General features: G+C 69.9%; 50 protein-coding genes (1 of these 50 only partly in view). 26 read left to right on the forward strand and 24 right to left on the reverse strand.

Features of this window, described 5'->3' with window-relative positions; all coding sequences use genetic code 11:
• From ACTVCO_RS11030 to ACTVCO_RS11050, 5 genes are all read right to left on the reverse strand, one after another.
• Positions 1-2,855: VWD domain-containing protein (locus tag ACTVCO_RS11030; protein ID WP_443728479.1), on the reverse strand; the 2,855-nt coding region annotated here is incomplete at its 3' end.
• A gap of 48 nt (positions 2,856-2,903) precedes the next feature.
• Entirely contained in the window at positions 2,904-3,884 is a 981-nt protein-coding gene (locus tag ACTVCO_RS11035) for a hypothetical protein (RefSeq protein WP_443728480.1), read from the reverse strand.
• A gap of 58 nt (positions 3,885-3,942) precedes the next feature.
• Positions 3,943-4,452: a GNAT family N-acetyltransferase gene (locus ACTVCO_RS11040; protein WP_443728481.1), complete on the reverse strand. Its 510-nt coding sequence runs from the start codon at positions 4,450-4,452 to the stop codon at positions 3,943-3,945.
• Between the two features lie 58 nt (positions 4,453-4,510).
• Positions 4,511-4,930: a TIGR00645 family protein gene (locus tag ACTVCO_RS11045; RefSeq protein WP_443728482.1), complete on the reverse strand. Its 420-nt coding sequence runs from the start codon at positions 4,928-4,930 to the stop codon at positions 4,511-4,513.
• Between the two features lie 324 nt (positions 4,931-5,254).
• Entirely contained in the window at positions 5,255-6,709 is a 1,455-nt protein-coding gene (locus ACTVCO_RS11050; protein ID WP_443728483.1) for an NAD-dependent succinate-semialdehyde dehydrogenase, read from the reverse strand.
• 58 nt (positions 6,710-6,767) lie between these two features.
• Between ACTVCO_RS11050 and ACTVCO_RS11055 the strand changes: the two genes are divergently transcribed.
• The 5 genes from ACTVCO_RS11055 (at position 6,768) to ACTVCO_RS11075 (ending at position 13,676) form a co-directional block, all read left to right on the forward strand.
• The gene (locus tag ACTVCO_RS11055) at positions 6,768-7,577 is read left to right on the forward strand and encodes a thymidylate synthase (protein ID WP_443728484.1); all 810 of its coding nucleotides are present in this window, start codon (positions 6,768-6,770) and stop codon (positions 7,575-7,577) included.
• Positions 7,574-8,122 carry a dihydrofolate reductase gene (locus tag ACTVCO_RS11060; RefSeq protein ID WP_443728485.1) on the forward strand — a complete coding sequence of 183 codons (549 nt, stop codon included), beginning with the start codon at positions 7,574-7,576 and terminating at the stop codon, positions 8,120-8,122. Before ACTVCO_RS11055 ends, ACTVCO_RS11060 begins: the two co-directional genes overlap by 4 nt.
• A gap of 63 nt (positions 8,123-8,185) precedes the next feature.
• A complete protein-coding gene (dapA, locus tag ACTVCO_RS11065; RefSeq protein ID WP_443728486.1) occupies positions 8,186-9,094 on the forward strand; it encodes a 4-hydroxy-tetrahydrodipicolinate synthase in 909 nt (302 codons plus the stop codon).
• 11 nt (positions 9,095-9,105) lie between these two features.
• Complete coding sequence (locus tag ACTVCO_RS11070; RefSeq protein WP_443728487.1) at positions 9,106-10,791, forward strand: ribonuclease J; 1,686 nt, start codon at positions 9,106-9,108, stop codon at positions 10,789-10,791.
• A 281-nt stretch (positions 10,792-11,072) separates the two neighbouring features.
• Positions 11,073-13,676, forward strand: coding sequence for a DNA translocase FtsK 4TM domain-containing protein (locus ACTVCO_RS11075; protein WP_443728488.1), 2,604 nt, complete (start codon positions 11,073-11,075; stop codon positions 13,674-13,676).
• Positions 13,677-13,749: 73 nt separating this feature from the next.
• Here the strand turns inward: ACTVCO_RS11075 and ACTVCO_RS11080 are convergent, their stop codons facing one another.
• Positions 13,750-15,063 carry a CapA family protein gene (locus ACTVCO_RS11080; RefSeq protein ID WP_443728586.1) on the reverse strand — a complete coding sequence of 438 codons (1,314 nt, stop codon included), beginning with the start codon at positions 15,061-15,063 and terminating at the stop codon, positions 13,750-13,752.
• A 72-nt stretch (positions 15,064-15,135) separates the two neighbouring features.
• Here ACTVCO_RS11080 and pgsA point away from each other — a divergent pair, with 72 nt between their 5' ends.
• From pgsA to ACTVCO_RS11095, 3 genes are all read left to right on the forward strand, one after another.
• The gene (pgsA, locus tag ACTVCO_RS11085; protein ID WP_443728587.1) at positions 15,136-15,708 is read left to right on the forward strand and encodes a CDP-diacylglycerol--glycerol-3-phosphate 3-phosphatidyltransferase; all 573 of its coding nucleotides are present in this window, start codon (positions 15,136-15,138) and stop codon (positions 15,706-15,708) included.
• Positions 15,705-16,184, forward strand: a complete 480-nt coding sequence (locus ACTVCO_RS11090) for a CinA family protein (RefSeq protein ID WP_443728489.1) — start codon at positions 15,705-15,707, stop codon at positions 16,182-16,184. The genes pgsA and ACTVCO_RS11090 overlap by 4 nt, the downstream gene beginning before the upstream one ends.
• Positions 16,185-16,386: 202 nt before the next feature.
• Positions 16,387-16,710 (forward strand): helix-turn-helix domain-containing protein, encoded by a 324-nt coding sequence (locus tag ACTVCO_RS11095; protein WP_443728490.1) that lies wholly within the window; start codon positions 16,387-16,389, stop codon positions 16,708-16,710.
• Here the strand turns inward: ACTVCO_RS11095 and ACTVCO_RS11100 are convergent.
• Positions 16,694-17,548 (reverse strand): DNA-formamidopyrimidine glycosylase family protein, encoded by an 855-nt coding sequence (locus ACTVCO_RS11100; RefSeq protein ID WP_443728491.1) that lies wholly within the window; start codon positions 17,546-17,548, stop codon positions 16,694-16,696. The genes ACTVCO_RS11095 and ACTVCO_RS11100 overlap by 17 nt on opposite strands.
• A gap of 45 nt (positions 17,549-17,593) precedes the next feature.
• Positions 17,594-22,465, reverse strand: a complete 4,872-nt coding sequence (locus tag ACTVCO_RS11105) for an Lhr family helicase (RefSeq protein ID WP_443728492.1) — start codon at positions 22,463-22,465, stop codon at positions 17,594-17,596.
• Between the two features lie 82 nt (positions 22,466-22,547).
• Between ACTVCO_RS11105 and ACTVCO_RS11110 the strand changes: the two genes are divergently transcribed.
• The 4 genes from ACTVCO_RS11110 (at position 22,548) to ACTVCO_RS11125 (ending at position 26,508) form a co-directional block, all read left to right on the forward strand.
• Positions 22,548-22,778, forward strand: coding sequence for a DUF3046 domain-containing protein (locus ACTVCO_RS11110; protein ID WP_443728588.1), 231 nt, complete (start codon positions 22,548-22,550; stop codon positions 22,776-22,778).
• Positions 22,779-22,986: 208 nt separating this feature from the next.
• A complete protein-coding gene (recA, locus tag ACTVCO_RS11115; RefSeq protein WP_443728493.1) occupies positions 22,987-24,108 on the forward strand; it encodes a recombinase RecA in 1,122 nt (373 codons plus the stop codon).
• A gap of 140 nt (positions 24,109-24,248) precedes the next feature.
• On the forward strand, positions 24,249-24,842 hold the full coding sequence (locus ACTVCO_RS11120; protein ID WP_443728589.1) for a regulatory protein RecX: 594 nt from the start codon (positions 24,249-24,251) through the stop codon (positions 24,840-24,842).
• Between the two features lie 172 nt (positions 24,843-25,014).
• A complete protein-coding gene (locus ACTVCO_RS11125) occupies positions 25,015-26,508 on the forward strand; it encodes an HD domain-containing protein (protein WP_443728494.1) in 1,494 nt (497 codons plus the stop codon).
• Positions 26,509-26,627: 119 nt separating this feature from the next.
• On the opposite strand, the gene ACTVCO_RS11130 is transcribed toward ACTVCO_RS11125, so the two are convergent.
• A complete protein-coding gene (locus ACTVCO_RS11130) occupies positions 26,628-27,368 on the reverse strand; it encodes an alpha/beta fold hydrolase (protein ID WP_443728495.1) in 741 nt (246 codons plus the stop codon).
• 73 nt (positions 27,369-27,441) lie between these two features.
• Between ACTVCO_RS11130 and ACTVCO_RS11135 the strand changes: the two genes are divergently transcribed.
• Complete coding sequence (locus ACTVCO_RS11135; RefSeq protein WP_443728496.1) at positions 27,442-28,140, forward strand: helix-turn-helix transcriptional regulator; 699 nt, start codon at positions 27,442-27,444, stop codon at positions 28,138-28,140.
• Positions 28,141-28,172: 32 nt separating this feature from the next.
• On the opposite strand, the gene ACTVCO_RS11140 is transcribed toward ACTVCO_RS11135, so the two are convergent.
• The 4 genes from ACTVCO_RS11140 to ACTVCO_RS11155 form a co-directional block, all read right to left on the reverse strand.
• The gene (locus ACTVCO_RS11140) at positions 28,173-29,036 is read right to left on the reverse strand and encodes an amino acid ABC transporter permease (RefSeq protein WP_443728497.1); all 864 of its coding nucleotides are present in this window, start codon (positions 29,034-29,036) and stop codon (positions 28,173-28,175) included.
• On the reverse strand, positions 29,033-29,668 hold the full coding sequence (locus ACTVCO_RS11145) for an amino acid ABC transporter permease (protein ID WP_443728498.1): 636 nt from the start codon (positions 29,666-29,668) through the stop codon (positions 29,033-29,035). Before ACTVCO_RS11145 ends, ACTVCO_RS11140 begins: the two co-directional genes overlap by 4 nt.
• A 130-nt stretch (positions 29,669-29,798) precedes the next feature.
• On the reverse strand, positions 29,799-30,608 hold the full coding sequence (locus tag ACTVCO_RS11150; protein ID WP_443728499.1) for a glutamate ABC transporter substrate-binding protein: 810 nt from the start codon (positions 30,606-30,608) through the stop codon (positions 29,799-29,801).
• Between the two features lie 62 nt (positions 30,609-30,670).
• Entirely contained in the window at positions 30,671-31,444 is a 774-nt protein-coding gene (locus tag ACTVCO_RS11155) for an amino acid ABC transporter ATP-binding protein (protein WP_443728500.1), read from the reverse strand.
• Between the two features lie 159 nt (positions 31,445-31,603).
• On the opposite strand from ACTVCO_RS11155, the gene miaB reads away from it, so the two are divergent.
• Positions 31,604-33,223 (forward strand): tRNA (N6-isopentenyl adenosine(37)-C2)-methylthiotransferase MiaB, encoded by a 1,620-nt coding sequence (gene miaB / locus ACTVCO_RS11160; RefSeq protein ID WP_443728501.1) that lies wholly within the window; start codon positions 31,604-31,606, stop codon positions 33,221-33,223.
• Between the two features lie 44 nt (positions 33,224-33,267).
• Here the strand turns inward: miaB and ACTVCO_RS11165 are convergent, their stop codons facing one another.
• The 3 genes from ACTVCO_RS11165 to ACTVCO_RS11175 form a co-directional block, all read right to left on the reverse strand.
• Complete coding sequence (locus ACTVCO_RS11165) at positions 33,268-33,753, reverse strand: YbjN domain-containing protein (protein ID WP_443728502.1); 486 nt, start codon at positions 33,751-33,753, stop codon at positions 33,268-33,270.
• Between the two features lie 8 nt (positions 33,754-33,761).
• Positions 33,762-34,325 (reverse strand): YbjN domain-containing protein, encoded by a 564-nt coding sequence (locus tag ACTVCO_RS11170; RefSeq protein ID WP_443728503.1) that lies wholly within the window; start codon positions 34,323-34,325, stop codon positions 33,762-33,764.
• A 118-nt stretch (positions 34,326-34,443) separates the two neighbouring features.
• Positions 34,444-34,998, reverse strand: a complete 555-nt coding sequence (locus tag ACTVCO_RS11175; protein WP_443728504.1) for a YbjN domain-containing protein — start codon at positions 34,996-34,998, stop codon at positions 34,444-34,446.
• 43 nt (positions 34,999-35,041) lie between these two features.
• Between ACTVCO_RS11175 and miaA the strand changes: the two genes are divergently transcribed.
• On the forward strand, positions 35,042-36,007 hold the full coding sequence (gene miaA, locus ACTVCO_RS11180) for a tRNA (adenosine(37)-N6)-dimethylallyltransferase MiaA (protein ID WP_443728505.1): 966 nt from the start codon (positions 35,042-35,044) through the stop codon (positions 36,005-36,007).
• Complete coding sequence (gene dapF / locus ACTVCO_RS11185) at positions 36,004-36,942, forward strand: diaminopimelate epimerase (protein WP_443728506.1); 939 nt, start codon at positions 36,004-36,006, stop codon at positions 36,940-36,942. The genes miaA and dapF overlap by 4 nt, the downstream gene beginning before the upstream one ends.
• Positions 36,943-36,953: 11 nt before the next feature.
• Here dapF and ACTVCO_RS11190 read toward each other — a convergent pair whose 3' ends face one another.
• Positions 36,954-37,568 (reverse strand): class I SAM-dependent methyltransferase, encoded by a 615-nt coding sequence (locus ACTVCO_RS11190; RefSeq protein WP_443728507.1) that lies wholly within the window; start codon positions 37,566-37,568, stop codon positions 36,954-36,956.
• Positions 37,569-37,715: 147 nt separating this feature from the next.
• On the opposite strand from ACTVCO_RS11190, the gene hflX reads away from it, so the two are divergent.
• Genes hflX through ACTVCO_RS11205 form a run of 3 tightly spaced genes read left to right on the forward strand, consistent with a single transcriptional unit; the run spans position 37,716 to position 42,352 of the window.
• The gene (hflX, locus tag ACTVCO_RS11195; protein ID WP_443728508.1) at positions 37,716-39,221 is read left to right on the forward strand and encodes a GTPase HflX; all 1,506 of its coding nucleotides are present in this window, start codon (positions 37,716-37,718) and stop codon (positions 39,219-39,221) included.
• A 40-nt stretch (positions 39,222-39,261) separates the two neighbouring features.
• The gene (locus ACTVCO_RS11200; protein WP_443728509.1) at positions 39,262-41,304 is read left to right on the forward strand and encodes an ATP-dependent DNA helicase; all 2,043 of its coding nucleotides are present in this window, start codon (positions 39,262-39,264) and stop codon (positions 41,302-41,304) included.
• Positions 41,305-41,362: 58 nt separating this feature from the next.
• Positions 41,363-42,352, forward strand: coding sequence for an L-lactate dehydrogenase (locus ACTVCO_RS11205; protein WP_443728510.1), 990 nt, complete (start codon positions 41,363-41,365; stop codon positions 42,350-42,352).
• A 138-nt stretch (positions 42,353-42,490) separates the two neighbouring features.
• Here the strand turns inward: ACTVCO_RS11205 and lexA are convergent, their stop codons facing one another.
• Positions 42,491-43,231, reverse strand: coding sequence for a transcriptional repressor LexA (gene lexA, locus ACTVCO_RS11210; RefSeq protein WP_443728511.1), 741 nt, complete (start codon positions 43,229-43,231; stop codon positions 42,491-42,493).
• A gap of 214 nt (positions 43,232-43,445) precedes the next feature.
• Between lexA and ACTVCO_RS11215 the strand changes: the two genes are divergently transcribed.
• From ACTVCO_RS11215 to ACTVCO_RS11225, 3 genes are all read left to right on the forward strand, one after another.
• Positions 43,446-43,829 (forward strand): LysM peptidoglycan-binding domain-containing protein, encoded by a 384-nt coding sequence (locus ACTVCO_RS11215; RefSeq protein ID WP_443728512.1) that lies wholly within the window; start codon positions 43,446-43,448, stop codon positions 43,827-43,829.
• A 97-nt stretch (positions 43,830-43,926) separates the two neighbouring features.
• The gene (gene nrdR, locus ACTVCO_RS11220; protein ID WP_443728590.1) at positions 43,927-44,436 is read left to right on the forward strand and encodes a transcriptional regulator NrdR; all 510 of its coding nucleotides are present in this window, start codon (positions 43,927-43,929) and stop codon (positions 44,434-44,436) included.
• A gap of 106 nt (positions 44,437-44,542) precedes the next feature.
• Entirely contained in the window at positions 44,543-44,719 is a 177-nt protein-coding gene (locus ACTVCO_RS11225) for a DUF5302 domain-containing protein (protein WP_443728513.1), read from the forward strand.
• Between the two features lie 125 nt (positions 44,720-44,844).
• On the opposite strand, the gene serA is transcribed toward ACTVCO_RS11225, so the two are convergent.
• Positions 44,845-46,041, reverse strand: a complete 1,197-nt coding sequence (gene serA / locus ACTVCO_RS11230) for a phosphoglycerate dehydrogenase (RefSeq protein WP_443728514.1) — start codon at positions 46,039-46,041, stop codon at positions 44,845-44,847.
• A 66-nt stretch (positions 46,042-46,107) separates the two neighbouring features.
• Positions 46,108-48,348: a HelD family protein gene (locus tag ACTVCO_RS11235; RefSeq protein ID WP_443728515.1), complete on the reverse strand. Its 2,241-nt coding sequence runs from the start codon at positions 48,346-48,348 to the stop codon at positions 46,108-46,110.
• A gap of 188 nt (positions 48,349-48,536) precedes the next feature.
• Here ACTVCO_RS11235 and ACTVCO_RS11240 point away from each other — a divergent pair, with 188 nt between their 5' ends.
• On the forward strand, positions 48,537-49,484 hold the full coding sequence (locus ACTVCO_RS11240; RefSeq protein ID WP_443728516.1) for a PAC2 family protein: 948 nt from the start codon (positions 48,537-48,539) through the stop codon (positions 49,482-49,484).
• Positions 49,485-49,569: 85 nt separating this feature from the next.
• Here the strand turns inward: ACTVCO_RS11240 and ACTVCO_RS11245 are convergent, their stop codons facing one another.
• Complete coding sequence (locus ACTVCO_RS11245; RefSeq protein WP_443728517.1) at positions 49,570-50,553, reverse strand: spermidine synthase; 984 nt, start codon at positions 50,551-50,553, stop codon at positions 49,570-49,572.
• 83 nt (positions 50,554-50,636) lie between these two features.
• On the opposite strand from ACTVCO_RS11245, the gene ACTVCO_RS11250 reads away from it, so the two are divergent.
• From ACTVCO_RS11250 to ACTVCO_RS11260, 3 genes are all read left to right on the forward strand, one after another.
• Positions 50,637-51,110 carry an SAV_6107 family HEPN domain-containing protein gene (locus ACTVCO_RS11250; RefSeq protein WP_443728518.1) on the forward strand — a complete coding sequence of 158 codons (474 nt, stop codon included), beginning with the start codon at positions 50,637-50,639 and terminating at the stop codon, positions 51,108-51,110.
• A gap of 25 nt (positions 51,111-51,135) precedes the next feature.
• On the forward strand, positions 51,136-52,398 hold the full coding sequence (dinB, locus tag ACTVCO_RS11255) for a DNA polymerase IV (RefSeq protein WP_443728519.1): 1,263 nt from the start codon (positions 51,136-51,138) through the stop codon (positions 52,396-52,398).
• A gap of 106 nt (positions 52,399-52,504) precedes the next feature.
• Positions 52,505-52,921 carry a DUF3040 domain-containing protein gene (locus tag ACTVCO_RS11260; protein ID WP_443728520.1) on the forward strand — a complete coding sequence of 139 codons (417 nt, stop codon included), beginning with the start codon at positions 52,505-52,507 and terminating at the stop codon, positions 52,919-52,921.
• Between the two features lie 79 nt (positions 52,922-53,000).
• Here the strand turns inward: ACTVCO_RS11260 and ACTVCO_RS11265 are convergent, their stop codons facing one another.
• The 3 genes in view from ACTVCO_RS11265 to ACTVCO_RS11275 are tightly spaced (each overlapping or abutting the next) and all read right to left on the reverse strand, a layout consistent with a single transcriptional unit that may run on beyond the window.
• A complete protein-coding gene (locus ACTVCO_RS11265) occupies positions 53,001-55,283 on the reverse strand; it encodes a transglutaminase TgpA family protein (RefSeq protein WP_443728521.1) in 2,283 nt (760 codons plus the stop codon).
• On the reverse strand, positions 55,280-56,557 hold the full coding sequence (locus ACTVCO_RS11270; RefSeq protein WP_443728522.1) for a DUF58 domain-containing protein: 1,278 nt from the start codon (positions 56,555-56,557) through the stop codon (positions 55,280-55,282). The genes ACTVCO_RS11265 and ACTVCO_RS11270 overlap by 4 nt, the downstream gene beginning before the upstream one ends.
• Positions 56,554-57,066: the 3' portion of an AAA family ATPase gene (locus tag ACTVCO_RS11275; RefSeq protein WP_443728523.1), read on the reverse strand. It continues 465 nt past the right edge of the window; 513 of the gene's 978 nt are visible here — the last part of the coding sequence; its start codon lies beyond the right edge, outside the window; it ends in the stop codon at positions 56,554-56,556. The genes ACTVCO_RS11270 and ACTVCO_RS11275 overlap by 4 nt, the downstream gene beginning before the upstream one ends.

Genomic DNA, 57,066 nt, shown 5'->3' on the forward strand with positions numbered 1-57,066 from the left:
AGGGAGTATTCGTCGATGGAGGCTTTGTTCTCGATGTGGCCGGAGCCTGTTCCCAGGGAGTCCTTGGTCAAGGTGAAGGGCTCGTTGGTCACCGGCAGCGTGAACGACTGCTTCTCAGGGACCTGAATCACGCCGAGCTTATAACCTTGTTCGTGGCGGGAAGGAGACCCCGCCGCGGCGACTTCCACCTCAACGACGCCCGGACCCAAAGCAATGACTTGGTCACCCTTGCTGAAGAGGTTACTTCCGAGCGTCTCACCATTCTGACGAACCGTCCACCGGAGTGATGACGCATATGTGCTCGTGTCCAGATACAGGGAACCGCCGGCCACATCGTCGATGATGTAGCGGTCGACGGCGCCCAGAGACTCCAGTACGCCCGAACCCGGGGCGGCCGTGCTGCCGGAAAGGTCAATTGAGGGTGCGCCATCGAAGTTGACATGGAACACGTGGGGTGTGACAAGGCCAAGACTCAAGCCAATATTGTCGATGGCCAATGCCGCGCCCTTGCTGGCAGTCACATTAACCGGCTTGACGACTACGTCAAGGAGAGTGCTGAAGTGATCAACAACTACCCGGTGTGTGGCGACCCTAAACTCTGCGCCGCTTGCTGTCTCTCCAACGCGTGACGAGCCTTCTTCCTCGACAGTCCGGTAGAGCCTACCGCCGACATACAGGTTGAACGATGATGATGACGGCCAGGGCCCGAACTTGATGACGTCGAAGCTCAGTGTCACGTCATCGTGGTGGGGCAGCGCGGGGACGTAGAACCGCAGTTCTTCTGTTCCCGCCACAGGGCCAGCGAAACGCGAGAGCCCCGACTCGGCCCCGAGCCTTACCTGATCAAAGTTGTTCGGAATCTCTCCTTCGAAGTCCTGCAGAACCACTCCCGCATCGTCAGCAAGTAGATCTCCCACTTTGACAGAGTCGCGCTCGACTTCCGCGGCCGTGGCGGCGAACGCCCAACTACCGCCCGCGAGAACGTCGAGCTCGCAGTCGTCGAAAGCCGGACCGGCTGGTACGCCATACTCCGCGCAGAGGCCTCGTGCATCAAATCGCTCCGCCGCGCTGAAGTCACCTCGCGTCGTGATGTTTCTGGGGTAGCTCAGGTCCGTGTGAGTGGCGGACGAAGAACCTTCGGAATACGTAAAGAGCGACTCGCTCTCTCGGATTCGCCAGCTATCTGCGTAGTAGTCGTGAATCGACTGGGCAGGGGCGCTCGTCCTGAGCTGGGTGCCGTCGCGAAGCCTAAGATCGTTCTGGAAGTCCCCGTCATAGTCTCCGAGCAGCCCTGCTGTCGCACCGCGGTACACGTCTGGAATCGCGAGCCCGACCGAACCAACGCCAGCCCGATAGCTCCACTCCACTGTAATCGGAGTAGCCGACGCCGCTGTGACGATGTCGGCCACAACTACGCCTTCGTGGCGGACAAGTGTGGAGCTGTCCGAGAACATGTAGCCCGCGCCCTCGCTCAGCGCGCTACTATCGCCGTCGATCCAGACGCCACCTGTCGCATCAAGCTCCACGACTGATCCAGCAATCTCGAATGCCAATGATCCCATCCCGGAGAAATCGCGAAGCATCGGGATGAATCTACTCTGGAGATTCCATGCGCCTCCCGCGATATCAAGAAGATGGAACTCGCCGACCGACTGAAGGTCATAGTTGAGGCCGTCAAGGGTGATAAGATGTGGGTCGCCCGAAACTCTCGCGGGTGAAGTGCCAACAGTCTCGGCGTCTCCTACCTCTACTGCGCCGAGATCCTCGAGAAGGGCGTCCACTTCGTTCGCTGCCATGCCTGCGATCACTGCGGCGACTGCAGGTTCAGCGAGCAGGACTGCAACGTCCTTTGCCTCTTTGCATGCCAGGGTCGCGACGCTCACGGATCCGAATCGCGGACCGAGGTGGTTGAACTTCTCCAAGCACCACGCATCCTGTTCGTAGGTGCCCCACTTAATCGGAACTCGAGCGCCCGGTCTGGTCGCGCGGGTATCGCCCTTGGGGACGACCCGAGTAATCGTCTTGTTTCCCCGGGGCACCTTCACGGTGCGTGCCGGAACCCGAGGAAGCTCGGTCAGAAACTCGTCGACTTCTTCGGGCTCCTCGTTCTCGTCCTCGCCCGAAGCGCTGCAAGAGGTCGCTTCCTCCTTCACGATGAGCAGTCCCTGCTGGCCAGGCGCCTCGGTGACGTTATAGCGCATGTCAACTGTCGTGCCGTCCGGGCATCTCCCGTAGTCCTCGACGGCAAACTCGTCGCTATAGGCTCCCGTTGCGGTTCCGCGTCGGGCGTTGCTCCACAGAGTCTCCCTTGCGCCGCGCACATAGCTGTCGAGTTGTGCGCCCGCAGCGGCCGTCGTGCCGTTGCCGGCCAGTTTGACTTCGTAGATATCGACCGGAGCGTTCGCTGGATCGGCGATGCCAAATTGATGGGTGACCACGTCGGCGCGCCCGGACGATGCGGTGAGGTTAGCGTCGATCCGGCGGAGCCGCGTTTCCCAGTAGACGCTTCCCTCGCCGTGCTGTCCTTCCAGGTGATTGATCAGGCGGGCCTGTGCGATTCGCTCGGCTTGGCGAACCTCGGGGTCCGAGCAGAAACCCCGGGGAACGACAAATAATGTTGCCGCATTAAAGCACTCTCGCGATATTCTGCCGTTCGTCCGAACGGTGCGCCCGTTTATGCAGAGATCACTGCGGGAAAACTCGCGGCGGTCGAGTGGTGCGCATTCCGCCGCCTTGGGCATAATTTGCTCAGGAGGCGATAACGTCGAGCGTGCGGCGGCGGCTTCGCCGGGCGCGATTGAAATTGTACTAGCGGCGATCGCGATTGTCGCAAGTGCTCCCCATGCTATCTTCACGATCGGGCGTCTCCTGATTTGGTCTGATGTTGAATGGACAATTGGGGCTCAGCTCGAAGGTGCAGCCATGTGGAACATGGTGGTGCCAGGACTTCTCACGGCCCAGAGTGGTGACATAGGTCCCATCTGGACGTCGACTGCGAAGAACGTGTTCAGCGATCCGTCCTGGATCACCGAGACGAGCTGTCCTGGCGCGTGCCACCCCTGGACGCGATGGACACGTTTCTTGGGCTGCAGATGGACGTCGACCGGTAGCCCGGGTGGGGTCGTGAGCGTACCGGTCTCGACCTCGAGCACCGAGAGCCGCATGGATCTTCTGACAAGAAGATGTCGTCCGTCGGGGCTCCATGACCGAGTACCGTGGAGGCTGTACTCGCCGATATCCGCGACAGTGTCGCCTGTCTCGATATCGATGACCAGCGTCGAACAGAAACTCATGCCGGGCTCTGGTGGGCGTGGCGCGACCGATATCGCAAGTCGGCTCCCGTCCGGCGAGAGCTGAGCGGCTGTCAGCGCTTCATCGCCGAGGATGATTTCATGCCCGAGAATCTTGAGATAGGGTTCGAGCTCGCCCGTCGAGCTTGCGGAGCTGAGCGTGGTCGTGGTCGTCGAATCTAGAACTTCGGTCCCCGCGCTGTTGAACTGCTTGGTGGTCCAGGAAAGGGCTGAGGCAGAGACATTCAGTCCCGCGTCGAAGCACTGGCGAAGCCTCTCCGATGGTCTGACTGTGATTTCGGCGATCTGTGTCCGCTCGAGGGTTGCGAGGGACGTCCGCATGGTTGTCGTCGTGCCAGTCCCGACACCGACCCATCGGTGATGCGACGTCACGACGGTTGACCCGTCGGCGCTCAGGTATGCGTCGAAGCGCTCCGGCCCGTCGTCGATGCGCGGGAGGCGGCGGAGCTCGAGCGTTCTCGGGTCTGCGACATGGGGGACGTGCGCTGACACGTCCCACGCGACGAAGGGACTGTGTTCGAGCCCGGGCTCAAGGTCGGCGTCGACAAAGCGGTACTCTGGAATGTCCGGCACGGGTCGTACCGTAGATGGGTGGGACTCTGGGCGCAAGTGCGCGGGCTGCGGTGAACGTCTAGAGCGTCGCGCTCCACCGGCTCTCGACGACCTCGCGGCCCGCGACGTCGAGCGTGCGGCGGCGGCCGTCGGCGGCGAGGCCCGCTCCGGCGAGGAAGTGCTCGCGACCCTCGTCGCCCGCGAGCACCCACGCGGAGACCTCCTCGGCACCGTCCTGGCGCAGGCGGTCGACGGCCGCGGAGAGCAGGCGCGAGCCGTGGCCCTTGCGGCGCTCGTCGGGCGCGACCTCGAGCCCGACGATCGCGCCCGGCGAGAGCGCGGCGTACCCGACGACGCGCGGGCCGGCACACGCGACGAGCACGGCGAAGCCGGGCCCGGGCGGCGTCCCGACGGCCGTCGCCCACTGGGAGCGGAAGCCGTCGACGTCGAGCCGGTCGAGGACGTCGGCGCCGAGGACGTCTGCGTGCGTCGCGCGCCACGCAGTGATCTGGAGGTCGGCCATCGCGACCTCGTCGCCCGGCACGGCCGGGCGGACGGAGACGTCCGCGGTCGGGGAGAACAGGCTCATGGGTCCAGTCTCTCCCGTCCGCGGACGTCCCGGTGACGGGTCCCGGTCGCCCGTCGGGTCAGTGCGTCGCGACCGCGGCGTTCGCGGCCCTCTGGTGGGCGGTGAGCGACATCCGGTCGATCCACGCGAGGGAGAGCGCCGAGACGACGAACGCGAGATGGATGATCGTCTGCCAGAGCATGACCTCGCCCGTGATGCGGCCCGAGCTCGACTCGATGAACGTCCGCAGGAGGTGGACGGAGGAGATGCCGATGATCGACATCGCGAGCTTCGTCTTGAGGACGTTCGCGTTGACGTGGCTGAGCCACTCGGGCTGGTCCGGGTGGCCGTCGAGGCGCATGCGGGAGACGAATGGCTCGTAGCCGCCGACGATCACCATGATGAGGAGGTTGGAGATCATGACGACGTCGACGAGCCCGAGCACCGCGAGCATGATCTCCTCGGCGCCGAACGCGTGCTCGACGACCGTGTGCGTCACGGGGTCCTCTGTTCGTGTGGACGCCCGTGAAGCCGCCGACGAGCAGGTGCCAGAGCTCCTTGAGGAACTGCCACACGTAGACGACCTGCGCGACGATGAGGCCGAGGTAGAGGGGCGCCTAGAGCCAGCGGGAGGCGAAGATCATCGCGCCGAGCGACGAGCTGTAGCGAGGTCCGGCGAGCGTCGGGTCGGTCTGGGGCTGGTCGTGCTCGGTCATGGCGGCCTTCCGGTCGTCAGGTGCGGGGAGCTTCAGGGTAGGGGCGTGGGGTCGTGACGCCGACGTCTGCGCAGGATGTGGACGCGCCCGGTGCCCGCACCCGCGGTTCAGAGCGCGACGTAGACCGTCTCGAGGTACTCCTCGAGCCCCGCCTCGCCGCCCTCGCGGCCGAGCCCTGACATCTTCACGCCGCCGAACGGCGCGCTCGCGTCGGACACCATGCCGCGGTTGAGGCCGATCATCCCGGCCTCGAGCTCGTCCGCGAGGCGCATCGCGGTGCGGAGGTCGCGGGTGTGCGCGTAGGCGACGAGGCCCGCGTCGGTGTCGTTCGCGAGCGCGACGCCCTCCTCGAGGGTGCCGAAGCGCGTCACGGGGGCGACGGGTCCGAAGATCTCTGCGCGCAGCACGTCGGAGCCGGCGGGGACGTCGGCAAGGAGCGTCGGTGCGAAGAAGTGCCCGGGCCCGCCGGGCCGGGACCCGCCCGTCGTCACGCGCGCGCCGTCGGCGAGCGCGGCCGCGACGGTCTCGTCCATGCGGTCGACGGCGGACGCCTCGATGAGCGGCCCGACGGTGACGTCGTCGCGCGCGCCGGGGCCGACGACGAGCCGTGCGAACGCGTCCGTGAGCCGCGCCGTGAGCTCGCCCGCGACGCCCTCCTGCGCGTAGATGCGGTTCGCGGCGACGCACGTCTGACCGGAGTTGCGCATCTTCGCCTGCAGGAGGCTCGTCACGGCGAGGTCGAGATCGGCGTCGTCGCACACGAGGAACGGCGCGTTGCCGCCGAGCTCCATCGACGTGCGCAGGACGCCCTGGGCGGCGCCCGCGAGGAGCGTGCGACCCACCTCCGTCGAGCCCGTGAAGGAGAGCTTGCGCAGCCGGCGGTCGGCGAGCAGCGGCTCGGTGAGCCGGCCCGCGCTCGTGCCCGTGACGACGTTGAGGACGCCTGTCGGCAGGTCGTGGCTCGCGAGCACCGAGCGGACGACCTCGGCGACGAGCATCGTCGTCAGCGGGGTCAGGCGCGCGGGCTTGACGACGACCGTGCAGCCCGCGGCGAGCGCGGGCGCGATCTTGCGGGTCGCCATCGCGAGCGGGAAGTTCCACGGGGTGACGAGGAGGCAAGGCCCGACGGGCCGGCGCGAGACGATCTGCCGCGCACCGCCCGCGGGGGCGGTGCGGACGAGCCCGTCGACGCGGACGGCCTGCTCGGCGTACCAGCGGACGTAGTCGGCGCCGTAGGCGAGCTCGGCGCGCGACTCGGTGAGCGGCTTGCCGCCCTCGGCCGTGACGAGCGCGGCGATCTCCTCGCCGCGCGCGAGGAGCGTGCGGTGGACGTCGTGGAGGACGTCGGCGCGTGCGCGCGGCGTGGCGGCGCGCCACGCGGGCGCGGCGTCGGCCGCCGCGTCGAGCGCCGCGAGCGCCGTGGTGCCGTCGGCGTCCGCGACCTCGGCGAGGACGTCGCCCGTCGCGGGGTCGTGGACCTCGAAGGTGCTCGCCGCGGGCTGCCACGCGCCGCCGACGAGAGAGCCGGTGGGGAGGTCGTGGGCGAGGGGCGTCGGTGCCATGCGTCCATCATCCGCCGCACCGGCCCTCGGCGCAGGCCGATCCCGTAGGCTTCCGAACATGACGGCCAGGCACCCCGACACGCAGTATGAGGACCTCCTGCGGGACGTGCTCGAGCACGGCACTCCGAAGTCTGACCGCACCGGGACGGGCACCCGCTCCGTCTTCGGGCGGCAGCTGCGCTGGGACCTTGCGCAGGGCTTTCCGCTCGTCACGACGAAGCGCGTTCATATGCGGTCCGTGGTGGGGGAGCTGCTCTGGTTCTTGCGGGGCGACTCGAACGTGCGGTGGCTGCAGGACAACGGCGTTCGCATCTGGAACGAGTGGGCCGACGACGAAGGCGAGCTCGGTCCGGTCTACGGGGTCCAGTGGCGTTCGTGGCCGACGCCCGACGGCGGTCACATCGATCAGATCACCAAGGTGATCGAGGACCTGCGCGCGAACCCGGACTCGCGGCGTCATCTTGTCTCGGCATGGAACGTCTCGGAGCTCGACAAGATGGCGCTCGCACCCTGCCACGCCTTCTTTCAGTTCTACGTCGCGGACGGCCGGCTCTCGTGCCAGCTTTACCAGCGGTCAGCCGACATGTTCTTGGGCGTGCCGTTCAACATCGCGTCGTACGCGCTGCTCACGCACATGGTCGCGCAGCAGACCGGCTATGAGGTCGGGGACTTCGTGTGGACCGGCGGCGACGTTCACGTCTATGACAATCACCACGAGCAGGTGCGTGAGCAGCTGAGCCGTGAACCCTATGAGTTCCCGACGCTCGATCTTCGCAAGGCCGCCTCGATCTTCGACTACACCTTTGACGATGCCGTGCTCACCGGCTACGAGCACCATCCCGCGATCTCGGCGCCGGTTGCAGTGTGAACGCCCCATTCGACGCCCGCCCAGCGGGCACGTGGCTCGGCATGATCTGGGCGCAGGATGCCGAGCGTGGCATCGGCCGTGACGGGGACCTGCCGTGGCACCTGCCCGAGGACCTCGCGTTCTTCCGTGACCGCACGCGCGGACACGCAGTTCTGATGGGCCGCGCCCAGTGGGAGTCGCTTCCGGATCGCGTCCGTCCGCTTCCGGGGCGACGCAACATCGTTCTTTCTCGTGACCCCACCTATGACGCACCCGGCGCCAGCGTGGTCACGAGTCTCACGGACGCACTCGAGGCCGTCACAGGCGAGCGGTCATGGGTGATCGGCGGCGGACAGCTGTATGCGCTCGCGATGCCGTATGCCGACGAGCTGGTCGTGACGCAGATCGACGGCACGTTCGACGCCGACGTCCATGCTCCTGAGGTGGGGCCCGAGTGGGTGCGGGTCGAACGCACACCCGAGCAGGGCTGGACTCAGGCCTCGAACGGCATGCGCTTCGCGATCGAACGCTACGTGCGGGCGGACGAGGTCGCCCCGACCATCTAGGTGCGCGGTCCGCAGGGCGTGCCGAGCAGCGGGAGGCCGGTCGCGCGCGATAGGTTGGCCTCCATGACGCAGACCCCCGGGCGCCCGTTCGGCGCCGTGCTTACCGCGATGGTCACCCCGATGAGGCCCGACGGCTCCGTCGACGTCGACGCCGGGGTTGCGCTTGCGAAGCATCTTGTCGACCACGGGCACGACGGGCTCGTCCTCAACGGAACGACGGGTGAGTCGCCCACGACCCACGCCCCCGAGAAGGCCGAGCTGGTCGCGGCGGTCGTCGCGGCGGTCGGGGACCGCGCGCGCATCGTGGCTGGCGCGGGATCCAACGACACAGCGCACGCCGTGCGCATGGCCGAGCAGGCAGCCGAGGCTGGCGCTCACGGCCTTCTCGTCGTCTCCCCGTACTACTCGCGCCCCTCGCAAGAGGGCGTCTACCGCCACACGCTCACCGTCGTTGAGGCGACCGGTGTCCCCGTCATGCTCTACGACGTTCCGGGGCGCACCGGGGTGCGCTTCGCGCCGTCAACGATCGCGCGCCTCGCCGAGCACAGCAATGTCGTGGCCGTCAAGGACGCGACGGGCGACATCTATGGCGCCTCGAAGCTCATCGCCTCAACTGGACTCGCGTGGTACTGCGGTGACGACGCGCTCTACCCGGCCTACCTCGCATACGGCGCAAGCGGAATCGTCTCCGTCGCCGGTCACGTCGTCGGCGACCAGCTTGCCGAGATCACGCGCGCCTTCGACGAAGGCGATCACGCACGCGCCTGGTCAACGTTCTCGTCTATCACCGAAGCGATCGACGCCGTCAACGGCGCGGGCTTCCAGGCGGTCATGGCCAAGGCTGCGTGCGAGCTCCTCGGCCTTGTGCCCACCCGAACCCTCCGGCTGCCCCAGGTGGCAGCCACCGACGACGAGGTCGCCGTCGTCCGCGCCCACCTCGTGGCCGCGGGACTGCTCGACCCGTCCCACTGAAAGGCACCCCTATGAGCAACGCTCACCCCGAGCTGCCCGCACCTCCGCCGCTTCCCGCCGGCGGGCTGCGCGTCGTTCCGCTCGGCGGACTCGGTGAGGTCGGTCGCAACATGTCCGTCCTTGAGTTCGACGGCAGGCTCCTCGTCATCGACTGTGGCGTCCTCTTTCCCGAGGACCACCAGCCGGGCGTCGACCTCATCCTGCCCGACTTCAGCTACATCGCCGATCGCGTCGACGACATCGAGGCGATCATCCTCACGCACGGTCACGAGGACCACATCGGTGGCGTCCCGTACCTCCTGCGCCTGCGCCGCGACATTCCCATCGTCGGCTCGCAGCTGACGCTGGCCTTCATCGAGGCCAAGCTCAAGGAGCACCGCATCACCCCCGTGACGTTCGCCGTCAAGGAAGGTCGCACCGAGTCCTTCGGCGTCTTCGAGTGCGAGTTCATCGCCGTCAACCACTCGATTCCCGACGCACTCGCGGTCGCGGTCACGACGCCCGCGGGCACGGTGCTCAACACGGGCGACTTCAAGATGGACCAGCTTCCTCTTGATGGCCGCATCACCGACCTGCGGGCGTTTGCCCGCCTGGGTGAGAAGGGCGTCGACCTCTTCATGGTCGACTCGACCAACGCTGAAGTTCCCGGCTTCGTCACGGGCGAGCAGGAGATCGGCCCCGTTCTCGAAGGGGTCTTTGACCAGTGCGACGGCCGCATCGTCGTCGCGTCCTTCGCCTCGCACGTGCATCGCGTCCAGCAGGTGCTCAACGCCGCTCACGCACACGGTCGCAAGGTCGCCTTCGTCGGGCGCTCGATGGTCCGCAACATGGGTATCGCAGCCGACCTCGGCTACCTCCACGTGCCCGACAACCTGCTCGTCGACCTCAAGAAGGTCGACTCGCTCCCCGAGGACCAGGTCGTCCTCATGTGCACGGGATCGCAGGGCGAGCCCATGGCGGCGCTCAGCCGCATCGCAAACCGCGACCACAAGGTGTCCGTCGGCCCCGGCGACACCGTGATCCTCGCGTCCTCGCTCATCCCGGGCAACGAGTCCTCGGTCTTCCGCGTCATCAACGGCCTCACGCGCCTCGGCGCGCGCGTCGTGCACTCGGGCAACGCCAAGGTGCACGTCTCGGGTCACGCGAGCGCGGGTGAACTCATCTACTGCTACAACATCCTGCGTCCGCGCAACGTCATGCCGATTCACGGCGAGGTCCGCCACCTCGTGGCGAACGGCGCGCTCGCCGTGCGCACGGGCGTCCCCCCGGAGCGCGTTGTCCTTGCCGAGGACGGCTTCGTCATCGACCTCGTCGACGGCAAGGCCTCGATCGTCGGAGCGGTCCCGTGCGGTTACGTGTACGTCGACGGCTCAAGCGTGGGCGAGCTCACCGACGCCGAGCTCAAGGACCGTCGGATCCTCGGGGAAGAGGGCTTCATCTCGATCTTCGCGGTCGTCGACTCGTCCTCGGGCAAGGTTGTGGCCGGGCCTGAGATCCACGCGCGTGGCTTCGCGGAGGACGACGCCGTGTTCGACGGCATCCTGCCGCAGCTCACTGACTCGCTCGAGGAGGCGGCCTCGGGCGGCAACGTCGACACCCACCAGCTTCAGCAGGTCATGCGCCGCGTCGTGGGACGGTTCGTGTCGAACCGTCTGCGCCGCCGTCCGATGATCGTCCCGGTCGTCGTCGAAGCCTGACGCACCGAACACGTCGTCCCGGGACCCTCGACGGTCCCGGGACGACGTCGTTCACGGACGATGTGACGTTTCTCGGGCCGCGCCGTTGCACGGCTGCAACGACCGTCGTTGGTAAGTTCGGGACCATGGCGACACGTGGCTCCTCAGCACCCTCCGCGAAGCGTGGCACGACGGCGGCGCGCGGCGCCGGCGCGTCCTCGCGCGCATCCGGAGCGGCTCGCGGCAGCTCCGGTCGACGCGCCCCGCAGCCTGAGCCGACCCCTCCGCCTCTCCTGCTCCGCATGATCAAGGGCGCCTGGATGGGCACCGCGCACCTCATCGGCGGGGGCTTCCGCGGCGTCGGGCGCGGTGCGCGCGACCTCGACCCCGCCCACCGTCGCGACGGCGTGGCCTTGCTCCTGCTCGCGCTGACGATCATCGTCGCCGGACGCGAGTGGTTCAGCCTCGACGGCTTCGTCATGGAGTGGGTCCACATCGCCGTCGCCGGGCTTCTCGGCGTCGTCGGAGTCGTGCTCCCCGTCCTTCTCGGATGGCTCGCCGTGCGCTTCATGCGCGCGCCTCAGGAGGGTGCCGAGACGAGCCGTCAGGGCATCGGCATCACCGCCATCCTCATCGCGGTGTGCGGCGTCGTCGCGATCGCGGCCGGGCGCCCCGTGCCGGCGGGCGGCTGGGCGGGCCTGCGCGACGCAGGTGGTGCGATCGGCTACGGGGTCGGAAACTCGCTCGTCGCCGCACTGAGCGCCTGGATCGCCGTGCCCGTGCTCATCCTGCTCGCATTCTTCGGTCTGCTCGTCCTCACCGCGACGCCCATCAACCAGATCGTCCCGCGCCTGCGCCAGCTCGTGGGGCGTGGCCCGCTCGACGACCCGGACGACGCGACCACTGCGCTCGAGCTCGCGGCCGGTGTGTCGCGGCACGACGGCACGGATGCGCCCGAGCCTGCCGCGCGACGGCGCCGGTTCGGCCGACGCCGCGACAGTGCGGCGGACGAGACCCCGACGACCACGTTCGCCGAGGGTGAGGGTCCGCGGCCCTTCGAGTCTGCAGCGATGCGTGAGATCGAGCCCGGCGAGACCGACGCGACCGCGGTCGTCGAACACGTCGCCACGGCGGTGAAGGCCGTGCGTGAGCCGGCCGCGACCGCACCGACGGCGCCCACGGCGCCGCCCGACGCGGGGCCGGACCTCGTCGAGGAGCGCGCCGAGGAGCGCGCCGCACCGCCGACCTCGGCCGTGCCCCAGGGCGAGCAGCCCATGCTCGGCGGTGACATCGTCTACGTGCTCCCGGGTGAGGAGACCCTGCTCACGGGGCCGCCCCACAAGGTGCGCTCGGCTGCGAACGACCGCGTCGTGGAGTCACTGACGAACGTCTTCGAGCAGTTCGGGATCGATGCGAAGGTCACCGGGTTCTCGCGGGGACCCACGGTCACGCGCTACGAGGTCGAGCTCGGCCAGGGCACCAAGGTCGAGAAGATCACCAACCTCTCGAAGAACATCGCCTACGCCGTCGCGAGCGCCGACGTGCGCATCCTCTCGCCGATCCCCGGCAAGTCCGCGATCGGAATCGAGATCCCCAACGCCGACCGTGAGACCGTCGTCCTCGGCGACGTGCTGCGCTCCTCGGTCGCGCGGCGCACCGAGCACCCCATGGTCATCGGCATCGGTAAGGACGTCGAGGGCGGGTACGTCGTGGCGAACCTCGCCAAGATGCCGCACATCCTCGTGGCCGGCGCGACCGGCGCCGGCAAGTCGAGCTTCGTCAACTCGATGATCGTCTCGCTCCTCATGCGGGCGACCCCCGACCAGGTGCGCATGGTCCTCGTCGACCCCAAGCGCGTCGAGCTGACGATCTACGAGGGCATCCCGCACCTCATCACGCCCATCATCACGAACCCGAAGAAGGCCGCCGAGGCCCTCGAGTGGGTCGTGCGCGAGATGGACGCGCGATACGACGACCTCGCGATGTTCGGTTACAAGCACATCGACGACTTCAACGCAGCCGTGCGCTCGGGCAAGGTCACCCCGCTGCCCGGGTCCGAGCGCAAGATCGCGCCCTACCCGTACCTGCTCGTCGTCGTCGACGAGCTCGCGGACCTCATGATGGTGGCGCCACGTGACGTCGAGACCTCGATCCAACGCATCACGCAGCTGGCCCGTGCGGCCGGGATCCACCTCGTTCTTGCGACGCAGCGACCCTCGGTCGACGTCGTCACGGGCCTCATCAAGGCCAATGTCCCCTCGCGACTCGCGTTCGCGACCTCGTCGCTCACTGACTCCCGCGTCGTGCTCGACCAGCCGGGTGCCGAGAAGCTCATCGGCCAGGGTGACGCGCTCTTCATGCCCATGGGTGAGGCCAAGCCCGCCCGTGTCCAGGGTGCCTGGGTCGAGGAGAAGGAGATCGCGGCGGTCGTCGCGCACGTCAAGGAACAGCTCAAGCCGATCTACCGCGAGGACGTCACGGTCGCTGCGGCGAAGAAGCAGGTCGACGACGACATCGGCGACGACCTCGACGTGCTGCTCCAGGCGGCGGAGCTGGTCATCACGTCGCAGTTCGGCTCGACGTCGATGCTGCAGCGCAAGCTTCGTGTCGGCTTCGCCAAGGCGGGTCGACTCATGGATCTGCTCGAGTCGCGTGAGATCGTCGGCGCGTCCGAGGGGTCCAAGGCGCGCGATGTCCTCGTGCAGCCCGAGAGCCTCGCCGCGACGCTAGCGATGCTCCGTGGCGAGGACGCACCCGCGGCGAGCGCTCCCGACGACGACCGGAGCGCTCCTGTGGACAGGTATGCGGACGGTGTCGTCTCTGGTCGTCCCCCTCTCGTCGAGGACGGCGAGGATGGCGAGGACGGCGACGACTCAGAGGACGCCTGGTCGCTCACGGGACGCTGACGGCGCCCTGCGCACTGACGCTCACCTCGTCGTGGCGTCGGGTCGTCGTGTCGTCGGGGACGGAGCCGATCGGCTAGTCCGTGGACCCTGGACGGGGCTCGACGGTGACCGTGGCCGTGGCGATGGGCGGCTCACGGCGCTCGGGAGCGGTCGAGTCGACCGCCTCCTCGACGTCCTTGAGGCGTGAGCCGAGCGTCTTCTCCGAGAGCCGCCCGACGGGACCGTCCAGGTCGGCGAAAGCGTGGATGCGGTGTCCACCGAGACGGTCGACCGTGATGCCCGCCCACTCGACGCCGGTGACGTGCGCGGGGCCGCCGGCCGAGCGGTGGACGGTCGCGATCATGAGCAGACCGTTGGCGGTCTGCGCGGAGCAGCAGTTGCCGTCCTGGTTGGACACCATGTTGCCCAGCCCGTAGCCGACCCACATGCCTGCGCCGTCGGGGCCACCCGTGAGCTTGGCGAAGGGCTGGGGTACGTGCGCGTGGTGCCCGATGAGCAGGTCGACCTCGCCCGAGTCGGCGAGCGCCTGCGCGAGCTCGCGCTGCTGCTCGGTCGGGGCCGTCACGTACTCGCTGCCCGCGTGCATCGAGACGAGGACGACGTCTGCGCCCTCGGCGCGTGCTCGGTGCGCAGCCGAGATCATCTCCTCGGCGTCGAGCATCGTCACCGACCAGGGCTTGTCCGCGTCGACGGGCATGCCGTTGGTCCCGTAGGTGCCCGAGAGGTGGGCCACGACCGTCGTCTGGTCCTTGGTCTCGAGGACGTAGCGCTGCGCCTGCAGCGACTCCGATGACGAGCGTGCTGTGCCCACGTGACCCAGGCCCTCGGCGTCGAAGACGTCGAGCGTGCGCGCAAGGCCAGCGAAGCCCTTGTCGACGGAGTGGTTGGAGGCGGTGGAGCAGCCGTCCCAGCCCTGCGCGGCGAGGTCACGGACGAGCGCCGGGGTCGTCCCGAACATGGGGTACCCAGAGACCGGTCGGCCCGTGGGTGCGACCGGAACCTCCATATGGCACAGCGCGAGGTCAGCGCCCTGGACCCACGCGTCCAGGCCAGCGAGCAGGGGGCGGAAGTCGTAGCCGTCGCCCGTGCGCGCTGACGTCATCACGGGGGTGTGCGGGAGCACGTCGCCGGCCGCCAGGATCGTGAGGTCGACGTCGGGTGTTGGCTCCGGGGTCGGTTGAGGGCTCCGCGAAGGGCTCGGCGTGGGGGCCGCTCCGGGCGTCGTCGTCGTCGCCGCGGACGTCCCTGGAGGGCGAGAGTCGAACAGGTCAGGGAGGGTGAGCGCGGCGGCGACGCCGCCACCGACGACGAGCACCAGGGTCGTGACGAGTGCGACCCGCCGAGGGCGGCGGGTGCCATGGGCGGCGTGGTTCTGGGCGTGGCGCATCACACCCGGGAGACTACCGCCGGAATCGCGCTTGACTGCACCTATCCTGGGAGGGTGACAGGCAACGGGAGCATGTGGCGCACGCAGTGGAACATCGCGAACGCGGTGACCGCGGCGCGTATCGGCATGGTTCCGTTCGTCGCGGTCGCGTTGTTCGTCGACGGCGGTGACTCCGTCGTGTGGCGCCTCGTCGCCACGGCCCTCTTCGTCGTCGCCGCTGTGACGGACAAGGTCGACGGACATCTGGCGCGTAGCCGTGGGCTCGTCACGGACCTCGGCAAGCTGCTCGACCCGATCGCTGACAAGGCGCTCATCGGCACCGTGCTCGTCGGCCTGTCGCTGCTCGGTGAGCTCTGGTGGTGGGTCACGCTCGTCATCCTGGTGCGTGAGCTCGGGATCACGGTCATGCGGCTCCTCGTCATGGAGCGGTTCGTTCTCGCTGCCTCGCGCGGGGGCAAGCTCAAGACCGTGCTGCAGTCGGTCGCGCTCGCGATCCTTCTCCTTCCGCGCAACGTCCTGCCTGAGATCGTCCACACGGCGGGCTATGTCGTCATGGGCATCGCCGTCGCGGTCACCGTGGTGACGGGCGTCGACTATGCGGTCCGGACGCTTCGCAACCCCGTGGTGCGTGAGGGCCGGGCGTGACGATCCTCGCGTCCGCCGCTGACGCCCTTCTCGCTGCGGCGAAGGAGCGTGGCCTGACGATCGGGGTGGCCGAGTCCCTCACGGGCGGGCTGCTGTGCTCAGAGCTTGTCGGCCCGCCGGGCGCGTCCGACGTCGTGCGCGGCGGGGTCGTGGCGTACGCGACGGACGTGAAGTCGTCGGTCCTCGGAGTCGATCCTCATCTTCTTGCGACACGCGGGCCCGTGGATGCCGAAGTGGCACGCCAGATGGCGCTCGGAGCTGCACGCGTGCTGAGTGCGCGGTGCGGCCTCGCGACGACGGGTGTCGCCGGCCCCGGGCCGCAGGGGGGCATCCCTGCGGGCCGCGTCCACATCGCTGCCTGTCTCGACGGCGTCGTCACCGAGCGGCGCCTCGACCTGCCCGGTGAGCGCGGTGCCGTGCGCGAGCGCGCCGCGCTCGGGGCGATCGAGCTGCTTCACGAGATCGTCACCCGGTGAGCCCGCCCACACCGGGAACATCGGAGGGGCTCCATGAGTTGGACAGGACATGGAGACAACATCGAGGACAGGCACGCTGGGCGCGAAAGGTCCGTCTCGCGCAGCGCGTGGACCAGCCCGACGGCATGAGCCTGTCCGAGGGACGTTGTATCCTCACCAGACCGTGACGCAACGAGGTGGAACGACGGAGAGGGGGCGCCAGATGATCGTCCTACGACGAGAGATCGGTGATGTTCTGCGCGATGCACGTCAGCGACAGGGGCGAACCCTGCGTGAGGTGTCTTCTGCAGCACGTGTGTCGCTCGGCTACCTCAGCGAGGTCGAGCGTGGTCAGAAGGAAGCGTCCTCAGAGCTGCTGGGGTCGATCTGCGAGGCGCTCGACGTCCCGCTGTCGACCGTCCTGCGTGAGGTGAGCGACCGCGTGGCGGTCGCCGAGGGTGTGTTCGTCCCGGACACTGTCCCGGACGACTTCGCGACCGCTGTGGGTCGCGTTCCGGCTCGACGCGAGCTCACTCCGATCGGCTGATGCCCGCCTGAGGTGCTTGGCATCGAGGGCAGAAGAAGATCGGACGTTCATAGGGCGGCCTGCGGGCCTGGGGGGGGGGGGGGGGGGGGGGGGGGGGGAGGNCATAGGGCGGCCTGCGGGCCTGTCGCACCGCGATCGCGGTGCGACAGCGCACGCACGGCCGCCCTAGTCGTCCGTGCACGCGCGCGTCGAGCGCGCCGAGTCCGTGTGCGACGACGCGCTCCATGCGGGAGCGCGCCGTCAGCAGCAGCGCGGTGAGCTCTGAGGCGTCGCACGCACCGACGAGACGCCACGGGTCCATGCGCCGAGCGAAGAGGGACTCGGCAGCGTAGATCGTTCCGATGCCGGCGACGCGCTTCTGGTCGAGGAGTGCTTCTGCAAGGCTCACGTGCGGACCCTCGCTCGCGTCCCGTAGCCGAAGGGCAGCGGATGCGGCATCGAAGGCCGGCGCGAGAACGTCCGGGCCGAGATGGCCGAGCAGCCGATTCTCGTCGCGCGTGCGGACGACGTTGAGCATGCCGAGATGCTCGCCGAGGGCGGTCCACCGTTCGGATGCGAGCACCGCGCGCACGAACGGGCTGCGCCCTGCCGCCTGGGGCGTTCCCGTCCGTGCGACGAACCAACGGCCTTCCATGCGGAGGTGCGCGTGAACGGTCCATCCGTCCGTCGTCCGGATGAGCAGGTTCTTGCCGTACGCCGCGACCTCGGCAACCTCGCGTCCCATGAGGCTCACCGCGCCCAGCTCGGCCCACCGGAATTCGGTGCGCACGAGGATCGAGCCACGCAAGGCAGTGTCGAGACGCGTCGCCGTGAGGCGCAGGACATCGCCCTCAGGCATCGCGGACCCCGGGAGAAGAGAGCACGCACGAACGTGTCACGCGGCTCACGGATGCCCCGTGACGCGCAGGCCGCGCGGCGTGAGCGTCCATCCCGCGTCGTGCAGGGCAGCGACGACCGGTCCGGTGAGCCCGAACACCTCCGTGCCGTTGATGTGCCGCACCGTGGGGCGTCCGAGCCTGCCCGAGGCCACCGCTGCGGCCAACGCGTGAGCCGCAAGCGCCAGCAGATGGTCGTCCTCCGTGAACGTCAGCAGCGTGCGGCCGCCACGCTCGACGTAGGCGACGAGCGCCCCCTCGCAGAGAACGACGACCGAGCCGGCCTTGCGTCCTGGTCTGTGCCCGACGTCGCTCACCCCTGCCGGCCAGGCGAGCGCCGCCCCATAGGGGTTGGCCGGGTCGCATGCGGCGAGGACGAGACCGGCGCCGGGCGCGGCCGCGTCCGTGCCTCCGCGCGCGGCCCCGTCCGTCTGCGTGCGACGCTCGATCGTGCGAGCGTCGTCACGCAGCAGGTCGACTGCTCCGGGCACCGCGAACTGGGACCCGCCCAAGTGCTCGACAAAGTACCCGCGCCGCACCTGGCCCGCGGACTCGAGCGCCGTGAGCACCTTGTAGAGACCGGGATACCTGCCCCCGATCTGCTCGGCCGACGACATCGCCCGGGTGACGATCCCGTGCCTGTCGAGGAGCACCATGGCGAGTGCGTGGGCTCGCACCGTCGGGTCGGGCTCGACGTCGGGCAGGAGCGACCAGCGGCCACCCCCGTGGAGTGCCTCGGCCGTCGGCGGACGGGTGAGGGCGGCCAGGCCGAAGCGCCCACGCGGACGGTGGACGGGCCGCGCGGGTGTCCGCCCCGTACGGGCCTTCGTGCCGAGGAGGGCTCGCAGGGGTCCGAGCGAGTCGTTCGTCGCGCGCCCTGCCCAGACCAATGACCACAGCGCGGCCTGCACCGCCGCGAGCGGCTCGTCGCCGAGTGCGTCCTCATCGCCGGCGTCCCGTGCGGCAGCACGGGCTCGCTCGGTGACACGGTCGAGGAAGTGCGCCCCCGAGCCGTCCAGCGCCGCGACGACGTACGGCGTTGCGGCCAGAACGGGGTCGAGCGTCGCCACGGGAAGGGTGAGCGGCGCGGTCTCAGCACGATGAAGGCTGACGAAGCCGTCGCCCGCGCCCCTCCCCGGCGAGGAGAGCGCTCCATGGCCTGCCCACAGCACGTCGCCGCTCGTCGTGAGAGCGTCGAGCATCTCGGGGGAGTAGTCGACGACCCGGCCCGGAAGGATGCGCGTCTCGAGGTCGGACGCGGGCACGGGTGCGCCCGCGAGCTGTTCTATTGCGCGCAGCAGCCCGGCGTGCCCACGCAGATCGCCGACGCGCTGCCAGCGTGGCAGGAAGAGCCCGAGCGCCGTCCCAGGAGCAGGCTCCACGTCAGCCCTCAGCAGCGCGAGGGATCGCCTGCGCAGGCGTCGGACGACATCACGGTCGGCGTACTGCGTGCCTGCTCCGCCCAGTGCTTCCGGCAGGAGTCGGCCTCGTACGAGCTCACCTGCGGCCACGAGACGGTCGAGGACCTCGCGGACCACCGCGAGCGGAAGCCCGAAGCGCTGAGCGACGTCTGACGCCGGGAAGGGCGCGTGCGTGCGCGCGTGGCGACGGGTGAGGTCCCCCAGCGGGTCGGCGCTCGGAACGAGGAGCGCGTCGGGCAGCCCGACCGGAAGTGCCGCGCCGAGCGCGTCCCGGACCCGCGCCGCATCCTCGACGGCGACCCACCGCTCGGCTGCCACAGAGCTCTCGTCACGCGTGAGTCCGGGCAGCCGCACAGCGATCACCTGCCGGGTTGCCTCGAGCATCGTGAGCCAGCCGCGGACGTCAGCGTCGGGCTCGCTGCGGTCACGCAGCTCCGCGAGAGTGGACGGCCCGCGCCGCCGGATGAGGTCGACGAGGCCCTCGTGACTGCGCGCGCGCCGGTCAGGTGCGAGCCCGTCGAGTTCGCCGGCCACCTGCTCGACCGCCGTCGGATCGAGCAGATCGGCGAGCTGCGCTGATCCGGAACCGCCGAGCAGCTCGTCGAGCAACGATGGGTCGAGCGCGAGCGTCGCAGCGCGCTGCTCGGCGAGCGGGGCGTCGGCTCCGTAGAGGTTCTGCGCCGTGTAGCCGAGCAGGAGGGACCGCGCGTACGGCGAGGGTTGGGGCGTGTCGACGTGGACGACATCGACGCGTCCCGCCCCGACGTCCGCCATGAGCTCGGTGAGCGCACTGACATCAAAGTCGTCCTGAAGACACTCGCGTGCGGCCTCGTGGACGATGGGGAACTCGGGAAAGGCCGCTGCCACCTCGAGGAGCTGGGCCGAACGCTGCCGCTGCTGCCACAGCGGTTGGCGACGGTCCGGCGAACGCCGCGGGAGCAGGAGCGCCCGCGACGCAGCCTCGCGAAATCGTGCGGCGAAGTGCGCGGATCCCGAGAGTGCGTCCCGCACCAGCGACGCGACCTCAGCGGGGTCGGTGAAGAGCTCGTCGGCGATCTCGGGCGCGGCGCTCGACGGAACAAAGCCTGACGCCACGCCGTCGGACCCGAAGCCGTCGAGCCCGATGTCGGGCAGCCGCAGGACGATGCCGTCGTCCGCGTGCATCGCTGCGACGTCGACCCCGTACCTCTCGCGGAGCCGCGCGGTGAGCAGCAGGGCCCACGGCGCGTGGATGCGCGACCCGAAGGGACTGTGCACGACGACCCGCCAGTCGCCGATCTCGTCGCGGAACCGCTCGACGACGATCGTGCGGTCGTCCGGGACGACCCCGGTCGCCGCGTGCTGGGCGCGCAGGTACGCGACGACGTTTCCGGCGGCCCACGCGTCGAGCCCTTGGTCCGCCAGATGGGTGAGGACCGCCTCGGTGCGCGCGGGCGACACCGGGATGCTGCGCCTGACCGTCTCGCGCGTCCACGCGCCGATCGCGCGACCCAGCTCGGGGGGACGCGCGGGCGAGTCGCCCTTCCAGAAGGGCATGCGCCCGGGGAGCCCGGGCGCGGGCGAGACGAGGACCCGGTCGACGGTGATCTCGTCGATACGCCACGTCGTGGAGCCGAGCGTGATCGTGTCCCCGACACGTGACTCGTAGACCATCTCTTCGTCGAGCTCACCGACGCGTCGCCCCCCACGTGCGCGCGGCGGCGAGTCTGCGCGGATCTCGTCGGGTGCGGCGGACGGCGACGACGCGGCGAGGAAGACGCCGTACAGGCCGCGGTCCGGGATCGTTCCGCCGCTCGTCACCGCGAGGCGTTGAGCGCCCGGGCGGGCCTGGAGGACGTCCCGGGTACGGTCCCACGTGAGGCGTGCTCTCAGCTCGCCGAACGACTCGGAGGGATACCGTCCCGTGAGCATGTCGAGCACGCCGCGCAGTGCGCGGGCGGGCAGCCGAGCGAAGGGCGCTGCACGACGCACGGTGGCCTCGAGCTCGTCGACGGGCCAGTCGTCGAGCGCGACCATCGCGACGATGTGCTGGGCAAGGACGTCGAGCGGATGCTGGATGAGGCGCAGGGACTCGATCTCTCCGGCGCGCATGCGCGCGGCCGTGACCGCGGCGGCGACGAGGTCGCCGGTGTGCGTCGGGACGAGGACGCCGTGGCTCGGCACACCGACCGCGTGCCCGGCGCGGCCGACGCGTTGGAGGCCTGAGGCCACTGAGGGCGGCGAGCCGACGAGGACGACCTGGTCGACCGTGCCCATGTCGATGCCGAGCTCGAGGGAGCTCGTCGCGACGACGACGGGGAGGCGGCCGGCTTTGAGCTCGCTCTCGGTGTAGGTCCGCTCCGCCCGTGACATCGAGCCGTGATGGGCGCGTGCGAAGACTGCGTCGGCACCCGCGGAGGTCCCGGCCTGGCCGGGCACCGCGGCCGGCTGCGCGGCGCCGGGCTCGGGGACGTCGCGACCATTGCGGCGCGCCCAGATCTCGTTGAGCCGGGACGTCAGGCGCTCGGCGCTGCGACGGGAGCTGGTGAAGACGATCGTCGAGCGGCTCGTCGTGGCGAGGTCGACGATCCGCTCCTCGACGTGTGGCCAGACTGAGGCCCGCGCGAGCGGGGCGGTCGCGGCGCCGCTGAGGTCGGGCTCCTTGTCGTCGGCAGACACCCCTGGAAGGGGTGTGGCGCCGATGTCGGTGAGGTCCTCGACAGGGACGATGACGTCGAGGTCGATCTGCCGGCGGGTGGGAGGCTCGACGACGACGACCGGACGCCCGCCGTCGTCGTGCGGGCGATGCCCGCCGAGGAGCTCCGCGACGACCGACGCGGGTCGTGCAGTCGCGGACAGGCCGATCCGCTGCGCGGGGGTGTCGAGGAGGAGATCGAGCCGTTCGAGCGAGAGTGCGAGGTGGGCGCCACGCTTGGAGCCTGCGACGGCGTGGATCTCGTCGATGATGACCGTTCCGATTTCGCGGAGTCCTTCGCGTGCTGAGGACGTCAGCATGAGGAAGAGCGACTCGGGGGTCGTGATGAGGATGTCTGGAGGCTTGTGAGCGAGTCGTCGTCGCTCCGCCGGGGGAGTATCACCCGTCCGGGTGCCGACCGTCACGGGGGCGAGCGTGAGGCCTGCGGTCGCGGCCGCGTGCCGGATGCCGATGAGGGGGCTCGCGAGGTTGCGCTCGACGTCCGCGGCGAGGGCCTTGAGCGGCGAGACGTAGAGAATGCGGTCGGTCCGTGGGCCGGTCGTGCTCGTCGGGCGGGCGAGGATGCGGTCGACGGCCCAGAGGAACGCCGCGAGGGTCTTTCCCGAACCCGTCGGCGCGATGACCAGGGCGTGGGAGCCGCCGCGGATCGCGGCCCATGCGCCGGTCTGGGCCGGGGTCGGGGCATCGAACGCGCCCGTGAACCACGCGCGTGTCGCCGGCGTGAAGCCGGCGAGCGGGTCAGAGGGCGGCGGGGACGGGGTCACGGTTCCTATTGTGGCGTGGACCACGGACATCGGCGGTGGAAAGCGCGCGGGTGGCACCGCGCATGCGTGGCACCCTGTTCCCGTGAGGTATCGCGAGTTCTGGGATCTGGTCGACGACGTGTTCGGGCGCGCCTACGGGCGGTCGATCGCGGGCGACCAGGTGCTCGAGGCGCTGGGCGGCCGGACGGCGGTCCGCGCGATCGACGACGGGGTCGAGCCACGGGTCATCTGGCACGCTCTGTGCGACGCGATGCAGATCCCGGACGCTGAGCGGTGGGGATCTGATCCTCATCGGCAGGCTCCGCCTCGTTGAGCGAGCAGATCGCGACACGCCGCGTGTCTGCGTTCGAAGATCGAACACCTGTTCGTTACTGTTGCCCACAGAGGTCGACGAAGGTCAGTCCGTCCACGGCCTTGCGGCGCTCGCGCGTCAATGTCGGTGGCTCGTCCTAGTGTCGGGCCCATCAAGATCTCAGAGCTTGCCCGGCGGTACGTGCCGCCCTGAATGACAGAGGTGAACCATGGCAGCATCCGCGGACCGCGAGAAGGCGCTCGAGGCAGCGCTCAGCCAGATCGACCGCCAGTTCGGCAAGGGGTCGATCATGCGCCTCGGTGACGACGACCGCCCTGCGGTCGCGGTCGTCCCGACGGGCTCGATCGCGCTCGACGTCGCGCTAGGTATCGGCGGGCTCCCTCGTGGGCGCATCGTCGAGATCTACGGCCCGGAGTCGAGCGGTAAGACGACGGTGGCGCTCCACGCGGTCGCGAACGCGCAGCGCGCCGGCGGTATCGCTGCCTTCATCGACGCGGAGCACGCGCTTGATCCCGAGTACGCCAAGAAGCTGGGCGTCGACACGGACGCGCTCCTCGTCTCACAGCCGGACACGGGTGAGCAGGCGCTCGAGATCATGGACATGCTCGTTCGCTCGGGTGCGATCGACATCATCGTGGTCGACTCGGTTGCGGCCCTCGTGCCCAAGGCTGAGATCGAGGGCGAGATGGGCGACAGCCACGTCGGCCTCCAGGCGCGTCTCATGTCGCAGGCGCTGCGTAAGCTCACAGGTGCGCTGTCGACGACCGGGACGACCGCGATCTTCATCAACCAGCTGCGCGAGAAGATCGGCGTGTTCTTCGGCTCCCCTGAGACCACGACGGGTGGCAAGGCGCTGAAGTTCTACGCCTCCGTCCGTATGGACATCCGGCGCATCGAGACCCTCAAGGAGGGCACCGACGCGGTCGGTAACCGGACGCGCGTGAAGGTCGTCAAGAACAAGATGGCCCCGCCCTTCAAGCAGGCAGAGTTCGACATCCTCTACGGCGTCGGCATCTCCCGCGAAGGAAGCCTCATCGACCTGGGTGTCGAGCACGGCATCGTTCGCAAGTCGGGGTCCTGGTACACCTATGAGGGCGACCAGCTCGGCCAGGGCAAGGAGAACTCGCGCTCGTTCCTCCGGGACAACCCGGAGCTCGCCGCCGAGATCGAGCGTCGGATCAAGGAGAAGCTCGGGATTATCCCGCCCTCCGAGGCTCCGGCGGACGGCGTTGCTGCTGACGCCACGGCGGCGGTCGGCACCGCGGCTGCCGACGCTGCCGAGCCCGCGCCCAAGAAGGGGCGTGCCAAGGCCGCGAAGGTCGACTTCTGATCCCGTCCGACGGGTCGGATCGCCTCGGCCCCAGCTCCCTCACCGGAGCTGGGGCCGAGGTCGGGACGGGGTCCGTGACAGACCCGGCGGCGGACGCGCGGGTCGCTGATGCCGGGACCATCGCGGCCTTGAGGGCAGCGATGGCAGCGGTGCCGGCGAAGCCCGCGAAGCCCGCGGAGTCAGCGACGTCTGAGGGGAGCTCGCCGGCGCGTCCACGGAAGCGCACCGCCTCGGCCCCTTCACCCGAGGCGACAGAGGACACCGCTCGTGAGTACCTCTTGAGATCGCTCACGGCCTCCGCTCGCTCGCGCAAGCAGCTGGCCGACGGTCTCGCGGCACGCGACGTTCCTCACGACGTCGCCGAGCGGCTGCTCGATCGCTTCACCGAGGTCGGGCTCATCGACGACGACTCTCTCGCGCATGCGATCGTCCGGTCCCGCAGCAACGAGGCCGGGGCTGCGCGCAAGCGCATCGCTCTCGAGCTACGCCGCAAGGGCATCGCCGACGACATCGCGGTGAAGGCGCTCGCCCAGGTTGATGACGAAGCCGAGCGGACCACCGCCTTCGAGCTCGCGCGATCGCGCGCCGCACGGCTGAGCGGCTACGAGCGCGATGTCGCCCTCCGGCGCCTCGTCGGCTTCCTCGGACGCAAGGGCTACCCACCGGGCCTGTGCTTCGACGCCGCGCGCGCCGGGATCGAGGCCGTGGCCACCGACTCCGCACGCCCGGACTGATGGGCGCCTCGGACGCACGTGGCTCATGTCTCGGCCCCCGTCCTGTGGAGGTGATGTTCGAAACTCAGCGCGTCGGACTTTCTTGCACGCGGAACCATGGCGCGTTCGGCTACGTTCTCTTGAGAAGACGACCGCGACGGGGACCGTCGCAGCGCACGAGGGAGGTGATGTCGTGATCGATGGATGGCCTGCCCTCCTGCTTGTGCTCGTGCTCCTCCTCGCCTGCCTCGTCGCTCTCATCCTCGTGCTCGTGGCCCGCCGCGAAGCCTCAGCAGTGCGTGCCCAAGCCCGTGAGGACGTCGCGTCTCTCCGCGAGGAGACACAGTCCCGGGCACAAGAAGCCGACCGCCGAGCGGCCCGGCTCGACGATGAGCGCGCCGCGCTGGCAGCCGAGCGCGTGCGGCTGGCCGACCAGCGCACCCGGGCCGAACAGCTGAGCGAACGCCTCGAGGCGCGAACCGAGCTCGTTGCGACGCATGAGGTCGAGCTCGCCGAACGACGGGCGACCCACGACGTCCGCATGCTCGACGAGCTGGGTCAGCTCGCCGGAATGACAGCCGAGGACGCCCGGACAGCGCTCACGGAGAGGCTCGCCGAGCAGGCCGCGCGTGAGATCGAGGCCCGCAACCGGCGCACCGAAAGGCGGCTCCGCGCCGAGTCCGAGGCGCGTGCGCGCTCGATCCTCACGACCGCGATCGAGCGACTTGCCGTCGCCACGTCGAGCCAGCTGTCCGTCGCCGTCGTCCCGCTTCCGTCGCCCGACCTCAAAGGACCGATCATCGGCCGTGACGGTCGCAACATCAGGGCCTTCGAAGCGCTCACAGGCGTCAATCTCATCGTCGACGAGTCCGACGATCACGTGCAGGTCTCGAGCTTCGACGCAGAGCGCCGCGAGATCGCCCAGCAGAGCCTCGAACGCATGCTCGCTGACGGACGCATCAACCTCGATCGGATGGAGCGCGTCGTCGCTGCAGTGACGAGCGAAGCCGAAGAGCGCAGCCGCGAATCAGCTCGCCACGCGATCGACGAGGCCGGGGTGCGCCCGCTCCACCCTGACCTTGAGGACCATGTGGGCCGCCTTCGCCTGCGCACCTCCTACGGTCAGGTCGTCCAGCAGCACCTCGTCGAGTGCGCCCTCCTCGCACATGCGATCGCCACAGAGGTCGGGGCGGATGCGGAGTCCGCGGCACGCGCCGCGTTCCTCCACGACGTCGGCAAGGCCATCCCCGCAGGCGAACGAGGGTCGCACGCCCGCGCAGGAGCCGACCTCGCCCGGCAGTGCGGCGAGAGCGAGCTCATCGTCAACGCGATCGCCGCGCACCACGGTGAAGTTCCCGCGGAATCCGTCGAAGCCGTCATCGTCCAGATCGCTGACGCGATCTCTGCCTCCCGACCAGGTGCGCGCCGCGAGGACGGTGACACGCACGTCGAACGCCTCGAGGCGCTCGAGCGCACCGTCGCCGCCCACCCCGGCGTCGCGCGTGCCCTCGCGCTCGCATCCGGCCACGAGGTGCGCGTCATCGTCGAGCCGCACCTTGTCGGTGACGACGACCTCGAAGCCCTCGCCGGACGCATCGCCTCCGCAATCGTCGAGACCCAGGCCGTCCCCGGCGAGGTGCGCGTTACCGTCGTGCGTGAGCTCCGGGCGACCGCGACCGCCGGCTGACGGTCACCACTCCGCAGGACCGTGGACCGACCCGCCCGCGCGACGCAGCGGGCCCGGAGGGAACAGTCCAGGGCCTGCTGCGTACGCGCTGGATGGTTGCCGCGCCGTGAGCGCCCGAGTCACACCGTTCGCGCGGCCACCGTGGCGATGATCTCCGCCAGGTCCGCCGGGTGGCTCCACATGGGCCAGTGCCCGGTCGGCAGGTCGATGACGTCGGCGCGTTCGAGCAGAGCGACCTCGGCGAAGATCGGGTGACCGCCGGCTGCGAGCTCGGTCATGACGGCGCCCGGGATCGAGCAGCACACGAGCGTCGTCGGGACGGCGTGACGGGCGGTGTTGGTGAGCCGAACCTCGGCGTGCACCACACCGGCGGGCTCCGGCATCGCGAGGGCCCGGAACCGTTCGAGTGCGTCGTCGTCGAGGCCCTCGAGGCTCGACTCCTGCCCGAGCACGTCGAACGGCGGCAGGTCGAGCCCGGGTGCGTCCATCGCCGAGACTTCCATGCCGGAGGGGCGCGGTGCCGCGGGTCCGGAGTCGACCCACACGACACGCCGCACGAGGTCCGGGGCTCGGTCGAGCACGACGCTCACGGGCGCGTTCGCGCCGCTGTGCGCAACGAGCACGGCGGGCTGCTCGGCCGAGACCCCGTCGCCTTCCAGCGCGTCGAAGATTGCGGCGACCTGGTCCTCGAGCGTCGCCGCGGCGGAGCGGGGTTCGTGCGGGTCGAGCCCGGGGAGCGTGAGCGCGACGGCGTCGGGGTGGACGGGGGAGAGGTGCCGAAGCACCTCGTCCCACGCCCATGCGCCGAGCCAGTAGCCAGCGAGAAGAAGGACAGTCGGACGGCGGGTTGGGGTCGTCATGCCCCGAGCGTGCCAGGCCCCCCGGACAGCGGTGTGTCATGATCTCTGGCATGAATTTGGCGCGGAGGTCACGATGAAGCGTGCGGAGCGTCTCCACGCACTCTCCGAGCTGCTGCGGCGCCGCGGCGCCCGGGGCATGACCGCGGAACGGATTGCGGCAGAGTTCGGCGTCTCGGTGCGCACGGTCATGCGTGACCTCGACGCGCTCGAGTCGTCAGGCGCGCCGCTGTGGGCACGCCGTGGGCCGGGTGGCGGCTACGGCCTGGCAGGGGAGGCGTCTCTCCCGCCCGTGACGCTCACCCCGGAACAGGCTGTTGCGCTCCTCGCCGCGGTTGCGGCGGCGGCCGACGCGCCGTTCGCCGACCTTGCGGGCGCGGGGGTTCAGAAGATCCTCGACGTCCTCGACACGCGCACCCGTGAGCGGGCCGTCGACCTTGCCGGACGCGTGTGGATCGACCCTGCGACCGCGGTTCCACGCGCGGTGATGAGCCCGCTCGAGCAGGCGCTGGCCGAGCAGCGCGTCGTCCGTGTGTGCTACGTGTCGGGGGCCGGAGACACGACGACGCGCGACGTCGAGCCCGTGCTGCTCGCCTCGCGTCACGGCCGCTGGTATCTCGTCGGCTGGTGCCTGCTGCGTGACGCGATGCGATGGTTCGCGCTCGACCGCATCGAGCGCGCCGACGTCACGGGCGCTGCGTGCAGCGGCCACACGGTTGCCGAGGTCGGTGAGCCGCCCGCGAGCGCGCGCCCCGTCCACGGCCGGGCGCGGTGAGGCGCCCGGCCGTGGACGTCCGTGGGTCGACGTCAGTCGTCGGCTGCGACGAGTCCTGGCACCTGGGTCTGCACCGCGCCTGACGTGCGCGACCGCAACCTGCGGGCGAGCCTGTCGGCGAGGAGGCCAACCGTTGCATTGACGGCGATGAAGATCGCCGCGATGACGATGACCGAGGGAATGTAGTTGGCAAAGTTCGTCGAGAGGTACTCCGCCTGGCGCAGTAGCTCGGAGTAGCCGATGAGATACCCGAGCGCGGAGTCCTTGACGACCACGACAAGCTGACTGACGAGCGCCGGGAGCATCGCCACGACACCTTGCGGCAGGAGGATCGTCCGCACCGTCTGGCCGTGCGTCAGGCCGATCGCCAGGCCCGCCTCACGCTGCCCCTTGGGCAGGGACATGATGCCCGACCTCACCAGCTCGGCAACGACCGCGCCGTTGTACACCGTGAGCGCGATGACCACAGCGGTGAGCGCCAGCTGGTCCGACGGCACGAGCTGGTAGTTCACCAGGAGCCAGTACGAGAAGACCATCATGAGAAGGACGGGGACTGCGCGGAAGAACTCGACGATCGCGCCGGCAACACCCGCGACCCAGCGGTTCTCGGAGAGCCTGCCGAGGCCTAGGACAACCCCGACGACGCCAGCGAGCACGACCGAGATGGCGGCAGCGCCAAGCGTCCCGAGCAGACCGGGCACAAGATAGTCGCGCCACGTCGAGCCCTCGAGGAACGGGGACCACTTCGCAGCAGTGAGCTGGCCATTGCGGTTGAGCATCCAGGCGATCCACACGAGCCCGGCCGCGAGAAGCACGACGGCCGCGACGTTGGCCACGGCGAAGGTGCGGCGCGTCCGGGGGCCGGGGGAGTCGAAGAGGGGTGATGCCGTCGTCATCGGGCCACCGCCAGCCTGCGCGAGAGCGCGGTCATGAGAAGGCCCACGGGAAGGACGAGACAGACGAACCCGAGCGCGAAGATGCCGAAGATGAGGAAGAGCACGTCAGGTCGGAACTCGATCATCACCTTCATGAGGTACGAGGCCTCGGCCACGCCGATCGTCGCGGCGACGGTCGTGTTCTTCGTCAGGGCGATGATGACGTTGCCGATCGGTGCGACTGCACCGCGGAAGGCTTGGGGCAGGACGACGAGCCTGAGCGACTGGCTGAACGTCAGTCCGATCGACCGGGCTGCTTCTGCCTGGCCCAACGGCACCGTGTTGACGCCCGACCGCAACGCCTCGCACACGAAGGCTGCGTGGTAGAGCGCGAGCCCGACGACGGCAAGGCGGAAGTTCTGGTCGACGATGAAGGTGCCCGACTCGGGGTTGGCCAGGACGAGGCCCAGCTGCGTGTAGAGGCCGAGGGAGCAGCCGACGATGATGAGGGTGAGGGGCGTGTTGCGCACGAGGTTGACGTACGTCGCACCGCCGACCTGCAGGGACGGGATCGGTGAGACCCTCATGACGGCGAGGAGCGTCCCGATGACGAGCGAGCCGACGAGCGAGAAGAACGTCAACTTGACCGTCATCCAGAATGCGGCGAGGACGTTGTAGTCGCTGAACAGCGTGCCGACGGCCTGGGTGAGCTGGGACAGGGTGATCGCCTCCTGGGGAGAGGCCCGTCGGCCGCGCGCGCTGCGCGCGGCCGACGGGACGAGGTCACGAGCAGGCGGCAGGCGTGGGCGGGTTGAGCGTCGCGTTCGGCGTGTACGACGCCCCCGTGTTGGCTTCGAGGGCCTTGGCCCACTCGCCGGACGAGATCATCTTGTTGATGGCGTCGGTGACGTCCCCGCACCTCTCGGAACCCTTCTTCAGGCCGATTCCGTAGTTCTCCTGCGAGAAGGTCTCGCCGACAACCTTGAGCTTGCCCGCGTACTGCGGCTGCGCAGCAAAGCCGGCGAGGATGATGTCGTCCGTCGTCACAGCGTCAACATTGCCTTGGCTCAGCTGCTCGACGCACTTGGAGTAGGTGTCGAACTCCTGGAGCTGGACCTCGCTGGCGAAGTCGTCCTTGATGCGCTGGGCCGGGGTCGATCCTTGGACCGAGCAGAGCTTCTTGCCGTTGAGCGAGTCAGGCCCGGTGATGTCGGTGTTGCTCTCCTGGACGAGGAGACCCTGGCCGGCGACGAAGTAGGGTCCGGCGAACGAGACCTTCTCCTTGCGCGAGTCGGTGATCGAGTAGGTCGCGACGATCATGTCGACCTGACCCGACTGGAGGAGGTTCTCGCGCTGCGGAGAGGGCGACTCCTTGAACGTCACCTGGTCGGCCTCGAAGCCGAGCTCCTTGGCGATGTAGTGGGCGACGTCGACGTCGAATCCCGAGTAGACGTCCCCGGTCTTGAGCCCGAGCCCGGGCTGGTCGAACTTGATGCCGATGGTGATCCCGTCGTCGCTGTCACCCCCGCACCCTGTGAGCAGGGTTGCGGCGAGTGCGACAGAACCGAGGGCGGCGATGGCCTTGGTGCGCATGTGCTTCTCCTTGAGTCGACCGTGTGGCGGTTGATGACGGCGATGCCGTCGGGCGTGAGGGTTCAGTGGGTGAGGATCTTCGAGAGGAAGTCCTTGGCGCGCGCGGAGCGCGGTGCCGTGAAGAACTCCTCGGGCGTGGCCTCTTCGACGATGTGACCGTCCGCCATGAAGACGACGCGGTCGGCAGCCTTGCGGGCGAACCCCATCTCGTGGGTGACGACGATCATCGTCATGCCTTCGTGCGCGAGGTCGATCATGACGTCGAGGACCTCGTTGATCATCTCGGGGTCGAGCGCGGACGTGGGCTCGTCGAAGAGCATGACCTTGGGGTGCATCGCCAGGGACCGAGCGATCGCGACCCGCTGCTGCTGACCGCCGGAGAGCGCGGCGGGGAGCTTGTGCGCCTGGTCGGCGACGCCCACACGTTCGAGCAGGGTGAGGGCCTCGGCTCGGGCCTCGGCGGCGGGGATGCGCCGCGCCTTGATGGGCCCGAGCGTGATGTTGTCGAGGACCGAGCGGTGGGCAAAGAGGTTGAAGGACTGAAACACCATGCCGACGTCGGCGCGGTGCCGGGCGAGGTCGCGGCCCTCTTCGGGGAGGTCCTTGCCGTCGACGCGGATGATCCCCGAGTCGATGGGTTCGAGCCGGTTCATCGTGCGGCACAAGGTCGACTTGCCTGACCCGGAGGGGCCGATGACGACGACCACCTCGCCCTTGCGGACAGTGAGGTTGATGTCCTTGAGGACATGGAGCTCTCCGAAGTGCTTCTGCACGTCGATGAGTTCGACAAGAGGGCTGCCGCCCGGGTCGTTGGTCCCACCTGTGACGTCGTCCATCTGTCGACCGTACTGACCTGCTGTGATGCGCGCCACAGCGAGAGGTCACGGATGCGTCACAACATGGCAAAGTCACCCCGTGCTTCACCCGGGAGCAGTCGGTCGCCGTGCTCGAGGCGGCTCACGAGGGCAGCGGAGCGCGGCTTAGGATGGACCGCGATGTCCACGACGCCCGCACCCCACGCCACGTCGGCCGCACCGGCCGCCGACACCTCAGCCGCACGCACCTACATGGTGCGCACGCTCGGCTGCCAGATGAACGTCCACGACTCCGAGCACATGGCCGGGATGCTCGAGGACGCGGGCTACGTCCGCGCCACGGCGCAGGACGAGGCCGCGAGCCGCGCCGACGTCGTCGTCATCAATACGTGCGCGGTGCGCGAGAACGCGGCGAGCCGCCTCTACGGCAACCTTGGTCAGCTCGCGGACATCAAGCGCGGACGCCCCGGGATGCAGATCGCGGTCGGCGGCTGCCTCGCACAGAAGGATCGCGCGGGCATCGTCGACCGTGCCCCGTGGGTCGACGTCGTCTTCGGGACCCACAACCTCGACGCCCTGCCGGTCTTGCTTGAGCGCTCCCGCCACAACGCGGCTGCCGAGGTCGAGATCGCCGAGTCGCTCCAGGTCTTCCCCTCGACCCTCCCGACGCGCCGCGAGTCCGTCTACGCGGGCTGGGTCTCGATCTCCGTAGGCTGCAACAACACGTGCACCTTCTGCATCGTTCCTCGTCTTCGGGGTAAGGAACGCGATCGCCGACCGGGCCAGGTGCTCGCCGAGATCGAGGCGCTCGTGGCCGCAGGCGCGATCGAGGTCACCCTGCTCGGGCAGAACGTCAACTCCTACGGCGTCGAGTTCGGCGACCGCGGGGCGTTCGCGAAGCTGCTCCGTGCGTGCGGTCAGGTCGAGGGCCTCGAGCGCGTCCGGTTCACGAGCCCGCACCCGGCCGCCTTCACGGACGACGTCATCGATGCGATGGCCGAGACCCCCAACGTCATGCCGCAGCTGCACTTCCCGCTGCAGTCGGGCTCAGACCGGATCTTGCGCGCGATGCGCCGCTCCTACCGGTCGGAGAAGTTCCTCGGGATCCTCGACAAGGTCCGGGCGCAGATGCCCGACGCGGCGGTGAGCACCGACATCATCGTCGGGTTCCCGGGCGAGACGGAGGAGGACTTCCAGGGGACGCTCCGCGTCGTCGAGGCTGCCCGCTTCGCCAACGCCTTCACGTTCCAGTACTCGCCTCGTCCCGGGACGCCCGCGGCCGATCTTCCCGACCAGCTGCCCAAGGAGGTCGTCCAGGAGCGCTTCGAACGGCTCACCGCGCTCCAGGACCGCATCTCCGAGGAAGAGTCCGCCGCGCAGCTCGGGCGCGAGGTCGAGATCCTCGTCGCCGAGAGCACGGGCCGCAAGGACGGTGAGACGCACCGCGTCACCGGCCGCGCGCAGGACAACCGCCTCGTCCACGTCGAGCTGCCCGGGTCCGCTCCGCGGCAGGCCGACGGTCTCGACGACCCCCGCCTGGCCGACGAGCCGCACCCGCTCCTGCCTCGCCCGGGCGACCTCGTCGTCGCGAGCATCACGCGCACCGCGCCCTACCATCTCGTGGCTGACCGCCCGGCGTCTGACGACACGTTCGCGGTGCGCCGCACGCGATCGGGCGACGCCTGGGTGGCCCGTGAGCGCGCCCGGCTCGGCCTGGGCGGTGACGAGCACTCTCACGGCGGAGGCGCCGCACAGGGAACGCCCGTGCCGCTCGGCCTTCCGATCGTCCGACGTTCCTAGCCGTCCGACGTTCCTAGCGCGGACCGGCCGCGATCGGTACGGCGTCAGACCTCGTCCGAGGAGTCGTCCCCAGAGACCTCGGGCAGCCCGAACGCGGGGGCCTGCTCGTCGAGGTGCTCGAACGCCATCATCGCGGTCTCGAGGCCCGACATGAGGATGACGTCGAGCTGCTCGGCCGTGACGCCGTGCTCGAGGTCCGTCGAGGACTCGGCGTGGACGTCGAGGAGCTCTGTCGTCGGGTTGAGACGCGCGTACAGCTTGGGGAAGACGCGTTCACGGTTCCACTCGTTGAGTGCGCGCAGGAGCGTCGGACGGTGATCTTCACCGACGGAGCGGGCCCACGTCCCGCGCACCTGGAAGATCTCTTCTTTGTCGCCCATGAGCATGAACCACACGCGGTGGTCGCCCCAGTTGCCACCGAAGTCACCGTCGTCGTCGGTGACGTAGTGGAAGTCATGAGCATCGAGAACACCGCGGACCATCTCACGGGACAGCGGCAGCGGCACAGGGCCGGACGTCGGCAGTGGCACGGGAGACCTCACAGAGCGGGGGACTGGGCGACGGGGTCGGGGTAACGCTCGTCGAGCGCGTCGAAGAACGACGTTCCCGACGCGAGCCCGCAGCGGACGACCTGGCGGATCTGAGCGTCGTTCGCGCCCTTCTCGAAGTCGACGGCGACCTCGGCGCTCACCGAGACCGCCCCGTCGTCCCGGACCCGCGCGTACGCCTTGGGCCAGATGCGATCGGTGTTCCAGTCGTTGATGAAGTCGAGGATCTCGTCGAGGCGCTCGATGCTGCCCTCACGGCTCCACGTCCCACGGATCTGCAGGAAGGTCGGCGACTCTCCGTACAGGACGAAGAGGAACATGCGCAGCTGCCAGAAGCCGATGCAGTCGCCGTCGTCGTCGACGCCGAAGTGCGCGCCGTCGGCGCGCAGGATCCGTGCGAGCCGCTCGGAGCTCAACGGGGTCGGGAACAGATCCGGGTCGGACGTCGTCGGGGACGGGTCTGCGCCGTCGAACGGCGAGACGGGCGCGGGCGACCCGGGCTGCGACGCAGACGGCTCCGAGGGGCGCTTGGGCCGACGACTCCAGAAAGGCATGCCAGCAGGCTAGTCGTTCTGCGCCCCCTTGGCGGGGCGGTCCACGACCGTTCGCTCAACGCGTGATCCGAGCCGGTCGTCCGGGCGAGCGACGTGCCCGCCCCCACCCGGCAAAGCCCTACGCGTCGGCGCCGTCCGTCGTGGGCGCCCACGCGGGGAACGACTCCGACAACGTCTCGAAGAACTGCAGGCCCGTGAACAGACCGCACTTGAGGAGCTGGTCGAGCTGGTCGTCGGCCACGCCGTGCTCGAGGTCCGTCGAGACCTCCGTGTAGAGACCGATCTCCGAGGAGTCTGCGCGCGAATAGACCTTGGGCCAGATGCGGTCGCGGTTGTGACCGTCGAGGTAGGGCAGAACCTCACCCTCAGCGCCGAGGGGGACAGTCCCCGCGTAGCGTCCACGGACCTGAAGGATCTCGGAGCGTTCACCCATGAGGAAGAAGTAGAAGAGGTGGCCGTCCCAGACACCGAACACGTCGCCGTCGTCGTCGACCCCGGTCTTCCACTCCGCGGCCGCGAGCAATGCCTGGATGCGGTCGAGCGTGACCGGCACGTTGGCAGCGGGCGGAGCAGACTCCGCCTTGGTGAAGAAGCCCATGTCGTCCCCTTGGTCGTCGAGCATCGGCACGGCACCGACGCGAGCACGCAGACGGTCGACCTGCGTCGACGTCACCCTACTGGGGGCCCGTGACGCTCGCGCGATAGCATCACGCCTCGTGAGACAACCGCTCCTGGTCGCCGTCGTCGGCCCCACCGCAACCGGGAAGTCCGACCTGGGCGTCGACCTCGCCCTCGCGCTCGGCGCGAGCGAGGTCGTCAACGCCGACGCCTACCAGCTCTACCGCGGCATGGACGTCGGCACCGCCAAGCTCACGGCCGACGAGCGCCGCGGCGTGCCCCACCGTCAGCTCGACGTCCTCGACCCGGCCGAGGACGCGTCGGTCGCCGTCTACCAGCGCGAGGCCCGGAGCGACCTCGCCGAGCTGAGCGCCGCGCACCTGCGCCCCATCGTCGTCGGCGGGTCCGGTCTCTACGTGCGAGCACTGCTCGACCGCATGGAGTTCCCGCCGACCGACCCCGCGGTGCGGGCCCGCCTCGAGTCCCGGGCGGAGTCCGAAGGGACCCGGCCCCTGCACGACGAGCTTGCGCGGCGCGACCCCGACGCAGCGGCACGGATCCTGCCGGGCAACACCAAGCGCATCGTCCGCGCCCTCGAGGTCATCGAGCTCACGGGTGAGCCGTTCAGCGCACACCTTCCCGTCGAGGAGCACGTCCGGCCGTCCGTGCAGATCGGGCTCGACTTGCCACGTGACGAGCTCGACGCTCGGGTCGCGACGCGCGTCGACCGCATGTGGGACGAAGGCCTGCTCGAGGAGGTCCGCACGCTCGTCGCGACGGGGATGGGACGCACCGCGCGCCGCGCTGTCGGCTACGCCGAAGCGCTCGCGCACCTCGAGGGACGTCTCAGCCCGGCCGACGCCCGCGAGCAGACGATTGCCGCGACCCGCCGCCTGACACGCAAGCAGATGGGCTGGTTCGGCCGCGACCCACGCACGGTCTGGCTTCCCGCGGGAGCCCCCGACCGCCTCGACCAAGCACTCGACGTCGTCGAGCGTGCCGAGGCCGGGACCCTGGACATCCCTGAGACCACGAAGCCGACGCGCCGTAGCCTGGGCTCATGACCGCTCCCGCAACGCTCGCCTTCACCAAGGGGCACGGAACCGAGAACGACTTCGTGCTCCTCGACGACCGGACGGCGACGCTCGACCTCACGCCCGCGCTCGTCCGTGCGCTCGCGGACCGTCGTGCGGGGCTCGGCGGCGACGGCGTCATCCGCGTCGTCCGGTCCGCGGATCTTCCCGAGGGCGCAGCGGTCCTGGCGGCCGACCCCGCGGCCGAGTGGTTCATGGACTACCGCAACGCCGACGGCTCCGTCGCCCAGATGTGCGGCAACGGCGTGCGCGTCTTCGTCCGGTTCCTCGTCCACCTCGGCCTCGTTGACCTCACGGGCGGTGCACGCCTCGCGATCGGGACCCGTGCGGGGGTGCGGTACGTGACCGCGACGGCCGACGGCTATGCCGTCGACATGGGAACGTGGCGGCTGCCCGGAGGTGACACGGCGCGCACCGCGGGGCACGACGCCCTCGTGAGCGTCGTCGGTCTCGAGGGCGAACGCCCCGCGCTCAGGGTCGACATGGGCAACCCCCACACCGTTGTCGCGCTCGCGTCCGTCGCCGACCTGGCGGACCTCGACCTCATCCGCGCACCCCGGGTCACGCCCGTGCCCGACGACGGCACGAACGTCGAGCTCGTCGTTCCGCTGGGCGAGGTGCTCGCCGCTGACGGGGCCACGCACGGGCACGTACGGATGCGAGTCCACGAGCGGGGCGTGGGGGAGACCCGGTCCTGCGGGACCGGGGCATGCGCGGCCGCGCTCGCGGTGGCCACGTGGGCCGGGGCGGACGCGCCACGGACATGGCGCGTCGACGTGCCCGGGGGGACGCTCACGGTGCGCATGCTCGAGGGGTCACGGGTCGAGCTGTCGGGGCCGGCGGAGCTCGTCGGTCATGGTGAGGTCGACGTCGCGGCGCTGCTGCGCGGTCGCTCCGAGGCCTGACGGCCAACTCGCTACGCGACCTCGGCTGGCCCGGGGACGAGGAGGACACGGAAGCCCTTCGCGGACGCACACTTCGCAGTGCCCGGCGCCACCTCGCGGTCGATCCAGGCCGAGAGGGAGTCGGCTCCAAGATTGCGCTGCACGACGAGGTGGCCCGCGGCGCCCGGGGCGAGTCGCGGCAGCCATGTCCGCAGCATGTCGTGCAGGGCTTCCTTGCCGACACGGATGGGAGGGTTCGACCACACCGCGGCGAACCGCACGTCGGCGGGCACGTCCTGCGGACGGACAGCCCTGACGTTGGTCAGCCCGAGCCGCGTCGCATTGCGTCGGACGAGGTCGAGCGCACGCTCGTTGACGTCGACCGCCCAGACCGTGGCGTCGGGAGACTCCAGAGCCATCGTCAGAGCGACGGGTCCCCAGCCGCAGCCCAGGTCGAGCAGGTCTCCCGTGGCCGGCGGCGTGGGCACGGTCCGCAGGAGGACGCGCGTCCCGAGGTCGATGTGGCCGGGTGAGAAGACACCCGTCGCCGTCTCGACCTCGACCTCGCGACCCGCGAGGGTCACGGTGAGGTGGCGGCGTTCGTCGGCTGACGCCGGGACGGCAGTGAAGTAATGGTCCTCGTTCACCCCGCGAGCCTAGTGCGTCGGCCGTACCGTTCGTGCTGCGTCCCGGCCGTTCGCGCGTGCCCTCGGTCACGCCGCGCGCGAAATCAGTGGGCTCGAGGGCGGTCGGCGTGACACGCTGGTGCTCACCACCCCGACGGAAGGAACTCCATGACGCAATCCTCACCCGAGCCCTCGCGCACCGAGCGCGACATCGCCGACGACGTCGTCGCGCGCGTGCTGGCACGGGCTGGGACCGCGGTCGATGAAGGTTCCACGATCCACACGAGCGCCGACGGTGCGCAGCTCGACCTCGTCGAACGAGCCGCGCTGCGTCGCGTCGCCGGTCTCTCGACCGAGCTCGAGGACGTCACCGAGGTCGAGTACCGCCAGCTGCGCCTCGAGAAGGTCGTGCTCGTGGGCCTCTGGCACGGCCGCTCGTCGGCCGAAGCCGAAGTGTCGCTGCGTGAGCTCGCGGCCCTCGCCGAGACCGCTGGCTCAGAAGTTCTCGACGGCCTGCTGCAGCGCCGCGCGACCCCGGACCCCTCGACGTACCTCGGCAAGGGCAAGTCCGCCCAGCTCGCTGAGATCGTCGCCGCCGTCGGCGCGGACACGGTCGTGGTCGACGGTGAGCTCGCGCCGTCCCAGCGTCGTGCGCTCGAGGACATCGTCAAGATCAAGGTCGTCGACCGGACGGCTCTCATCCTCGACATCTTCGCGCAGCACGCGAAGTCGCGAGAGGGCAAGGCCCAGGTCGAGCTCGCCCAGCTCGAGTACCTCCTGCCGCGCCTGCGTGGCTGGGGTGAGTCGATGTCACGCCAGGCGGGTGGCCAGGTCGGTGGCGCGGGCGCAGGCATGGGGTCGCGCGGTCCCGGAGAGACGAAGATCGAGCTTGACCGACGCCGCATCCGCGACCGCATGGCCAAGCTGCGGCGCGAGATTGCCGCGATGGCTCCCGCACGCGAGGCGAAGCGCTCCTCGCGGAAGAAGGGCGAGGTGCCCGCGGTCGCGATCGCGGGATACACGAACGCCGGCAAGTCGTCGCTGCTCAACGCGCTGACGGGCGCGGGCGTGCTCGTCGAGAACGCGTTGTTCGCGACGCTGGACCCGACCGTGCGGCGGACTCAGACGAGCGACGGGCGCATCTACACGCTCGCGGACACTGTCGGCTTCGTGCGGTCGTTGCCGCACCAGCTCGTCGAGGCGTTCCGGTCGACCCTCGAAGAGGTGGCCGACGCCGACCTGCTCCTCCACGTCGTCGACGTCTCGCACCCTGACCCCGAGGGTCAGATCGCCGCCGTGCGGGCAGTTCTCGCTGATATCCCCGGTGCGCTCGACGTGCCCGAGGTCATCATCCTCAACAAGGCCGACGCAGCGGACCCCGAGGTCATCGCGCGGGTGAGGGGACGCGAGCGGCGCACGCTCGTCGTCTCGGCGCACACGGGCGAGGGCCTGACCGAGCTGCTCGCGTACATCGCCGCGTCCCTGCCGCGTCCCGACCGCGACATCGACCTCGTCGTGCCCTATACGCGAGGTGACCTTGTCCACCGCATGCACCACGAGGGCGAGATCGACCTCGAGGAGCACACGCCCGCGGGCACGCGCCTCAAGGGCCGTGCAGGAGAGGCTCTGGCCACAGAGCTCGAGGCAGTGGCGGTCGCCCTCAACCAGGACTGAGCCGACCGGGCCGAGCGCCACGGGTGCGTAGGATGACGCGGTGACCCCGACCTCCGACGACCCCGAACCCGACGTCACCGGTGAGGTCCTCGGCCTGCTGGACGTCGCCGTCGCGGCCCTCGGGGGCAGCGCGCGCGAGGGCCAGCGGGTCATGGCCGAGCGGGTTGCGCACTCGTTCGCGACCGGCGAGCACCTGCTCGTCCAGGCCGGGACGGGAACAGGAAAGTCGCTCGGCTACCTCGTGCCCGCGGTCCACCACGCTGTCACCCGCGACGAGCGTGTTGTCGTCTCGACCGCGACCCTGGCGCTTCAGCGTCAGGTGCTCGCCCGTGACCTGCCCCTCGTCGCGACGGCGCTCGCCGACCGCCTGCCGCGGCCGCTCCGCGTCGCGCTTCTCAAGGGCTGGCAGAACTACCTGTGCCTTCACAAGGTCTCAGGAGGCTACCCGGAAGAGCCAGGGACCGCTCTCTTCGACCTGCCGGACGCGGGCTCCGCCCCGGATCCGCTCGACGATGACGGTGGCCCGCGCGACGAGAGCGCGATCAAGCGACTCGGGCGTGAGGTCATGCGGCTTCGGGAGTGGGCCGAGGAGACGACGACGGGCGACCGTGACGATCTCGTCCCGGGCGTGAGCGCGCGTGCGTGGCGTCAGGTGTCGCTCACGAAGATGGAGTGCCTCGGCTCTCGCTGCCCGTTGCTCGCTGAGTGTTTCCCGGAGCGCGCGCGGGCTCAGGCGCGCGACGCGGACGTCGTCGTGACCAATCATGCGATGCTCGGCATTGCGGCGTCGGGGTCGCCCGGCGTCCTGCCCGAGCACAGCGTGCTCGTCGTCGACGAGGCACACGAGCTCACGGACCGGATGACGAGCCAGGCGACCCTCGAGCTCTCGGCCCTCTCAATCGATCAAGCGGCTCGGCTCGTCCGACGGCAGGGCATCGGGACGGCCGCGCTCGACCGAGCGGCCGCGGACCTTGGCGCGCTGCTGATGGACCTGCCCGAGGGGCGTCTGCCGCGCGGCCTTCCTGAGGGCGTGCGGGCGGCGGTCGGCGGCGTGCGGGACGAGGCGCGTGAGCTGCTCACCGCGCTGCGCCCCGAGCCCCGGTCCGACGCCGACGGCGCGCTCAAGGTCGCTCAGGCTGGCGTTCTCGTGCTCTTCGAGACCGCCGAGCGCATGGCAGCAGATCCCTCGGGGCACGACGTCCTGTGGTGCTCGCGTGGCTCGTGGGAGGCCGGTGGTGCGACGCGCCTCCATGTTGCCCCGATGAGTGTCTCGGGCCTTGTCCGCACCGCGTTGCTCGCGGAGCGGACGGGTGTCTTCACGTCGGCGACGCTGAGCCTCGGGGGCTCCTTCGAGCACGTGGCGCGGTCGCTCGGGCTCGCGGGGGCCGACGACGGCGCCGCGCGGCGCTGGGACGGCCTTGATGTGGGGACCCCGTTCGACTACGCGAAGCAAGGCATCCTCTACATCGCCCGGCATCTGCCGGCACCGGGCCGCGAACCGGCGACCGAGGCGCAGCTCGACACGATCGCCGAGCTCATCGAGGCGGCTGGGGGCCGGACCCTGGGTCTGTTCTCGTCACGACGTGCCGCCGAGACGGTTGCGGCAGCCATGCGTGAGCGCCTCGACGTCCCGGTTCTGTGTCAGGGCGACGACGTGCTGCCGACGCTCGTCAAGCAGTTCGCCGAGGATGAGGCGACGTGCCTGTTCGGCACCCTGTCACTGTGGCAGGGCGTCGACGTCCCGGGCGCGACGTGCAGCCTCGTCCTCATCGATCGGATCCCCTTCCCGCGGCCCGACGACCCGATCCGCTCAGCCCGGACCGAGGCCGTGACAGCAGCGGGTGGCAATGGCTTCATGTCCGTCTCGGCGACGCACGCTGCGCTCCTGCTTGCGCAGGGAGCGGGGCGGTTGGTGCGGACGCAGGCTGACCGTGGTGTGGTCGCCGTCCTCGACTCGCGACTTGCCACCGCGCGCTATGGGTCGTTCCTCACCCAGTCGATGCCGCCGCTGTGGCCGACGACGGACCGCGCGGTCGTCCTCTCGGCGCTCCGTAGGCTCACCAGCGACCACACCCCTGACTAGGGTGTGCGTAGGTGGTCCCTGCGGGCTGCCGATCGACACATCGATACGTGGAGGAACGATGCCGAACATCAGCCCGGAACGCGACGAGCACACTGCCCTGCGCACGACCAAGCTCGCCGTGGTCGGAGCGGGGGCCGTCGGTTCGACGCTCGCGTACGCGGCGCTCATGAGGGGTGCTGCCCGGACCGTCGCACTCTTGGACATCAACGCCGCGAAGGTGGAGGCGGAGGTCCTCGACCTGTCGCACGGCGTGCAGTTCGTTCCCGAGGCTCAGGTCATCGGGTCGGACGACGTCGCGGTGTGCGCGGATGCCGACGTCGTGGTCGTGACGGCGGGCGCCAAGCAGAAGCCGGGTCAGTCGCGGATCGAGCTGGCGGGCGCGACGATCGACCTCATGCGCAGGATCCTCCCGGGCCTTGTCGAAGTTGCTCCGAACGCCGTCTACGTCATGGTGACCAACCCCGTCGACGTCGTGACGTACGCGTCGCTCAAGATCTCGGGGCTGCCGCCGAGCCAGATGTTCGGGTCCGGAACGGTGCTCGACACCTCGCGTTTGCGCTTCCTCATTGCACAGCACTGCGGCGTTGCCGTGCAGAACGTTCATGCGTACATCGCGGGCGAGCACGGCGACACAGAGATTCCCCTGTGGGACTCTGCGACGATCGGTGCGGTCCCGCTGCGCGAGTGGAACCGTCAGTCCGAGCACCACGGCCCGTTGCGCGACGCGGACCGTGAGCGGATCGCGCACGAGGTGGTGAACTCCGCCTACCGGATCATCGAGGGCAAGGGCGCGACGAACTACGCGGTCGGGCTCGCGGGAACCCGCATCATCGAGGCGGTGCTCAACAACGAGCATTCCGTGCTCCCTGTCTCGGCGCTTCTCACCGACTACTACGGCATCTCTGACGTCTGCCTGTCCGTGCCCTCGATCGTTGGTCGTCGCGGCGTGTACGAGCAGCTTCAGGTGCCGCTCTCTGACACCGAGTACGACGGGCTGAAGACGTCGGCGGACAAGCTGCGCTCGGTCGCGCGGCAGTTCGGGTTCTAGGCGAGGCGCTTGCGCGACGTTCGCGTCGGGCATGCGTGCACAACGGCGAAGGCCCCCTCGGAGGAGGGGGCCTTCGCCGTCGTGCGGACCGTGGCCCCGACGGGCGGGGCCGATGCGGGGTCTGCGGCGCGCTCGGGGCTACAGCGCGCGGAGCACGGAGACGACGCGGCCAAGGATCTGGGCGTCGTCGCCAGGGATCGGCGCGTACGCGCTGTTGTGCGGCAGCAGCCAGACGTGCCCCGACGTGCGCTTGAACGACTTGACCGTGGCCTCGCCGTCGATCATCGCGGCGACGATCTCGCCGTTCTCGGCGACCGGCTGACGTCGGACGACGACCCAGTCGCCGTCGCAGATGGCCGCGTCGATCATCGAGTCGCCCTGGACCTTGAGCATGAAGAGCTCGCCGTCGCCGACGAGCTGACGCGGGAGCGGGAAGACGTCCTCGACGACCTGCTCCGCGAGGATCGGACCGCCGGCCGCGATCTGGCCGACGAGAGGCACGTACGACGGTTGCGGCCGGGAGTCGGCCTCGGCTGCGGAGTCATGCACGATGCGTGGTGAGGGACGCTCTGCTGCGTCCGTCACGGGCGAGAGCTCGGTTGCGACGACGCGGGCGTCGTTCGCCTGAACGATCTCGAGAGCGCGCGGGCGGTTGGGGTCGCGGCGCACGAAGCCCTTGCGCTCGAGCGCCTCGAGCTGGTGCTTGACGCTCGACGGGCTAGTGAGCCCCACCGCCGCACCGATCTCGCGCATCGTCGGCGGGTAGCCGCGGTCGCTGAGGGAAGCGCGAATGCACTCGAGCACGGCACGCTGGCGTCCCGTCAGTGCCCGTGCCGCGGGTGCGTCGGGCCCGGGGGTCCCGGAGGTTGTCTGCGTCACGTGCTGCTCCCTCGTCGCCCTCCGAATGTCGGAGGCTCGTGGTCGGCTGTCGCTCGTCAGCCTAGGGGAGCGCGCGGTCCGGTTCAAACACCCGTTCGATCGTGTCTCGACAATGTCCCTCCCGGCTGCTAGAAATAGAACAACCGTTCGACGTACATGCGTTCGAGGGGCTTCCGTTCAGCGGAAGGGTCTCGGCAGACGGAGGAGCATCGAGATGAGCACCATGAGCCTGGCGGCCTCGCCCCGCACGACCCGCGTCGCGCAGGTGCGGCGCGCGGCACCGCAGGCTGAGAACGCACCGCTGCGTCTGACGCGACGCGGTCGGCTCGTGCTCGGCGCCCTTGTCGCGCTGACCTTCCTCCCCGTGGGGCTGTGGTTCGCCGGTGAGGCAACTGCCGATGCGCCGCAGGGCGCCCAGGCGGTGACCGTGCGCACGGTCGGTGCGGGTGAGTCGCTCTGGGCGATCGCATCGTCGGTGACGTCACCGGGTGACGATGTGCGGGTTGCGCTACGCGAGATCGCGCGGCTCAACGGGTTGACAGGATCGCAGATCGCAGCGGGCCGCCAGCTTGTCGTCCCCGTGGTCGAGGCCAAGTAGCGGTGGCAGTGTTCCGCATGGCGCGCCTTCTTGCGCCATGCAGCGAGCGGGCCTAGAGTCGCGGTGCCCGCCGATGTGACATCCCGTGAGGACGCCCATGCACTGCCCGTTCTGCCGGAACTCCGACTCCCGCGTCGTCGACTCCCGCACGTCCGATGACGGGCTCTCGATCAAGCGCCGGCGTCAGTGCCCCGAATGCGGGCGGCGCTTCTCGACGATCGAGACGTCGAGTCTCACGGTCGTCAAGAGGTCGGGTGCGACAGAACCGTTCTCGCGCGACAAGGTCGCCGCAGGCGTTCGGAAGGCTTGCCAGGGTCGGCCCGTGAGCGATGACGATCTCGCGTTGCTCGCGCAACGGGTCGAGGAGTCGATCAGGGGCGCAGGGAGCGCCGAGATCGACGCCAACGAGATCGGCCTGGCCATCCTTGGCCCGCTGCGGGATCTCGACGAGGTCGCCTACCTGAGGTTCGCCAGCGTCTACCAGGACTTCGGCTCGCTCGATGATTTTGAGGCAGCGATCACTGCGTTGCGCGCGGACCATGAGTCCGCCGCCCAGGTCGCGAGCAGCGGCGGGACGGGCAGCCCGGACGGTGGGCTCGAGGACTGAGCGGCGGTCCGTGCGGCATCCGCGGGCGCATATCTAGTTGGCACCGGGGCCGCCCGCGAGAGAGGGTAGACCTGCCGCACCCGCGGTAGCTGACGAGGAGGCGCCCATGGCTGACCACGATGATCGTTCTGTCCCTGAGGACATCAAGGAGAAGTTCCGTGCGGCTCTCGCCGCGAAGAAGGGCAACGAGCGCACCGCAGACGGCGCATCCAACACGGGGGCCGTTCACGGCTCCGAGACCGTGGGAAGCACGCAGCGGACCTTCCGTCGTAAGTCTGGCTGAGCTCGCACGCCCTGCGCCGCGTGACGCATCCATATGACATCGGGCTTGCACCTCGCAAGAGGTGCAGGCCCGATGTCATGCGAGGGGCGAGCGTCAACGGTCACGCGTCCGTGCGCCGCGCCTGCTCAGTCGAGAAGCCGCAGCCGGACGGTTGCTTCGAGCTGGGACAGCTCCGTGACAGCATCCGTCGAGATGGTCGAACCCGCGTCGGTGACGACGTACCCGATGTCGCCACGCGTGCCGAGGAGCTGGCCGACGATGTTGACGTCGTGCGCCGCAAGGATCTGGTTGACCTTCGCGAGCACGCCGGGAACGTTGCGGTGCAGATACGTGAGGCGGCTCGCACCCGTGTGCTCGAGCGCGAGGTTCGGGAGGTTGACAGACAGCGTGGTCGAACCGGTTGCGAGGTAGTCCCGGATCTTCGTCGCGACGAACTGCCCGATCGCCTCCTGCGCCTCCTCGGTCGATCCGCCCGTGTGCGGCGTGAGGATGACGTTCGGCAGCCCCTGGAGCTCGGAGATGAACGGGTCACCCTTGCGCTTGGGCTCCTGCGGGAATACGTCGACCGCGGCACCCGCGATGCGGCCCGCCAGGATCTCGTCACGCAGAGCCGCGTAGTCGGGAACGAACCCGCGCGAGAGGTTGAGGAAGATCGAACCTTGCTTCATGCGTCCGAAGTGTTCCGCCGTGAACATACCCGCGTTGCCCGCGCGGCCATCGACGTGAAGGGTGACGATGTCGGAGATCTCGAGCAGCTCGTCGAGCGTCTCCATGCGACGCGCGTTACCGAGCGCGAGCTTCTCCGCGGAGTCGTAGAAGACGACCGACATGCCGAGGTTCTCGGCAAGGACCGAGAGCTGGGTCCCGATGTTGCCGTAGCCGATGATGCCGAGCGTGCGGCCCCGGACCTCGTGCGCGCCCGTCGCCGACTTGTTCCACACACCGGCGTGCATCTCGTCGTTGAAGACGGTGAGGCGACGCGTGAGCGCGATGATGTCGGCGATCGCGACCTCGACGACGGAACGGGTGTTGGAGAACGGCGCATTGAACGTGGCGATGCCACGCGTCGCAGCGCCCGCAAGGTCGATCTGGTTCGTCCCGATGCAGAAGGCGCCGATGACGCTCAGCTGCGAGGCGTGCTCGAGCACGCGCGGGGTCACGGTCGACTTCGAGCGGATGCCGAGGATGTCGACGCCGTCGAGAGCGGCGATGAGATCGTCCTCGTCGAGTGCGCCGGTGTGGTTGACGACCTCAATCCCATGAGCCGTGAGGATCTGGGTCGCGAGCGGGTGGAGGTTTTCGAGGAGAAGGGCGGTAGGCACGGGGCCAGTATCGACCCGAGCGGGGGCGGACCCAAACCGGGTCCGCACGATGGACGACGTGGTCTCCTACCGCTGCTCCAGCGCGTCGGCGATCCGCGGCGGAAGGTCGTGCGAGTGCACGAGATGCAGCTGCTGGGTCGGCCGGGTCATGGCGACGTAGAGATCGGACGGGGCGAGCTCGTCGGGCTCCACGAGCACGACGACGTCATACTCGAGCCCCTTGGCCGTGCGGGGGTCGACGACTGACACCGGGGCGTCGACATCGTCGTCGCCCCGCGCGGAGCGCAGTGCAGCGTCGGGAAGGACCTCGCGCAGGGCGTCGCGGAGCGCCGCGCACCGGCGACCCTCGGCGACCACGGCGATACGGCCCACGCCGTCGGCGGTCGTACCCTGGCGGACCTGGGAGGCGACGACGCGTGCGGTCTCGCGGACGACGTCGGTCGACCAGTGCACGTGAAGGGCGTCGGCGACCTCGCGTGCCGACGTCATGGGGGACACGGGCAGGCCGGCGGTGATCGCCGCGGACCTGGCCGCATCCGCGATCGTCGCGGGCGTGCGGTAGTTGACGGTGAGCTCCTCGAGCCGCCACGCCCCGCGCAGCGGGCCGTCAAGCATCGAACGCCACGTGCGCGCTCCGCCCGCGGCGGAGGTCTGTGCAACGTCCCCGACGATCGTGAGCGACCGGGTCGGCACCCGACGGAGCAGGCTCCGCCATGCCATCGCCGTGAGCTCCTGGGCTTCGTCGACGACGACGTGGCCGTACGTCCAGGTCCTGTCCGCTGCTGCGCGCTCGGCCGTCGTGAGGGTCGTCCCGCCCGCGGAGAACCGGTCGGCAAGGATCTCGGCGGAGACGAGGGCACCCGCGCCCGTCCCCTGAAGGACTTCCTGTGCGTACTCGAGGTCGCGGGCGCGCGCGGCCGCGTCGGACTTGGCCTGGGCGCGAGCGGCCTGGTCGTCCTCGCCGAGAAGCTCGGCGGCCTCGTCGAGCAGAGGGATGTCGGAGACCGTCCAGGCGGCGCCCGGCTCGCGTCGCAGGGCGTCGCGCTGCGCCTCGGAGAGGTGGGGCGCTGCCTCGGCGAGCCGGTGCGGCTTGGTCCACAGGTCCTCGACGAGCGTCTGCGGCGTGAGCGGGAACCATGCGAGATTGAGCGTGACCTTGACGTCGCGATGTGAACGGAGGTCGTCGAGCACCATGCGGCGGTCCTCGTTCTCAAGCTCGACGCCGGCCTCGCGTCCGTACTGCGATGCGAGCCGCGAAAGCATCTCCTTGACGAAGGTGACCCGGGCAATGTTGTGCGGCTTGTTCGTCCGACGGGCGCGCCCGGCGGCCTCGCGGACGTCCTCGCGCCTGATGACGAGGTCGATGCCGTCGAGGCGGAGCGGGACGTCGTGCTCTGGGATGCGCTGTCGAGCGCGGACGGCGCGCGCGACGACACGTGCCATCGAGGCGTCGCCCTTGAGCCGGGCGGCGACCGCGTCCGTCTCGTCGCGACGTGCCACGATGCCCGGGAGCAGCTCGCCCATGGTCGTCGCGACGACCCCGGTCTCACCGAGCGAGGGAAGAACCTGGTCGATGTAGCGCAGGAACGCGGGAGAGGGACCGACGAGAAGCACCCCCGAGCGCTCGAGGACGCGCCGGTGCGCGTAGAGCAGGTACGCGGCACGGTGCAGAGCGACCGCGGTCTTGCCCGTCCCGGGCCCGCCTTGGACGACGAGCGCGCCCGCGAGATCGGCTCGGATGATCCGGTCCTGCTCGGCCTGGATCGTCGCGACGATATCGTTCATCCGGCCCGTGCGTTGAGCCGCCATCGCAGCGAACAGGGCACCCTCGCCCGAGAGGTGGACCTCGTCGTCACCCAGGGCGTCGAGGTCGAGAACCTCGTCCTCGAGCGAGATGACGTTCCGGGCCCGGGTGACGAGGTGGCGGCGTCGCAGGACTCCGTCGGGGTGGGCCGACGTCGCTCGGTAGAAGGCTTGAGCCGCAGGCGCTCGCCAGTCGGTGAGGATCGAGCGATGCTGGTCGTCCGTGAGCCCGATCCGGCCCACGTGCCGTATCTCGTCGCCCACGAGATCGAGCCGGCCGAAGCACAGCCGGTCCTCGACCGCTTCGAGCTGGGCGATCCGGTCTTCGTAGAGGGTCGCGAACGCGTCACGCTCCGAGCGGTTCTGGGGGGAGCCTGACGGACCCGAACGGCGGACGGCCGCGAGGCGGGTGCGCGTTTGGGCGCGCAGGGCATCGAGCCGCGCGTAAAGCCGGTCGACAACCTCCTGTTCGGAGAGGATCTCGGACGAACGGGACGCTGACACCGGGCCTCCTGGGACTGGGACGACGCGCAGTGCGCGCACGTGGCCATCCATTATGGTCCGTCGCGGGAGCGCGTGGGTCTGCTTCTCGCGAATGTCGTCGTGCGGCGTGCGGGAATGCCTCGCCGCCGTTGGATGTTGTCACGCGTGAGGCCTGGGGACCTGGGCCCTTGCCAGACGAAGGAGGACCGGTGCTCGAACCGACGGACCTGTACGAGGTCGACGAGAGCGTGGCCGCGCAGCTCGCCGTGCCCGAGGGCGGCACGGGGCCCGTCATGGTCCATGCCCTCGAGGGCTTCGTCGACGCAGGCCGCACGGCCGAGCTCGTCTCGGACCACTTCGTCGCGGCCTTCGAGACCGAGCGTCTCGTGACGTTCGACTCCGACGAGCTGCACGACTACCGGGGACGGCGCCCCCTCATGGACTACGACGAGGACCACTGGGCGTCGTACGACGCACCGCGGCTCGTCGTCGACGTGGCTCGCGATGCCGAGGGCACGGCGTTCCTCGTCCTGCACGGGTCCGAGCCGGACCTGCGCTGGGAGCGCGTCGCCACGGGTCTGCAGCAGGTTGTCGACCGTTTCGGTGTCTCTCTGGTCGTCGGGATCCAGGGCATTCCGATGGCGACGCCCCACACGCGCCCGGTGGGCGCGAGCGTGAGCGCGACACGGGCCGAGCTGGCCGGTGTGCAGCCTCGGATCTTCGGCAAGGTGCGCGTCCCCGCCAGCTTCGGGGCCATGTTCGAGAAGCGGCTCGGCGAGTCCGGGTATGACGCCCTGGGTCTCACGATGCACGTGCCCCACTACCTGGCGCAGGGGCCGTTCGCGCCTGCTGCGCTCGAGGCGCTCCGGCGTGTCGAGCACGTGACGGGCCTCTCGTTGCGCGCGCATGACCTCGAGGAGCCCGCTCATGCGGCTGCCGAGGAGATCGCTGCCCGTGCGACGGGCTCCGACGAGATCCGCGAGGTCGTCGCGGACCTCGAACGTCGGTATGACAGCTTCGTCGCGGCGCACGGTGGTGCCAACCTTCTCGCCCAGCCCGTCGCGATCCCGTCGGCCGACGAGCTCGGCGCAGCGTTCGAGGAGTTCCTCGCTGCGCGGGACGAGTCGTCCTCGGACGAGGCGACCGACGACGACTGACGCCCGGCGGGTCACGGCGACCCGCCGCGTCCGCCCCGCCCGTGGCTGAGGTCTGCTCGGCGTGAGGCGAGGCGGGGTCGCGTCGTCAGCCGCCCGTGGTGTCGTCGCCGGAGCGGGTGACGGGACCGGGAGTGTGGCCGACCGGCGGGTCGTCCTTCGCGACGTCCTCAGGTGCCACAGGGTCCCGGAGCGGTCCGGCGCCTGCAGCAAAGCGCTCGAGCTCGTTGTCCGCGACGATGTGCGCGGGGACGGCGAGGCGTCGTAGTGCCCGGTCGACCTGGGCGCCGGTGAGGTCGATGCTCGTGCCTCCCGCGCGCACGGCGGCGAGGACAAGGTTTCCGTAGCGGCGCCCCTTGAGGACGGCGGGCTCGGCCACCAGGACGACGCGTGACCACCTGGGGCCCGTGGTCGTGCCTGAGTCGTCAGGCGCGGTCGCGAGGCCCGCGAGGGCGGTCGCGACCTCGGCTCGCGCGAGGCGCAGTGGCGCGCGATCAGCGATGTTCGCGAGGTAGAGCCCGCCCGGTCGCAGAACCCGCAGCACCTCCCGGGACCACCCGTCAGTCGTGAGGTGCTCGGGGGTGGTCGCCCCTGCGAATGCGTCACGAATGATGACGTCGGAGCTTTCCGGCGGGGCCGAGGCGATCGCTGTGCGTCCGTCTGCGGCTCGCAGCCTGAGGGCGGGTGATCGCGGAAGGGTGAACCACTCGCGGACGAGCTCGAGGAGGACGGGGTCTGGGTCGATCGCCACCTGGCGCGATCCTGGCCGGCGCGCGTCGATCCAGCGGGGGAGAGTGCACCCGGCTGCGCCGACGTGGAGCGCCCGGAGCGGGCCAGGCTCGAGCGCGTCGAGGAGCGCTGCCATGTGCTCCATGTACTCGAACGTGAGGACGGTGGGGTCGGCGTGGACGTACGAGCTGGGAACGCCGTTGACGTGAAGCGTCACGCCGAGCGGGTCGTCGCGGTCGACGACGGCCTCGACCGTTCCCGTCGCGACGGCGACGGGTCCGCTCGGCACAGCGAATGTCGGTGGCTCGGTGTGTGATCGACGTCGGGAGGTGCGGCGGGCCATGGGCACCACCGTAGACGGCCTCGGGCCGGGGGCTTGACGGCCTCGAACAGATGTTCGATGATGGACGTGAGGAGGTGGTGGCGATGACCGTGACAACGATGACGCACCGCAGGGGGCGCGCAGCCGAGGGTGGTTCCGTCGTGCGAGGCGTCCTTGATTCGACGCTCATGCGGCGGTCCGACGCTGAGATCCTCGCCGCGCAGCTCTCGCAGGATCCTGTCGACCGCTTCCTCCATGCGCATTTCGCCGCCCTGCGTGCGGCCGGTGCCGTGCTCGCGGTCGTCGTCCCGCCTCGCGGACGCGGCCGGGATCGTTCGGCCTGGGATCAGCTCGTCGACCGGGTTCCGTCGCTCGCGGGCTGGGCGGCGGTCTTTTCCGACGCTGCTCGGGTGCGCTCGGCCGTCGAGAGCGGACGGCTCGACCTCGTCGACCACGCCCGGGCAGAGCAGGCGCTGGCTGACGCCGAGGACTTCCGGGATGCCATCGACGCCTTCGTCGAGGGCGCTGGTGGCGCGGCTGAGAGCGCCCGCGCGCTGAGCGCCGTGCGCGCCTCGTGACACGGTCACGAGCGGTGGCGGGGCGATGAGCCGGGGTCCGCGCGCCAACCTCGCAGGCAGGGCCTGGGGCGACGACGACGAAGGGTGCAACGTCCTTCACGTCGACATGGATGCGTTCTTCGCGCTCGTCGAGCTTGCGAGGCGCCCCGAGCTCCACGGCAAGCCCGTCATCGTCGGCGGCATGGAGCGCGGCGTCGTGCTCTCGGCAACGTACGAAGCGCGAGCCTTCGGGGTGCGCTCGGCCATGCCGATGGCCGCGGCCATGCGGCTGTGCCCCCAAGCGATCGTGGTGCGTCCCGAGCACGGCCTCTATCACGAGGTCTCCCGGGGCGTCATGGAGATCCTGCGCGACGTGACGAGCCTTGTCGAGCAGCTGAGCGTCGACGAAGCATTCCTCGACGTCCGAGGGGCGCGGCGCAGGCTCGGCCCGCCCGTCGCGATCGCCGAGAGTATCCGCGAGCGGGTGGCACGGACCTTCGGCATCACGTGCTCGGTCGGTATCGCCTCGACCAAGTTCGTCGCGAAGCTCGCCTCGGTGCACGCGAAGCCTGACGGTCTGCTGCTCGTCCCCCAGAACGCGACGCTCGCGTTCCTCAGGTCGCTTCCCGTCGGTGCGCTCTGGGGCGTGGGCGAACGCACCGAGGAGCAGCTCGCGCGCTTCGGCATCACGACCGTGGCGCAGCTGGCTGACTCCGACAAGCTCATCCTCCAGGGCGCGATCGGACGTGCATCGGGTGCCCGGCTGCATGACCTGGCCTGGGGCCGTGACCCGCGGCCGGTCGAGCCCACCCGTGTCGAGAAGAGCCTGGGCGCCGAGTCGACCTTCGATCATGACCGGTCTGATCTCGCCGAGGTTGAGGCGAGGCTCCTCGGGCTCGCGGACCACGTCGCGGAACGGCTGCGGCGTCATCATCAGGTGGGGCGCGTTGTCGCGCTCAAGGTCCGCACGAGCGACTTCCGTACGCTCAGTCGGTCACGCACGCTCGCCTCCCCGACAGATGTCGGCCGTCAGATCTACCTCGCCGCACGTGAGCTCCTCGCAGGAGTCGATCTTCGGGGGCTTCCGGTTCGGCTCGTCGGTGTCCGCCTCGAAGGTCTCTCGGCCCGCGAAGGAGCCCACGTGCAGGCGACGCTCGACGAAGCCGCCGACGGGTCGATTGAACGGCGACGTGCCGCAGAAGCCACCATGGACATGGTGCGCGAGAGGTTTGGTGCGGCCGCGATCGGACCCGGCGCGTCTCGTCTCGCGACCCGCGTCAGGCAGGCCACGACGCCGGCTGGCACGTAGAGCACCGCAAGGTGCGCACGATCACCAGGGGACCGGGTACAACTTCCGCGCGAACCGACCTATCCTTATGGTGACCGCCTGACCGATCGATGAAGCGGGGTTGCCCATGCCACTGTCCGAGTACGAGCAGCGCGTGCTCGAGCAGATGGAGCGTCAGCTCTCTGCCGACGACCCGAAGCTCGCCACGACCCTCACGACGCCCCGTCACCGCACAGGCCGTCGGATCATCGTTGCGGTCGCAAGCCTCATCGTCGGGCTGCTGCTTCTCATCCTCGGCGTCGTCGAGAGCCTCATCGTCGTCGGCATCCTCGGATTCGCCGTCATGCTCGGCGGCGTCACGTACGCGGTCCTCAGCCCTGCACCGAGCGAGACCACGGGTCCGCACGGCATCGTCACCGACGACGGCCGCGTTCGTCCGCGCGCTTCAGGTCGCGGTCACGGTCGCAGCAAGACGAGCGGCGGCAGCTTCATGCAGCGCATGGAGCAGCGATGGGACAAGCGTCGCGACAGCGGCGGCTTCTAGATCGGCAGCTTCGCGACCGGCAGCCTTCTCAAGGGCAGCTTCGCGACCGGGAGCGCGCGCTGCTCGGTCGTCCGCGTTCCTATCCGTGCTTGATTGATCCGTCCGGTGTGGACGTGCCCGAGCGCTTCTCGGTGACGCGGTCGCGCCCGAGCTCGGCGAGCGCCTCGCGCTGCAGACGTTCCACCTCGTGCGCGGCCGGCGTCGGTGAGCCGGGCGCGTACCGTGCCCGTTCGACCGCCCGCGCCAGATCCGTCACGGCCCCGCCGCGCGGATCGACCCGGGCCGCAAAGGCGCGCAACGTCTCGCCCGTCCCGGGTTCGAGGTCACCCTTGCGGGCGGCACGCAGCACCGTCCGCCAGGCGGCTTCGAGGTCACGATGCCCGGAGGCACGGCGTCGAAGCACCGCGACCGCGCCGGCGACAACGAGAAGCGCCAGCGTGGCGATCCCCCCGAGCATCCATGGGCTCACCCCACCGTCGTCCACGGAGCCGGGGACCTGCGCCGTCGCGGTCGGGCCCGTCGGACGAACCGTGGGGCTGCGGGTGAGCGTCGGGGTCGCAGCCGTGGGCTCCGTCGTGGGCGCATCGGTCTGCGCCGGCTCAGGCTGCGTGTACGCCGGAGCAATGCCCGACTGTGTTCCTGGCGTCGGCTCGAACCGCACCCACCCGGCCCCGACGAAGTAGATCTCGGGCCACGCGTGCGCGTCCCGCCCGCGCACGACGTACCGGTCGCTCTCGGAGCGGCCCGGCAGGTATCCGACCGCGAGGCGGGCCGGCATGCCGAGCGACCGCGCCATCGAGACCATGGCCGTCGCGAACTGGACGCAGTAGCCACGGCCGTCGGCCAGGAAGTCGAGAACGGCATCCCGGCTCGACTGGCTCGGAACCTCGAGGGTGTAGCGGAAGCGTGGGTCGGTGCGCAGGAAGTCCTGCAGCGCGACAGCCCTGTCGTAGTCGGTCGCGGCCTCACCGACGATCGTCGTCGCCATGGCGGCCAGCTCGTCGGCGCCGGGCGTCTCGGCAACGGCGTACGCCGTCTCGATGGCTGCGCGGTCGCCTTCGGGTACGTCGGCGGGTGTGCGCGGGGTGTCGGTCGCGCGCAGGACGTCTGCGGAGAGGTCGCGCGGGTGGAAGACGACCTCCGCCTGGTCGCCCGAGGAGAGGTCGGGGCTCGTCTCGACGACATCTCGCTGCGGGTCGTACGCGTTCGAGGACCCGGGGCGTGCCACGGCCCTCGGATCGAGCGGGACGGGGAGGACGGTTCCACGCATCTCCTCGGTGCGCAGCGTGAGCGTCACGGGCGCCAGGAGGCTGCCCGTGTACGTGCCGGGCCACAGGACCGTCCCGTCGGCGACGGCCTCGGCGCGCGAGGCTGGCGGTGTCCAGGTGCGGCCGTCGAACTCGTAGAGGGTCCCCGTCCGCAGTGGCCCGCGTGTGGTGGGTGACGACGTCGTGTAGCTGAAGACCTTGCGCTGCGAGCGTTCCCCGAGGCTCCGGGTGAGGTCGAGGTTCTCGCCGACCTGGCCGACCCCGGTCCGGACGTCGGGAGCCTCGATCGAGCCCCAGCCCGGAACATGGGGCAACGCGCTGCCGAGACTGAGGGCGGCGACGACCGTGAGAGCTGTGAGCGAGCCCCACCGCACGACGCGTGGTCCGTACGTGCGGACTGCGCGCGCCCGGTCGCGGGTCCAGCGGTCTGCCCGTGGGCCGGGGTAGCGCCGCTCGATCGCATGTGGATCGTCTGCCGCGAGGAGCCCGAGGAGTGCCAGGCCCGTGACGACGACGGGGACGAGAGGCATGTCCTGGACGATGAGGAGCGGCGGAAGCCACAGCAGTGCGACTGCGACGCCAGCGAGAGCGGGGACACGGACCGCGATGACGATGTCGGCCAGGAGGAGGACGCCGAGCGCTCCGACGACGATGAGCATGACGACGGGTTCGCTCGGCTCGATCGGGGCGGCGCGCGAGTTGAGCAGCCCCGGCATGGCACCGAACAGGGCGGCCATCGCGGAGACGTCAGCCCGGCTCACGGCGGGGTCGAAGGCTCCGGGTTCGTCGGAGTCCAGGGTCGTGCCGCTGAATCTCGCGACGACGAGCCAGGCGCTGAAGACTGCGGCGACGAGGGTCGGGACGAGTGCGGTGAACGTCCCGACGTCGGGGCCTCGCCAGCCGCGCAGGCCGAGCCGGAGCAGGAGCGTGACCGCGGTGACGAGAAGGACGAGTGCGACGACCTCGGTCCGCCAGGCGCCGGGGGTGACGACGGCGGTGAGGGCGAGCGCGGAGGCGCTCACAGCTGTCGCGAGGAGCGCGCTCGAGACGATGAGCCGGTTGGGTGACGGCAGGTAGTCGAACGAGCCGGTCATGCGCGCACCCCAGTGAGCTCCCGCCATGCGTCGTCAAGGTTGTCGTCCGCGAGCATGACGGTGCGCCAGCCGTGGTTGCGCAGTGCGTCGGCGACGAGGGTGTCGGTCGTCGTACGGCAGACGACGACGGCGATCCGGGTCGCGCTCGGTGAGCTCTCGTCGCCGTACGCGGCGAGCTCGATGTCGAGCGACTGGGCGTCGCCGCCGAGGACGACGACGAGCTGCTCGGCGCCACGGCGGCCTGCGACGACGTCGGTGAGGCGCTCCGCTCGTGCGGTGGTGCGCTCGTCCCCGGCCGGCAGAGGAGCGAGGTCGATCGTGGGGTCGAGGATGCGCGCGCGTGCTGCCTCATCGGTTGACACGACGCGGGTTCCTGTCGTGAAGGAGCCGGGCCCCGCGTCCCCGACGGGGATGAGGCGGACTGCATGGCCCGTCTCGACGAGGTGGATCGCGAGGGTCGCGCCGACCGAGATGATGCGTTCGAGAAGCGGGTCGTGTGCTGCGCGACGTGCGCTCGGCAGGTCGACGACGATGGTCGCGGGTGTGAGGCTTGCGCCTTCGTCGACGCGGACGAGCAGCTCACGGTGGCGCGCGGCACTCTTCCAGTGGACGCGACGCAGGTCGTCGCCCGGGACGTACCGGCGCAGCGAGGCGTCCTCGTCGCTCGGCTCGTTCGCGCCGGCCTTCATCGGCGAGATTCCTGCATGGGCGAGCGCGGTGCTTCCGCTCATGGGCAAGAGCCGGGGGCGGACTGCCACGGATGACGGGTCCCCGAGGGTTGACGTCGCGCGGCACAGGCCGAGCGGTCCGACGCGCGTCGCGGTGAGCGGTCCGAGCGGCCACCGGCCACGGTGCGCCGGGGTGAGTGTGTACTCGAGGTGGACGTCGTCATATCGGGCGCGGACGCGTGCTCGCAGCGCGGCTCCCGAGCGGAGCGACGCCGGCACGCTCTCGGCCAGCCCGAGCCCGTGCAGCAGGTCCGAGCTCCACGGGCTCAGGTGGTGCGGCGCGACGAGCGTCGACACCGCGATGTTCTCTCCGACGTGGGCGGGTGTGGGGCGGAGCGTCCGTGAGACGGCGAACCGGCCGGATGGTGTGAGGAGAGCGAGCGCCAGCGCGGTGAGCCCGACGGGAAGGCACAGGAGCAGCCCGAGCAGCAGCACGGGGACGAGCGAGGAGACGAACCCGGACAGGACGAGGGTCGCCCCAGCGAGCAGCAGGCCGGTCCCACGGTTGGTGAGACGAAGGGTGCGGAAGGCGGGGCGAGAGGTCATCGACGCGAGGGCGTGGGCACGGGGACGCGGGCGAGGACGCCGGCCACGACGTCGGTCGCCGTGCGGCCCGAGGCACGCGCTGAGGGGTTGATGACGAGCCGGTGGGCAAGGACCTGGGCCGCGAGCATCTGGACGTCGTCGGGTGTGACGTACTCGCGCCCGCCGAGGGCTGCGACTGCACGTGCGACGCGCAGCAGCTGGACGGATGCGCGGGGGGATGCTCCGAGCCGGACGTCAGGGTCGACGCGCGTCTCGCGGACGAGGGCGATCGCGTAGCGCTTGACCGCTTCGGCGGCGAAGACGCGATGGACGATGTCGACGAACCGGCCGAGCGTCGCGACGTCTGTCACGGGCTCGAGGCGGAGCAGCGGGTCGGTCGTGTCGCGCCGATCAAGCATCTCGAGCTCGGCGTCTGCTGAGGGGTAGCCGACCGAGATGCACGCGGTGAACCGGTCGCGCTGCGCCTCGGGAAGCGGGTAGGTCCCTTCCATCTCGATGGGGTTCTGCGT

The sequence above is a fragment of the Sanguibacter sp. A247 genome, from assembly GCF_052324925.1.
Taxonomy (GTDB): domain Bacteria; phylum Actinomycetota; class Actinomycetes; order Actinomycetales; family Cellulomonadaceae; genus Flavimobilis.

What these genes read in the sequence shown, in the direction of transcription:
- hflX (WP_443728508.1), top strand. Translation starts at nt 37,716, where the DNA reads ATGACGCAATCCTCACCCGAGCCCTCGCGCACCGAGCGCGACATCGCC.
- ACTVCO_RS11170 (WP_443728503.1), bottom strand. Translation starts at nt 34,325, where the DNA reads ATGCCTTTCTGGAGTCGTCGGCCCAAGCGCCCCTCGGAGCCGTCTGCG.
- ACTVCO_RS11145 (WP_443728498.1), bottom strand. Translation starts at nt 29,668, where the DNA reads ATGACGGTCAAGTTGACGTTCTTCTCGCTCGTCGGCTCGCTCGTCATC.
- ACTVCO_RS11250 (WP_443728518.1), top strand. Translation starts at nt 50,637, where the DNA reads ATGACCGTGACAACGATGACGCACCGCAGGGGGCGCGCAGCCGAGGGT.
- ACTVCO_RS11080 (WP_443728586.1), bottom strand. Translation starts at nt 15,063, where the DNA reads ATGCGCCACGCCCAGAACCACGCCGCCCATGGCACCCGCCGCCCTCGG.
- ACTVCO_RS11225 (WP_443728513.1), top strand. Translation starts at nt 44,543, where the DNA reads ATGGCTGACCACGATGATCGTTCTGTCCCTGAGGACATCAAGGAGAAG.
- ACTVCO_RS11265 (WP_443728521.1), bottom strand. Translation starts at nt 55,283, where the DNA reads ATGACCGGCTCGTTCGACTACCTGCCGTCACCCAACCGGCTCATCGTC.
- ACTVCO_RS11135 (WP_443728496.1), top strand. Translation starts at nt 27,442, where the DNA reads ATGAAGCGTGCGGAGCGTCTCCACGCACTCTCCGAGCTGCTGCGGCGC.
- ACTVCO_RS11095 (WP_443728490.1), top strand. Translation starts at nt 16,387, where the DNA reads ATGATCGTCCTACGACGAGAGATCGGTGATGTTCTGCGCGATGCACGT.
- pgsA (WP_443728587.1), top strand. Translation starts at nt 15,136, where the DNA reads ATGTGGCGCACGCAGTGGAACATCGCGAACGCGGTGACCGCGGCGCGT.
- dapF (WP_443728506.1), top strand. Translation starts at nt 36,004, where the DNA reads ATGACCGCTCCCGCAACGCTCGCCTTCACCAAGGGGCACGGAACCGAG.
- ACTVCO_RS11215 (WP_443728512.1), top strand. Translation starts at nt 43,446, where the DNA reads ATGAGCACCATGAGCCTGGCGGCCTCGCCCCGCACGACCCGCGTCGCG.
- ACTVCO_RS11245 (WP_443728517.1), bottom strand. Translation starts at nt 50,553, where the DNA reads ATGGCCCGCCGCACCTCCCGACGTCGATCACACACCGAGCCACCGACA.
- dinB (WP_443728519.1), top strand. Translation starts at nt 51,136, where the DNA reads ATGAGCCGGGGTCCGCGCGCCAACCTCGCAGGCAGGGCCTGGGGCGAC.
- ACTVCO_RS11155 (WP_443728500.1), bottom strand. Translation starts at nt 31,444, where the DNA reads ATGGACGACGTCACAGGTGGGACCAACGACCCGGGCGGCAGCCCTCTT.
- nrdR (WP_443728590.1), top strand. Translation starts at nt 43,927, where the DNA reads ATGCACTGCCCGTTCTGCCGGAACTCCGACTCCCGCGTCGTCGACTCC.
- ACTVCO_RS11260 (WP_443728520.1), top strand. Translation starts at nt 52,505, where the DNA reads ATGCCACTGTCCGAGTACGAGCAGCGCGTGCTCGAGCAGATGGAGCGT.
- ACTVCO_RS11075 (WP_443728488.1), top strand. Translation starts at nt 11,073, where the DNA reads ATGATCAAGGGCGCCTGGATGGGCACCGCGCACCTCATCGGCGGGGGC.
- miaB (WP_443728501.1), top strand. Translation starts at nt 31,604, where the DNA reads ATGTCCACGACGCCCGCACCCCACGCCACGTCGGCCGCACCGGCCGCC.
- ACTVCO_RS11055 (WP_443728484.1), top strand. Translation starts at nt 6,768, where the DNA reads ATGACGGCCAGGCACCCCGACACGCAGTATGAGGACCTCCTGCGGGAC.
- recA (WP_443728493.1), top strand. Translation starts at nt 22,987, where the DNA reads ATGGCAGCATCCGCGGACCGCGAGAAGGCGCTCGAGGCAGCGCTCAGC.
- ACTVCO_RS11205 (WP_443728510.1), top strand. Translation starts at nt 41,363, where the DNA reads ATGCCGAACATCAGCCCGGAACGCGACGAGCACACTGCCCTGCGCACG.
- dapA (WP_443728486.1), top strand. Translation starts at nt 8,186, where the DNA reads ATGACGCAGACCCCCGGGCGCCCGTTCGGCGCCGTGCTTACCGCGATG.
- ACTVCO_RS11140 (WP_443728497.1), bottom strand. Translation starts at nt 29,036, where the DNA reads ATGACGACGGCATCACCCCTCTTCGACTCCCCCGGCCCCCGGACGCGC.
- ACTVCO_RS11130 (WP_443728495.1), bottom strand. Translation starts at nt 27,368, where the DNA reads ATGACGACCCCAACCCGCCGTCCGACTGTCCTTCTTCTCGCTGGCTAC.
- ACTVCO_RS11270 (WP_443728522.1), bottom strand. Translation starts at nt 56,557, where the DNA reads ATGACCTCTCGCCCCGCCTTCCGCACCCTTCGTCTCACCAACCGTGGG.
- ACTVCO_RS11120 (WP_443728589.1), top strand. Translation starts at nt 24,249, where the DNA reads ATGGCAGCGGTGCCGGCGAAGCCCGCGAAGCCCGCGGAGTCAGCGACG.
- ACTVCO_RS11150 (WP_443728499.1), bottom strand. Translation starts at nt 30,608, where the DNA reads ATGCGCACCAAGGCCATCGCCGCCCTCGGTTCTGTCGCACTCGCCGCA.
- ACTVCO_RS11040 (WP_443728481.1), bottom strand. Translation starts at nt 4,452, where the DNA reads ATGAGCCTGTTCTCCCCGACCGCGGACGTCTCCGTCCGCCCGGCCGTG.
- ACTVCO_RS11050 (WP_443728483.1), bottom strand. Translation starts at nt 6,709, where the DNA reads ATGGCACCGACGCCCCTCGCCCACGACCTCCCCACCGGCTCTCTCGTC.
- ACTVCO_RS11070 (WP_443728487.1), top strand. Translation starts at nt 9,106, where the DNA reads ATGAGCAACGCTCACCCCGAGCTGCCCGCACCTCCGCCGCTTCCCGCC.